This is a genomic window from Rhizobium sp. BK176, assembly GCF_024808055.1.
Genome location: NZ_JANUBV010000005.1, coordinates 228,331 through 286,001, shown reverse-complemented (window position 1 = coordinate 286,001; position 57,671 = coordinate 228,331). Strand labels below are relative to the sequence as shown.

At 59.7% G+C, this 57,671-nt stretch carries 47 protein-coding genes and 1 pseudogene (2 of these 48 only partly in view); 20 read left to right on the top strand and 28 right to left on the bottom strand.

Features of this window, described 5'->3' with window-relative positions; translation table 11 throughout:
• From FHT76_RS18605 to ung, 8 genes are all read right to left on the bottom strand, one after another.
• Nucleotides 1-1,185, bottom strand: partial view of a hypothetical protein gene (locus tag FHT76_RS18605; protein WP_183861565.1) — the 5' portion only. Its footprint begins 147 nt before the window's first position; only the first 1,185 of its 1,332 coding nucleotides appear in the window; it begins with the start codon at nucleotides 1,183-1,185; the stop codon falls past the left edge of the window.
• Complete coding sequence (locus tag FHT76_RS18600) at nucleotides 1,185-2,483, bottom strand: oligosaccharide flippase family protein (RefSeq protein ID WP_259185763.1); 1,299 nt, start codon at nucleotides 2,481-2,483, stop codon at nucleotides 1,185-1,187. The genes FHT76_RS18605 and FHT76_RS18600 overlap by 1 nt, the downstream gene beginning before the upstream one ends.
• A complete protein-coding gene (locus FHT76_RS18595) occupies nucleotides 2,480-3,454 on the bottom strand; it encodes an NAD-dependent epimerase/dehydratase family protein (protein WP_183861569.1) in 975 nt (324 codons plus the stop codon). The genes FHT76_RS18600 and FHT76_RS18595 overlap by 4 nt, the downstream gene beginning before the upstream one ends.
• A gap of 16 nt (nucleotides 3,455-3,470) precedes the next feature.
• On the bottom strand, nucleotides 3,471-4,736 hold the full coding sequence (locus FHT76_RS18590) for a glycosyltransferase family 4 protein (RefSeq protein ID WP_259127156.1): 1,266 nt from the start codon (nucleotides 4,734-4,736) through the stop codon (nucleotides 3,471-3,473).
• A gap of 66 nt (nucleotides 4,737-4,802) precedes the next feature.
• Nucleotides 4,803-6,614 (bottom strand): GNVR domain-containing protein, encoded by a 1,812-nt coding sequence (locus FHT76_RS18585; protein WP_183862009.1) that lies wholly within the window; start codon nucleotides 6,612-6,614, stop codon nucleotides 4,803-4,805.
• A 193-nt stretch (nucleotides 6,615-6,807) separates the two neighbouring features.
• Complete coding sequence (locus FHT76_RS18580; protein ID WP_183861571.1) at nucleotides 6,808-7,416, bottom strand: alpha/beta hydrolase; 609 nt, start codon at nucleotides 7,414-7,416, stop codon at nucleotides 6,808-6,810.
• An 11-nt stretch (nucleotides 7,417-7,427) separates the two neighbouring features.
• Nucleotides 7,428-8,360 carry a VOC family protein gene (locus FHT76_RS18575; protein WP_183755579.1) on the bottom strand — a complete coding sequence of 311 codons (933 nt, stop codon included), beginning with the start codon at nucleotides 8,358-8,360 and terminating at the stop codon, nucleotides 7,428-7,430.
• A 139-nt stretch (nucleotides 8,361-8,499) separates the two neighbouring features.
• The gene (gene ung, locus FHT76_RS18570; protein ID WP_183861573.1) at nucleotides 8,500-9,201 is read right to left on the bottom strand and encodes a uracil-DNA glycosylase; all 702 of its coding nucleotides are present in this window, start codon (nucleotides 9,199-9,201) and stop codon (nucleotides 8,500-8,502) included.
• Between the two features lie 152 nt (nucleotides 9,202-9,353).
• Here ung and FHT76_RS18565 point away from each other — a divergent pair, with 152 nt between their 5' ends.
• From FHT76_RS18565 to FHT76_RS18550, 4 genes are all read left to right on the top strand, one after another.
• A complete protein-coding gene (locus FHT76_RS18565; RefSeq protein ID WP_259127166.1) occupies nucleotides 9,354-10,778 on the top strand; it encodes a phosphomannomutase in 1,425 nt (474 codons plus the stop codon).
• A gap of 34 nt (nucleotides 10,779-10,812) precedes the next feature.
• Complete coding sequence (locus FHT76_RS18560) at nucleotides 10,813-12,240, top strand: mannose-1-phosphate guanylyltransferase/mannose-6-phosphate isomerase (protein ID WP_183755576.1); 1,428 nt, start codon at nucleotides 10,813-10,815, stop codon at nucleotides 12,238-12,240.
• 95 nt (nucleotides 12,241-12,335) lie between these two features.
• Nucleotides 12,336-13,652 (top strand): UDP-glucose/GDP-mannose dehydrogenase family protein, encoded by a 1,317-nt coding sequence (locus FHT76_RS18555; RefSeq protein WP_183861577.1) that lies wholly within the window; start codon nucleotides 12,336-12,338, stop codon nucleotides 13,650-13,652.
• On the top strand, nucleotides 13,653-14,669 hold the full coding sequence (locus tag FHT76_RS18550) for an NAD-dependent epimerase/dehydratase family protein (RefSeq protein ID WP_183861579.1): 1,017 nt from the start codon (nucleotides 13,653-13,655) through the stop codon (nucleotides 14,667-14,669).
• Nucleotides 14,670-14,682: 13 nt separating this feature from the next.
• Here the strand turns inward: FHT76_RS18550 and FHT76_RS18545 are convergent, their stop codons facing one another.
• The 6 genes from FHT76_RS18545 to FHT76_RS18520 all read right to left on the bottom strand — a co-directional run bounded on the left by FHT76_RS18545 (nucleotide 14,683) and on the right by FHT76_RS18520 (nucleotide 24,043).
• Nucleotides 14,683-16,464: a bifunctional diguanylate cyclase/phosphodiesterase gene (locus FHT76_RS18545; protein WP_183861581.1), complete on the bottom strand. Its 1,782-nt coding sequence runs from the start codon at nucleotides 16,462-16,464 to the stop codon at nucleotides 14,683-14,685.
• A gap of 184 nt (nucleotides 16,465-16,648) precedes the next feature.
• The gene (locus FHT76_RS18540) at nucleotides 16,649-17,545 is read right to left on the bottom strand and encodes an NAD(P)-dependent oxidoreductase (RefSeq protein WP_183861583.1); all 897 of its coding nucleotides are present in this window, start codon (nucleotides 17,543-17,545) and stop codon (nucleotides 16,649-16,651) included.
• The gene (gene denD, locus FHT76_RS18535) at nucleotides 17,542-18,525 is read right to left on the bottom strand and encodes a D-erythronate dehydrogenase (protein ID WP_183861585.1); all 984 of its coding nucleotides are present in this window, start codon (nucleotides 18,523-18,525) and stop codon (nucleotides 17,542-17,544) included. The genes FHT76_RS18540 and denD overlap by 4 nt, the downstream gene beginning before the upstream one ends.
• Before the next feature lie 139 nt (nucleotides 18,526-18,664).
• A complete protein-coding gene (locus tag FHT76_RS18530; RefSeq protein ID WP_183861587.1) occupies nucleotides 18,665-21,865 on the bottom strand; it encodes an efflux RND transporter permease subunit in 3,201 nt (1,066 codons plus the stop codon).
• Between the two features lie 124 nt (nucleotides 21,866-21,989).
• Nucleotides 21,990-23,180 carry an efflux RND transporter periplasmic adaptor subunit gene (locus FHT76_RS18525; RefSeq protein WP_183861589.1) on the bottom strand — a complete coding sequence of 397 codons (1,191 nt, stop codon included), beginning with the start codon at nucleotides 23,178-23,180 and terminating at the stop codon, nucleotides 21,990-21,992.
• 41 nt (nucleotides 23,181-23,221) lie between these two features.
• Nucleotides 23,222-24,043 (bottom strand): alpha/beta hydrolase fold domain-containing protein, encoded by an 822-nt coding sequence (locus FHT76_RS18520; RefSeq protein WP_183755569.1) that lies wholly within the window; start codon nucleotides 24,041-24,043, stop codon nucleotides 23,222-23,224.
• A gap of 167 nt (nucleotides 24,044-24,210) precedes the next feature.
• Between FHT76_RS18520 and FHT76_RS18515 the strand changes: the two genes are divergently transcribed.
• Nucleotides 24,211-25,122 carry a LysR family transcriptional regulator gene (locus FHT76_RS18515; RefSeq protein ID WP_259185761.1) on the top strand — a complete coding sequence of 304 codons (912 nt, stop codon included), beginning with the start codon at nucleotides 24,211-24,213 and terminating at the stop codon, nucleotides 25,120-25,122.
• 240 nt (nucleotides 25,123-25,362) lie between these two features.
• Here FHT76_RS18515 and FHT76_RS18510 read toward each other — a convergent pair whose 3' ends face one another.
• Entirely contained in the window at nucleotides 25,363-26,262 is a 900-nt protein-coding gene (locus FHT76_RS18510) for an SDR family oxidoreductase (RefSeq protein WP_183861592.1), read from the bottom strand.
• Nucleotides 26,263-26,345: 83 nt separating this feature from the next.
• Nucleotides 26,346-27,086 carry an SDR family oxidoreductase gene (locus FHT76_RS18505; protein ID WP_259127182.1) on the bottom strand — a complete coding sequence of 247 codons (741 nt, stop codon included), beginning with the start codon at nucleotides 27,084-27,086 and terminating at the stop codon, nucleotides 26,346-26,348.
• Nucleotides 27,087-27,208: 122 nt separating this feature from the next.
• On the opposite strand from FHT76_RS18505, the gene FHT76_RS18500 reads away from it, so the two are divergent.
• Genes FHT76_RS18500 through FHT76_RS18490 form a run of 3 tightly spaced genes read left to right on the top strand, consistent with a single transcriptional unit; the run spans nucleotide 27,209 to nucleotide 29,087 of the window.
• Nucleotides 27,209-28,099, top strand: a complete 891-nt coding sequence (locus tag FHT76_RS18500) for a LysR family transcriptional regulator (RefSeq protein ID WP_183861596.1) — start codon at nucleotides 27,209-27,211, stop codon at nucleotides 28,097-28,099.
• A 46-nt stretch (nucleotides 28,100-28,145) separates the two neighbouring features.
• Nucleotides 28,146-28,466 (top strand): hypothetical protein, encoded by a 321-nt coding sequence (locus FHT76_RS18495; protein ID WP_040674664.1) that lies wholly within the window; start codon nucleotides 28,146-28,148, stop codon nucleotides 28,464-28,466.
• Nucleotides 28,467-28,496: 30 nt separating this feature from the next.
• On the top strand, nucleotides 28,497-29,087 hold the full coding sequence (locus FHT76_RS18490) for a DNA-3-methyladenine glycosylase (RefSeq protein ID WP_259127185.1): 591 nt from the start codon (nucleotides 28,497-28,499) through the stop codon (nucleotides 29,085-29,087).
• A 3-nt stretch (nucleotides 29,088-29,090) separates the two neighbouring features.
• Here FHT76_RS18490 and FHT76_RS18485 read toward each other — a convergent pair whose 3' ends face one another.
• The 3 genes from FHT76_RS18485 to FHT76_RS18475 are packed head-to-tail and all read right to left on the bottom strand — an operon-like array spanning nucleotide 29,091 to nucleotide 32,308.
• The gene (locus FHT76_RS18485; RefSeq protein WP_259127210.1) at nucleotides 29,091-30,632 is read right to left on the bottom strand and encodes a DHA2 family efflux MFS transporter permease subunit; all 1,542 of its coding nucleotides are present in this window, start codon (nucleotides 30,630-30,632) and stop codon (nucleotides 29,091-29,093) included.
• The gene (locus tag FHT76_RS18480; RefSeq protein ID WP_259127213.1) at nucleotides 30,625-31,851 is read right to left on the bottom strand and encodes an HlyD family secretion protein; all 1,227 of its coding nucleotides are present in this window, start codon (nucleotides 31,849-31,851) and stop codon (nucleotides 30,625-30,627) included. Before FHT76_RS18480 ends, FHT76_RS18485 begins: the two co-directional genes overlap by 8 nt.
• Nucleotides 31,844-32,308: a MarR family winged helix-turn-helix transcriptional regulator gene (locus FHT76_RS18475; RefSeq protein ID WP_259127216.1), complete on the bottom strand. Its 465-nt coding sequence runs from the start codon at nucleotides 32,306-32,308 to the stop codon at nucleotides 31,844-31,846. The genes FHT76_RS18480 and FHT76_RS18475 overlap by 8 nt, the downstream gene beginning before the upstream one ends.
• Nucleotides 32,309-32,711: 403 nt before the next feature.
• On the opposite strand from FHT76_RS18475, the gene FHT76_RS18470 reads away from it, so the two are divergent.
• Nucleotides 32,712-33,887, top strand: a complete 1,176-nt coding sequence (locus FHT76_RS18470) for an efflux RND transporter periplasmic adaptor subunit (RefSeq protein ID WP_183861604.1) — start codon at nucleotides 32,712-32,714, stop codon at nucleotides 33,885-33,887.
• Nucleotides 33,884-37,081, top strand: coding sequence for an efflux RND transporter permease subunit (locus FHT76_RS18465; protein ID WP_183861606.1), 3,198 nt, complete (start codon nucleotides 33,884-33,886; stop codon nucleotides 37,079-37,081). The genes FHT76_RS18470 and FHT76_RS18465 overlap by 4 nt, the downstream gene beginning before the upstream one ends.
• On the opposite strand, the gene FHT76_RS18460 is transcribed toward FHT76_RS18465, so the two are convergent.
• The 4 genes from FHT76_RS18460 to FHT76_RS18445 form a co-directional block, all read right to left on the bottom strand.
• Nucleotides 37,076-38,083 carry an acyltransferase gene (locus FHT76_RS18460; RefSeq protein WP_183861608.1) on the bottom strand — a complete coding sequence of 336 codons (1,008 nt, stop codon included), beginning with the start codon at nucleotides 38,081-38,083 and terminating at the stop codon, nucleotides 37,076-37,078. The genes FHT76_RS18465 and FHT76_RS18460 overlap by 6 nt on opposite strands.
• 45 nt (nucleotides 38,084-38,128) lie before the next feature.
• Entirely contained in the window at nucleotides 38,129-39,394 is a 1,266-nt protein-coding gene (locus FHT76_RS18455; protein WP_183861610.1) for an O-antigen ligase, read from the bottom strand.
• 10 nt (nucleotides 39,395-39,404) lie between these two features.
• Nucleotides 39,405-40,676 carry a polysaccharide biosynthesis/export family protein gene (locus tag FHT76_RS18450; protein WP_183861612.1) on the bottom strand — a complete coding sequence of 424 codons (1,272 nt, stop codon included), beginning with the start codon at nucleotides 40,674-40,676 and terminating at the stop codon, nucleotides 39,405-39,407.
• A gap of 74 nt (nucleotides 40,677-40,750) precedes the next feature.
• Nucleotides 40,751-41,431 (bottom strand): sugar transferase, encoded by a 681-nt coding sequence (locus tag FHT76_RS18445; RefSeq protein ID WP_114713575.1) that lies wholly within the window; start codon nucleotides 41,429-41,431, stop codon nucleotides 40,751-40,753.
• Between the two features lie 776 nt (nucleotides 41,432-42,207).
• On the opposite strand from FHT76_RS18445, the gene FHT76_RS18440 reads away from it, so the two are divergent.
• Nucleotides 42,208-42,474: an exopolysaccharide production repressor protein gene (locus tag FHT76_RS18440; RefSeq protein ID WP_183755555.1), complete on the top strand. Its 267-nt coding sequence runs from the start codon at nucleotides 42,208-42,210 to the stop codon at nucleotides 42,472-42,474.
• Nucleotides 42,475-42,608: 134 nt separating this feature from the next.
• Nucleotides 42,609-43,610, top strand: a complete 1,002-nt coding sequence (locus FHT76_RS18435) for a glycosyltransferase family 2 protein (protein ID WP_183861614.1) — start codon at nucleotides 42,609-42,611, stop codon at nucleotides 43,608-43,610.
• Nucleotides 43,611-43,621: 11 nt separating this feature from the next.
• Here FHT76_RS18435 and FHT76_RS18430 read toward each other — a convergent pair whose 3' ends face one another.
• Nucleotides 43,622-44,581: a glycosyltransferase family 2 protein gene (locus FHT76_RS18430; protein ID WP_183755553.1), complete on the bottom strand. Its 960-nt coding sequence runs from the start codon at nucleotides 44,579-44,581 to the stop codon at nucleotides 43,622-43,624.
• Nucleotides 44,582-45,128: 547 nt separating this feature from the next.
• Here FHT76_RS18430 and FHT76_RS18425 point away from each other — a divergent pair.
• From FHT76_RS18425 to FHT76_RS18395, 7 genes and pseudogenes are all read left to right on the top strand, one after another.
• Nucleotides 45,129-46,247, top strand: a complete 1,119-nt coding sequence (locus tag FHT76_RS18425) for an acyltransferase (RefSeq protein WP_183861616.1) — start codon at nucleotides 45,129-45,131, stop codon at nucleotides 46,245-46,247.
• A gap of 3 nt (nucleotides 46,248-46,250) precedes the next feature.
• Nucleotides 46,251-47,045: a glycoside hydrolase family 16 protein gene (locus FHT76_RS18420; RefSeq protein ID WP_183861618.1), complete on the top strand. Its 795-nt coding sequence runs from the start codon at nucleotides 46,251-46,253 to the stop codon at nucleotides 47,043-47,045.
• A gap of 38 nt (nucleotides 47,046-47,083) precedes the next feature.
• Nucleotides 47,084-48,232: pseudogene (locus FHT76_RS18415) on the top strand (glycosyl transferase); the annotation flags it as partial.
• Nucleotides 48,233-48,292: 60 nt separating this feature from the next.
• Nucleotides 48,293-49,291: a glycosyltransferase family 2 protein gene (locus tag FHT76_RS18410; protein WP_183862011.1), complete on the top strand. Its 999-nt coding sequence runs from the start codon at nucleotides 48,293-48,295 to the stop codon at nucleotides 49,289-49,291.
• Complete coding sequence (locus tag FHT76_RS18405) at nucleotides 49,288-50,214, top strand: glycosyltransferase family 2 protein (protein ID WP_183861620.1); 927 nt, start codon at nucleotides 49,288-49,290, stop codon at nucleotides 50,212-50,214. Before FHT76_RS18410 ends, FHT76_RS18405 begins: the two co-directional genes overlap by 4 nt.
• A complete protein-coding gene (locus FHT76_RS18400) occupies nucleotides 50,211-51,218 on the top strand; it encodes a glycosyltransferase family 2 protein (RefSeq protein WP_183861622.1) in 1,008 nt (335 codons plus the stop codon). Before FHT76_RS18405 ends, FHT76_RS18400 begins: the two co-directional genes overlap by 4 nt.
• 4 nt (nucleotides 51,219-51,222) lie before the next feature.
• The gene (locus FHT76_RS18395) at nucleotides 51,223-53,577 is read left to right on the top strand and encodes a polysaccharide biosynthesis tyrosine autokinase (protein WP_183861624.1); all 2,355 of its coding nucleotides are present in this window, start codon (nucleotides 51,223-51,225) and stop codon (nucleotides 53,575-53,577) included.
• Here FHT76_RS18395 and FHT76_RS18390 read toward each other — a convergent pair whose 3' ends face one another.
• Nucleotides 53,578-54,315 (bottom strand): metallophosphoesterase, encoded by a 738-nt coding sequence (locus FHT76_RS18390; RefSeq protein WP_183861626.1) that lies wholly within the window; start codon nucleotides 54,313-54,315, stop codon nucleotides 53,578-53,580. It abuts the gene before it with no gap.
• Nucleotides 54,316-54,475: 160 nt separating this feature from the next.
• On the opposite strand from FHT76_RS18390, the gene FHT76_RS18385 reads away from it, so the two are divergent.
• Nucleotides 54,476-55,561, top strand: a complete 1,086-nt coding sequence (locus tag FHT76_RS18385) for a monooxygenase (protein WP_183861628.1) — start codon at nucleotides 54,476-54,478, stop codon at nucleotides 55,559-55,561.
• 4 nt (nucleotides 55,562-55,565) lie between these two features.
• Here the strand turns inward: FHT76_RS18385 and FHT76_RS18380 are convergent, their stop codons facing one another.
• The 3 genes from FHT76_RS18380 to FHT76_RS18370 form a co-directional block, all read right to left on the bottom strand.
• On the bottom strand, nucleotides 55,566-56,030 hold the full coding sequence (locus tag FHT76_RS18380; RefSeq protein ID WP_183861630.1) for an Rrf2 family transcriptional regulator: 465 nt from the start codon (nucleotides 56,028-56,030) through the stop codon (nucleotides 55,566-55,568).
• A gap of 262 nt (nucleotides 56,031-56,292) precedes the next feature.
• Nucleotides 56,293-57,459, bottom strand: a complete 1,167-nt coding sequence (locus FHT76_RS18375) for an adenylate/guanylate cyclase domain-containing protein (protein ID WP_246712599.1) — start codon at nucleotides 57,457-57,459, stop codon at nucleotides 56,293-56,295.
• Between the two features lie 69 nt (nucleotides 57,460-57,528).
• Nucleotides 57,529-57,671 carry the 3' end of an MDR family MFS transporter gene (locus tag FHT76_RS18370; protein ID WP_183861632.1) on the bottom strand. It continues 1,465 nt past the right edge of the window, so only the last 143 of its 1,608 coding nucleotides appear in the window; the start codon falls outside the window, past its right edge — the gene reads right to left on this strand; it ends in the stop codon at nucleotides 57,529-57,531.

Genomic DNA, 57,671 nt, shown 5'->3' with positions numbered 1-57,671 from the left:
GGACGCTGCGATGAAGAATTGGAGTACGCGAACCCCGAAGAACCTGTCCTGGTTGAACCGGATCATCGCTCCCAGCAGAAATGCACATGCGAAGCCGCCAAGCACGACGCCCACAAACCCGAAATCCATGTAGAAATCGCAGCCGAGAAAGAGGGAGAGGTTTGGCGTCCCGTACATGCCGGCGGCAAAGAGATCATTGCCGATATCAAGCCCGCCGACGATCGGTTTACCCGGCCAGACGGCGCGGGGAACGAAGAACAGTACGACAGCGGTCAGCTTTTCGCCCCACATGAGATCATGCGTCGACATGTAGCGGACGGAGTGGACAGCCATGTCAAACACATCGACGGAAGGGATGTCAAAGAAGTTCCCGACAACCGAGACCTGCGACAGATCCTGCAATCCCTCCAATCCTGAGCGTGTCGTTATATTGAGGATCGGAAACAGGATCGTCAGCGCCACCAGGCCACAAAGGTAGAATTTCGCCGCCGATAGCTTGCCACCAGCGAGTGCCAGGAACACGGGTCCCCACACCGCCAGCAGCACGAAGCGTGGTGCATTGAACGGGTTTCTGGCGACCGCCAGCAAAACCAGAACGAGCAGCAGCATCGACACCGCGGTAAGCCTACGCGGCGATAAGCGACAGTATGCTGCCACCAGGCAAGCACTCGCAGATTGAACGGCCAGAAATAGCATGCTCGCGATGAAGGGCTGCGAGCCATCCTGCTCCAAGCGCGATGAAAGCAGCCTTTCGAAGCCACCTTCGGACATGGCGAACAGGATGAAGGCAACGACGTTGAGGAAGAGGATGAAAGGTATAGCAGGTCGGACATCGGTCGCCGCCGGCTGTTCATCGGATTGCATCGACACGAAGAGGAATGGGAAGGCAAAGACAACGACGACCAGCATCGCCAGAGCGTACTCGGCCGGATCGTAGGCGTAGGCCGTTATCGCAGTCGCGCCACCGATCCGGTCCCCATGAATTCGCTGCAACGGCGAGATCACAAAATAGATAAACAGACAGAACCAGAAAATGTCGCCAATCTCGAAATCGCGCGATCGCAGGCGCCCCAAACCGACGATCACAATGGCGAACAGCGGCAAGCTCAGGCCGACCACGAAAAGACTGTCGGCGAAAGGCAAGTTGAGGAGGTAGAGTGCCAGCACCGTCCCGAGCCTGATCATCACTTCCCTCGCCATGCCGGTAGACCACGACGAAAGAGCAGATACCAAAGGCCCAACGCGCCCGCGGCATGCGAGACCACCTCGGCAACCGCAAGCCCAGCAAGACCAAGCCAGTAGCCGAGCGCGGCAGTTGCGACGAAACAGATCAGCATGGCGCCATTGGCCGACAAGGCGACCGCGCGGTAGTGCCCCAGTGCCTGTGCCGCCTGGGATAGCGTCGACACCAATGCACCGCTCAGTATCCCAAACGAGAAAAGACTGACAACACCGGCCGCTGCGGCGATCGCAGCATGTGTCGATCCGGCGATCAGCAAACCGGCTATCAAAAGGCCAGATGAACCAGATACGGAAATCCATGTGGCCAAGCGCTGAACGCCGAATGCTGTCCAAACCGGGCTGACGCTCGTGGCAATCCTGTGTACGAGCAGAGGAAAATGCGCTCGGCGGACACATTCCAGGACCTGCGAGCCCGCTGCCGTAATCTGCCGACCGTAGAGAAAAATCGCCGTCGGTCCCTGGCCAAAAAGCAGTGAGCAGATAATGAGCTGGAATCGAAACGACAGCTGCCCCGGCAGTAGCGCAAGCAAGACCGACACTCCTTCGCGGACAAGGTCCCTGCAGCGTCGCCATGTCACCGATATCCTCCCAGGAGGGCGGCCGACATGGCAAAGGGTCAACAACTGCATGGTGACGGCGATGCCGCATCCCATCGACAAGGCCGCCCCGAGAATCAGACCAGACTGGTTGGCCGAAAGACCGCTCGCAGGCAGCAGCGCTGCCCCAGAGCAGAGGTACGTCGCCATGCCGGTCACCCCGCTCAGTCCACTCAGCTTCAGTCCATCAAGAATGCCGCCGGCGTTGAAAGCCCAGAATATGAGGGCCGGAGTGGCCGCTGTGAGGTAGGCGCAGCTGAAGTCATCCCACGACCACAGCGCGTACGACAAACCAATCAATGCGACAGCAATGGCCACGCAAAGCCGCACCATGCTTCCGGACCAGAAGCAGTGTCGGATCTCCGCACCGTCACCCTTGACATCTGCTAAGGCAACTCTGCGGGCGACCGAGGTCATGCATCCAAAATCGACAATCATCAGCGCGAGAACAGCAAAGGAAAAACATGTCCCGAAGCGCGCCAGTAGCTCGAGTTCCCCCCGACTGACCAGCAGGGTCTGCGCGAGAAAGATCGATCCCTGCCCTATCCCGAAGCTCGCAATCAACAGCGCTGCGTTGCCGGTTCCCCGCCACGACAGGCCTCGCTCACCACGTACCTTTGCCTGGTGAGCACCGATCGCCGTCATGCGGCCACTCGGATCAACTGGCTCTCGATCCAGGCATAAGTTGCCTCCAAACCGGTAATGAGGCTTTGCGCTGGTCGCCAGCCCAGCTTCTCCTCGATCAAACGATTATCGGAGTTCCGCCCGCGGACACCAAGGGGACCGGGAATATGTCGCTTCTGAAGCCGCTTGCCGGCGATGGCACAGACCATGTCAACGAGCTGGTTGATAGTCACCATCTCGTCCGACCCGATGTTGACCGGTCCCTCGAAACCGGAGCGCATCAGGCGTGTCGTTCCCTCCAGACATTCGTCTATGTAGAGGAAAGAGCGGGTCTGCAGGCCATCACCCCAGATCTCGATTTCATCGCCATGCGAGGCGATCGCAACCTTGCGGCAGATTGCAGCTGGCGCTTTTTCCTTGCCGCCTTGCCATGTACCGGAAGGTCCGAAGATGTTGTGGTATCGCGCAACGCGGTTCTTCATTCCATGGTTGCGGTTGTAGGCGAGAAAGAGGCGCTCGGAGATGAGTTTCTCCCACCCATATTCGCTGTCTGGCGCGGCGGGATAGGCCGATGATTCCGCGCAATTGGGATTGTCCGGATCTTCCTGATTGTACGCAGGATAGATGCAGGCCGAAGAGGAGTAGAAAATTCGCTCGACATTCTGACGGCGGCAGATTTCGGCGACATTGAGGTTGATGGTTGCAGAATTGTGGATGATGTCGGCGTCGTGCTCGCCGGTGAAGATATACCCAGCCCCGCCCATGTCAGCGGCCATCTGGTAGACCTCGTCGAAGCGACCGTCGATGACCCTCTCGCAAACATCCTGCCGGCGAAGGTCACCCGCAATGAATTCGTCGGCTACCGTCGCTTCATATTCCGGATACTTGAGATCGACGCCGCGAACCCAGAACCCCTCATGCTTCAACCGTCGGACAAGGTGGCTGCCGATGAAGCCTCCGGCACCACAGACAAGAGCAGTTTTCCCCAGCACCTTACGCCCCCCAGCGCTATTTTGCCTGCAACTCCATCAAGAACAGCCGTTCAAGAATTCCCTCAAATCGATCCGCAATCCGATCAATCCCGAAACTTCTCTCGGCATACGCGCGACCATTTGCGCCAAGCTTCGCCCGGACCTCCGCACGCTCAGCCAACTGACGAAAATTGGTCACGAAATCTGCGTGATTGCCGGGTTCCGAAACGAGCCCGGCTTGCTCCCGCTCGAGGATTCTCCGAGCGAGATTTCCTGCGGGGATGGCGGCGAGTACTGGCTTCCCGGAGCAGAGGTAAGTGAGTACCTTCGACGGCACCGAAAAGATCCCAGCATCGGCTTCGATCATGGCGATCAGTATGTCGGCATCAGCCAACACCCCCGGCAGATCCGAGAATCGAACCCACGGTCGGACCACGAGGTTGGTTATGCCTTCGGTCTTTGCACGATGCGCGAGCTCGTCTGCCGCGCGGCCCTCGGAGAGGACGTCAATCGTCACGGTCAGCGCTTTCGCCGCAGAAAGAAGAACCTCGGGATTGTGCTTGTAGCCCAACGTTCCCGCGTAAACGGCGTGTATCGTTCCATTTCCCGGCTTCGCTCGCCCTTGCGCGCTCACATCATTCAGCGGCGCCCAATTTTCAATGACGGAAATATCGTGAGTTGAGACGCCGTTGTTGCAAAGAAACGGGACAAAGTCGTCCGTGATCGCGACGATATGGTCGCTTCCCCTCAAGAGGTCGTATTCGAGCTTGCGATAGCGCTTGGCGACAAGGCTGCCGAGCACCGGAAGCTTACGGGGCAAGATGCGGCCGATCGCTTCGCTATAGATATCCTGAAGCCAGAAGACGAATTTTGCTCCGATCGCCCGTGTCGCTTTGTAGATCACGGCTTGGGTATCCAGCGGGGCGTTGGAGGAAATAACGACCTCCGGCCGAAATTGCTGGATTTGAACTGCAACCAACCGTCCGGTTTCGATCTCTTGGGACCTTCGCCTGAGGAAACTGTTCTTGTGAAAGACTCCGTCCAGACGAACACCTGCGATCTGCAAGCTCGTGGGATCATCCGAACGGTTCGTCAGGTCGCCCTTAGGGGTTTGAAAGCTCTCTGAATGGACGTGGAAAACCTGATGGCCGCGTTCTGCAAGACAGCGCGACAGCTCGACCTGAAAAGGGTGACCCGAGTAATCATGAATAAGTATACGCCGTCGGCAATTCATGTCTTTTCTCAGATGAAATGAAGAAAAAGATGCCGCAAATTGACCGCCCCAGCAGAAAGCCGCCGCCACTGCTGTATTCCAACCACCCCCGCGCAGCCTGCTGCTCGGCTGAAGCCTACGCCACGCACGCAGTTCTTAGGCACTTGCAAGAACATAATGCCCTCCAACCGCGAACCACTTGCGTTGATCCCGTCTGTTCAGCACCGCGATGATTGGCGCTGCATCTCTCGTATGGCCCCTTAGGGCGGTGACTGCCTTTCGCGCGGCCTTTTGAGGCGTAGTCGCCCACTGCACGACGAAGAGCACAGCGTCGCTCAGCCGCGCGAGATAGAGGGCATCAACAGCCGCCTCCATTGGAGGCGTGTCGACGATAATGTAGTCGAAGTGCTGGCGTGCTCGCTCCAGCAGTTTCCTGACCCGCGGCCCCATCAGAAGCTCGTCCGTCGGAAATTCGGCGGGCCGTGCGCCGAGGATCACGGAGAGGTTGGTAGCGTGATCTGTCACCACCATGTTCGCGAGACCGGGATCAGGCTCGCCACGCAAAAGATTGACGAATGCCGATGTCGGCTCGCGATCGACATGCCGATGGATGCTGGGCTTGCGAAGGTCGCAATCGACGAGCAGTGTCCGCTTTCCGGCCAAAGCATAGGTACGTGCCAGGGAGGTCGCGAGCGTTGACCTTCCCTCTCCAGAGAGCGCCGAAGCAACCATAACGACGACGCCTGTTTCGGTCTCAGGTTCGAGGAGCCCGGCATTTCGCAATAACGTCTGATCCAGCGACACGCGGATGCGTCGCAGTGATTCAGAGAAGAGCGAGAGCGGGGCTGACATGATTGTGTCGGAAAGGCCTCGCCCGTGCGGCTTTTCAACTTCGCTGCCTGCCTGATCCGGCGTTACCGAGGCGAGCGGAATGTTCAGTACTGCGCTTACCTGATCCTCACTTGTAAAGCCGCCTATAAAGAATTCCCGGAGCAAGGCGCCTCCAATGCCCAGACCCAGCGCCAGGATGGCCATCACTGCGAGCACAAGACCTTTCCTCGGATACGATGGCTCGATCGGGGCGAGCGCTGCGGATACTATGCGACTGTCGGCGACCTGGAGACTCGCCTGCGCCTCGAAATCCTGCAGTCGCGTCAAAAGGTTCTGATATTGGGTCCTTGCGACCTGCGCCGATTGCTGCAGCGCATAGTATTGGGTGAGGATTTCCGAGGATACACCGCGCCCGTAGCTTGGACCGCGCGCATCGGAGGCGGTTTCGCCAAATTGCGCGTCCGCCAGCCGCAACTGCTGCAGCGATCCGGCGGCTTGGAGATTGCCATGGGAGGTGACGAACAGATCGAGATTTCGCTCATTCTGCGCAAGGACGTCTCGAGCGGCCGTGACCTGATGCTCGAGAATCTTGCCGGCCGAGACTGTATTCGCGACTTTTGCCTCGACCTGTTTCTTGATGTAGACAGCCGTCACAAGATTTGCGAGCCGCGCCGCCTTCTCGGCATCCTTCGACGTCACACCGACGGTGATAAGATAGGTCAGACCTTCGCGGCGAACCCGGACCGCGTACCTGAAAGAGTTAAGAACGGCCCCAATCGCCTTGTCGCCCGACGACGCCGTCCGCTTGAGGCCAACGACGGCCAGTAGCGGTTCCATGAAACCATTGGATGTAAACTCCGGGTCGGAGAGGAGATTGCCGTCCCTTATGACGTCGAGGAGCACTGCATCGGATCGAACGATGCGAACCTCGCCCTCTACTCGGGAGTTGTCGGTCAGGCCGCTTGTGGCGGCAGTATTGGGGTCGAGAAGATTCTTTGAACTCGTATCGACAAGAACCAGCGACTGAGCGGTATACCGCGGTGAGAGAGAGAAGAGGACAGCAACACTCAGCAGGAAGATCGGCAGAGCCACCGCCAATATTGTACGGACTTGCCGGTGGGCTAGTCCAATCAGCATTCGAGGGTCTGCGACATCGTTCATGCGAATGCAAACCCTCAACCGATACAGCCGAATACTCGCTCAGGTTTTATCGCGCAAACAATTACCACAGCAGGGACGCTTCACAACCACAGATAATCCTATTGGATTATCACCCCCTGCATTTGAATGAAGCCTGCCGGATGGTCGAGGGCCATCCGACAGGAGTTGCTTAGCGATATGGCTCGAAGAACCTCTGAATGGCATCGATTTCGTTCTGCCTGATATCGTGCCCACCGGCATGCCATTCCGTCGTGGTGGAAGCATTCTGCGCCTCAAAATACTCCGCCAAGGCCCTCGTCACGGGCGCAGGACTGATCGGGTCGCGCTCACCGGCAGTGATCAGTACCTTTCGTCCGCCGAGCGCTGGATTTGCCTTCGGTTGAAACGGGATCAGCGGGTGCATCAGAACCGAAGCATTGAACAATCCCTTTTCGATCAGCACGTTGGCAAGGATATTTGCGCCGTTCGAGAAGCCAAGCCCGAGGACATCGGTCGCCTCATGTTCTTTCGCAAGCGTTGCGACAAAGGACACCATCTTTTCCGTTGCTCGAGCAAGATCCGCCATATCGTAGACGCCCTCGCCGGTACGCTTGAAAAAGCGTGCTGCGCCGAACTCGGAAACATCGCCGCGCGGCGATACGATCGTCGCTTCCGGCAACAAGCGTCGCCCAAAATCAAAAAACTGGTTCTCGTCGCCGCCCGTTCCGTGCAGTACGACAAGAATGGGCTTTCCGGGTGCACCGGCCTGGAGCCGGTGCACATAGCTGTTATCGGTCATCGTGTGTCCCCTTAGGCTTCCAACGGCTGCAGGTGCTGCTCGATAAGAGCGCGCATGTGCTGATGTTGCTGCGGCAGTTTCAGTGCTTCACCGAGATGCGCCGTGTCCTCGTCACGGTTGAAGCCGGGTTCGTTGGTCGCAATCTCAAACAAGATGCCACCTGGGGTGCGGAAGTAGATCGCCCAGAAGTAATCGCGGTCGATGACAGGCGTAACCTGATATCCCGTATCCATCAGCGCTTTGCGCACTTCGAGCTGCTTCTCGCGGTTCTCCACGGCGAAAGCGACATGGTGCACCGAACCTGCGCCTGGCAGAGCTCGCGAGAGGTTTGGCATGGTTTCCAGGTCGACGAGATGGGCACCGTTTCCGCCGGGAATGGTCAGGCGCTTCACGCCATCGCGCTCTTCCTGGACTTCGTAGCCCATGAATCTAAGCAGCTCGGACGTGGCGCCGTCATCGCGCAGTCGCATGGCGACCGAGTGAAACCCGCGGATCGCGTGGTCCTCGCTGATGCCGCCGTGCGTCCAGGGCAGACGATCGTCTTCCTTGACTTCAACCAGCGCAAAGCCGTCGCCATCGGGACCGCCAAAGTTCAGGCGCTTTTCGCCGAATGCTTCCTCGGTCTTCAGGCCGGTGACATTCAATTTGTTCAAACGATCGCTCCAGAAACCGAGCGAACCCTGCGGGACAGAGAAAACGGTGGTCCCGACCTCACCGGTTCCCGGACGTCCTTGCGGCATCTTCGGGAATGGGAAGTACGTCATGATCGTACCTGGCGCGCCGGTCTCGTCACCATAGTAGAGGTGATAGACGTCAGGTGCGTCGAAGTTCACGGTCTTCTTGACGCGACGCAGACCGAGCGCATTGGTGAAAAACTGGTTGTTGGTGCGGGCATCCTCCGCCATCGATGTGACGTGGTGCAGACCCTTGATTTGATCGAGCATTTGAGACCCCTTTCTTGCCCGCCTCGCGGGCTTCGGATGGGATATAGATGATCGCTAAGGGTCGATCGGAATAGCCCCGACGACCAGAACGCATTGTCTCCTTTTAGTGAACGACAAATAAAGATCGTTCAGAAAGAGCCTAAAGATCAGTTGGGTTCGTGGGCAACTGCCAGTCGATCGGCGCCCGGCCGCGCGCCTGCAAGAAGGCATTGGCCTTGGAAAAATGGCCAGAGCCAAAGAAGCCGCTGTGTGCGGAAAGTGGCGACGGATGCGGCGCCTTCAACACCAGATGACGCGACGTATCCACGAAGGCGGCCTTCCTTTGCGCATAGGAGCCCCAAAGCATGAAGACCACCGCGTCGCATTCGTCGTTGACCTTGCGAATGACAGCGTCGGTGAAGCGCTCCCACCCCTTGCCCTGGTGCGATGCAGCCTGAGCCTCCTCGACCGTCAGCACGCTGTTCAGCAACAGCACGCCCTGCCGCGCCCAATGTTCCAGAAATCCATGCCGCGCCGGCTGAACTCCCAGGTCGCTTTGCATTTCCTTGTAAATATTGACGAGTGAGGGCGGAATTCGCACGCCCGGTCGGACGCTGAAGCAAAGGCCATGCGCTTGCCCGAGTCCATGATAAGGGTCCTGCCCGAGGATCACGACCTTGACGTCCGCCAGTGGCGTGAGGTCGAGAGCGCGGAAGTACTCAGACCCCTTCGGAAAGATCCTTTTTCCTCCCTGCTTCTGGGCGAGGAGGAACGCCTTTAGCTGCTGCATGTAGAGACTGGAGAATTCGCCAGCGAGTGCGTTCTTCCAGCTCTCCTCCAGCGCGATCGATTGTTCATCCATTGACAGTCCTCATCCGCTTCTGCGCGCTTTCAACTTGCCTCGAGGCGGGAATTGGCGGACATTTTATTGTTGGCCGTCGGCAATATTTACAAATGCGGGGTAGATTGCGTTCAAATCGCAGGTGAATTCAAGCGCGTCGGGAACCTTTCAAGATGAAATTCGGAACAAGTGGACTTCGCGGCCTGTCTGTCGACCTCAAGGGGCGCGCTTCGGCACTTTATGCCACCGCGTTCGGACGCTACCTGCTCGACAGCGGACTGGCGCGCGCGGGCGACGCCATCCTGATCGGCCGGGACTACCGGGATTCGAGTCCAGAAATCACGGCCAACTGCACTGATGCCCTTGTCAGCCTCGGTTTCGATGTCCAGGACTGCGGCACGCCGCCGACGCCAGCCCTTGCGCTTTATGGTCTCCAGCAAAAGGCCGCCTGTCTGATGGTGACCGGTTCGCACATACCTGCTGATCGTAACGGCATCAAGTTCTATCGGCCGGACGGCGAGATCGACAAAGCAGACGAGGCGGCAATCACCGCTTTGGCAACAGAACTCGATCGTACCGGCTTTGCGTTTGCGCCCCGCGGCACACGTCCGCACGAGGTTTCGTCCGAATGCCTGACGGCCTTCCGCGAACGGAATGCCAATATTCTTCCCGCGGGCGCGCTTGCTGGCCTCAAGGTCGGCATCTACCAGCATAGCACGGTCGCCCGCGACCTGCTTGTGGATCTCTTGAAGCATTACGGCGCGACAGTTGTCCCGTTTGGCCGGTCAGAGACATTCAATCCTGTCGACACCGAAGCCGTTTCCGAAGAAACGATTGCCAAACTGACGGATGCCGCCAGACAACATGACCTCGATGCGATCGTCTCCGCCGATGGGGATGGCGATCGTCCGCTGGTGACAGATGAGACGGGCACGCCGCTGCGCGGTGATCTTCTTGGATTGATCGCCACAAACTTCCTCGGTGCGACCGCAGTGGTTACACCGGTTACGTCGAATTCCGGGATCGAATCTGCGGGGCGCTTTAGCGTCATTCGCACCCGCGTCGGCTCCCCCTTTGTGATATCGGGCATGCAAGAGGCAATCACAGCGGGCCAGAACCATGTCGCAGGCTTCGAGGCGAATGGCGGCGTGCTGACGGCGAGCGATTCCGAAGTCAACGGCCACACGCTGCGCGCCCTGCCGACGCGCGATTGCTTCGTGCCCATCCTGGCGACGCTGTTTCTTGCAGCATCCAGACGGCAGCCGCTTTCGGTCATCGTTGCTTCCTACGGCCTGCCGTTTGCCATGGCTGACCGTCTCGAAGACTTTCCGGTTGAGACAAGTGCCCGTCTGATGGCGCATCTCCGTTCCGGGTCTTCCAACCTCGCGGCGTTTCTGGAGCCGATCGGCAAAGTTGGCAGCGTCAGCGATATCGACGGGCTGCGTGTCACGCTGAAGGACCGACGAATCATTCATTTCCGTCCCTCCGGCAATGCTCCGGAAATGCGCTGCTACGTTGAGGCAGAAGGCGAAGCCGCCGCCGCAGCGTTGCTCGGTGCCGGACTGCAACGCATCCGCTGGTGGGCCAAGACGAACTGATCGACCAAGCAAGAGATAGTCAAGGATATTAGAGATGACGAAGAAGATCGTTCCCGTGATCATGGCAGGCGGCAAAGGTACTCGGCTTTGGCCATTGTCACGCGCTGCAGCACCGAAGCAGTTCATCCGTTTCGTTGGCGACAAGACACTTTTTCAGGAAACGCTGCGGCGCGTGTCCGATCCCGCGCTCTACGAAGCGCCCGTGATTCTTACCAACGAAGAATTCCGCTTTCTCGTCGCCGAGCAAGCGCGTGAGCTGGACATCGACCTCGCCGCCATCTTGCTCGAACCGGTTGCCCGCAATACCGCCGCCGCCGTAGCCGCCGCTGCGACGCTGGTACGCGACCGTTTTGACGAGGACACCATTATGCACGTGCTCGGCTCCGACTACGAAATCGTTGCCGACGACACCTACTTTGGCTGTGTCAACATTGCTGCCGCAACGGCGGCCGAGGGAAAGCTGGCAACTTTCGGCATACAGCCGACCGAGCCTGCAACGGGCTACGGCTACATCGAGGGTGGGGAGCAGCTTCCTTCGGGTGCTCGGGTGGTGGCACGATTCATCGAAAAGCCGCCACTCGCCAATGCAGAAGAAATGCTCGCCGCTGGCGGTTTCTATTGGAATTCCGGCATGTTCATGTTTTCGGTTTCGCGTCTGCTCGCCGAAATGCGCACCTATGCTGCACCGGTATTGAAGGCAGCAGCCGACTCGCTCGCAAAAAGCGTCAGGGATCTCGACTTCATCCGTCTCGACAAGGCAGCGTTCTCCGCGGCCCCGAACATCTCGATCGACTACGCGATCATGGAGAAGACGAGCAACGCCGCCGTCGTCCCCTCGCCGTTCAAGTGGTCCGACCTCGGCAGCTGGGATTCCGTCTGGAAGAGCGGTAGCCGCGATGAATATGGCAATGTGGCAGCCGGCAATACGACGGTCGTCAACACCAAGAACTCGCTCATCATGACACATGGTGTACACCTAGCCGTCCAGGGCATGGACGATATCGCTGTCATCGCCAGCGAGGACGCCGTGTATGTCGGCCGACTGCAGGACAGCCAGGACGTCGGCAACCTCGTGAAGATGCTCGCCTCCGCCCCCACGACATCGCAGCTGACCGAGACCCATCCCACCTCCTACCGGCCTTGGGGCGGCTATACCTCGGTGCTGAACGGCGACCGCTTCCAGGTGAAACGCATCTTCGTCACGCCGGGCAAGAAACTGTCACTACAGAAGCACCACCACCGCTCCGAGCATTGGATCGTCGTCAAGGGCACGGCCGAGGTGACCATCGGCGAGAACGTGCAGATGCTGAGAGAGAACGAATCCGTCTACATCCCGCTCGGCGAAATCCATCGCCTGGCCAACCCGGGCAAGATCATGCTCGAGCTGATCGAAGTGCAGACCGGATCCTATCTCGGCGAAGACGATATCATCCGTATCGTGGACGAGTTCGGCCGCAGCTGATCACTGTTGTCTTGAACTTATAAACTTCCCCCTGTAACACCATCGCGGCTCCGCCAACCGGCCGGGCCGCGATCGCCGTCTCAGGGAATGAATCCATGCGTATTGTGATGATTGGCTCGGGCTATGTCGGCCTTGTCTCCGGTGCCTGCCTCGCCGATTTCGGCCATCATGTCACCTGCGTCGACAAATCGGCCGCGAAGATCGACGCGCTGGAAGCCGGCCAAGTTCCGATTTTTGAACCCGGTCTCGACGCCATCATCGAGCATAACCGCACTGCCGGCCGCCTCGACTTTTCCAAGGATCTGGCGTCTCCAGTTGCCGAGGCGGATGTCGTCTTCATCGCGGTCGGAACACCTTCGCGCCGCGGCGATGGCCACGCCGACTTGAGCTACGTCTATGCCGCGACCCGCGAGATCGCGGCAGCCGTTTCCGGGTTTACCGTTATCGTCACCAAGTCCACTGTTCCTGTCGGCACCGGTGATGAAATCGAGCGCATTTTCCGCGACGAGTTCCCGGAGAAGGATATTGCGGTCGTCTCCAACCCCGAATTCCTGCGCGAAGGCGCGGCGATCACGGACTTCAAACGCCCGGATCGCATCGTCATCGGCACTGAAGAGCCGCGCGCCGTGGAAGTCATGCGTGAAGTCTATCGCCCGCTCTACCTCAACGAAGCGCCGCTTTATTTCTGCGAACGCCGCACCTCTGAGCTCATCAAGTACGCCGCCAACGCCTTCCTGGCGATGAAGATCACCTTCATCAACGAGATCGCAGACCTCTGCGAACAGCTCGGCGCCGATGTGCAGAAGGTCGCCAAGGGCATCGGGATGGACAAGCGCATCGGCGACAAGTTTCTGCATGCCGGCCCCGGTTACGGCGGTTCATGCTTCCCCAAGGATACGCTGGCACTGGTCAAGACCGCACAGGATCATGACAGCCCGGTTCGCCTGATCGAGACGACAGTCGCGATCAATGACAACCGCAAGCGCGCCATGGGCCGCAAGGTCATCGCAGCCTGCGACGGTAATGTTCGGGGCAAGAAGATCGCTATCCTCGGCCTGACCTTCAAGCCGAATACCGACGACATGCGTGACGCACCGTCGATCACCATCATCCAGGCGCTGCTGGACGGTGGCGCCAAGGTTCACGCCTTCGACCCGGAAGGCATGGAGATGGCGAAGGAAGTCATCGGCCCGATCACCTACGGCAAGGACCCATACGACATTGCTGACGGTGCCGACGCCATTGTCATCGTGACAGAATGGGACGAGTTCCGCGCGCTCGATTTCAAGCGGCTGAAGTCTATGGTGAGAACCCCTGTTGTCGTCGACCTGCGCAACATCTACCCGGTCGCCGAAGTGACAAAGCACGGCTTCAGCTACTTTGCAGTCGGAAAGAAGAACGAGAAGAAGTAGATGCGTTATTTCATCACCGGCACCGCAGGCTTCATCGGTTTTCATCTCGCCCGCCGCCTGCTGCAGGAGGGCAACGAAGTCACCGGCTTCGATGGCATGACGCACTACTACAACATCAAGCTGAAGCACATGCGCAATGCCGCGCTGGCACAGTTTCCTGCCTTCCGCCCGGTGACGGCGATGCTGGAAGACCGCAATGCCCTGGAAGGCGCCATCGCGGACGCAAGGCCGGATGTGCTGGTCCACCTCGCAGCACAGGCCGGTGTGCGCTACAGCCTGGAAAATCCGCGCGCTTACCTGACATCAAATCTGGAAGGCTCCTGGAACATCCTGGAGATTGCCAAGGATGTCGGTGTCAGCCATCTCATGCTGGCATCGACGTCGTCCATCTATGGCGCCAATCCGACCGTTCCATTTCGCGAGACAGACCGTGCGGACGAACCGCTGACCTTCTACGCGGCGACGAAGAAATCGATGGAACTGATGGCGCACAGCTACGCCCATCTCCACAAGGTCCCGACGACAGCCTTCCGCTTCTTCACTGTCTACGGCCCTTGGGGACGTCCCGATATGGCCCTCTTCAAGTTCGTCAAGAGCATGATGGAAGACCAGCCGATCGAGATCTACGGCGAAGGCAAGATGAGCCGCGACTTCACCTATATCGATGACCTCGTGGAGGCGATCCTCCGGCTTTCTTCCGTCGTTCCCTCGGAAGCGAATCGCGTGACCGACGAACGGGTGGAGACCCTCTCACATCAGGCGCCGTTCCGCGTCGTCAACATCGGTGGCGGTCAGCCCGAAAACCTGATGACCTTTGTCGAGACCGTCGAAAGGGCACTCGGCCAGCCGGCCAAGCGCAAGATGCTGCCGATGCAGAAGGGTGACGTGCCGCGCACCTTTGCCAGCCCCGACCTGTTGATGGCGCTGACCGGCTACAAGCCGGAGACAACGCTGGATATCGGCGTCAAGGCATTCGTCGACTGGTATCTGGAAGCGCGCGGCGAACTCGAACCGTAGACCTACCGTCTGGCTAACGGCGGAGGTTGGCGGCCAGCGCCTCCTTTTTCGATGCAAAAATCCCATCGATCTCGGACGCCGGCAGCGGATGGCCGAGCGCGAAGCCTTGCAACGTGTGACAGCCGAGCTTCGCGAGCGTCACCGCATGGTTTTCAGTCTCGACGCCTTCCGCAATCACGTCGACGCCGAGCGCCTTGCCGATCTCGACGATCGACTTGACGACGCGGCGTTGCTCGGACGAAGTATCCACCTCGCTGACCAGCTGCCGATCGATCTTCAGCCGGGCCGGTCGCAGCCGCACGAGGCCGATCAGCGACGCGTGGCCCGAGCCGAAATCATCGATCTCGATTTCGATACCCATTTGCTTGATGCGATCGACAGCCTGCAGAAGTTCATCGTCGCAATCATCCAGAAAGATCGTCTCGACGAGCTCGAAAACCAAAGCCCCTTCCGGTATCTCCAGCGTCTCCAAATCTTCGATCAATTGCGGATCGTAGAGCCGCTGTCCGGAGATATTGACCGAAATTCGCGGTAGGGCAGTTCCGTGCTGCCCCCAGCTCAGCCGATCCGCGAGCACGCGTCGCAGGATCGAAGCATCGATCTCGGAGGACAAGCCGAACTCGTCGGCGATTTTCAGGAATATACCGGGTGAGAGCGTGCCGCGCTCGCTATGATGCCAACGCGCCAATGCCTCGATTCCGACGATCTCCCGGGTGTGGGCATCGAGCTGCGGTTGGTAGAATGGAATGATGTCGCCCTGTTCCAGCGCGAGCTTCAACTCTTCGGCAAGACGCCGCTTACCCATCAAATCGTCTTTGAGCTGCTGCGAGAAGAACTCGATGCGGTCGCGCCCTGATGTTTTTGCCTGATAGAGCGCGATGTCCGACTCTGCGAGGAGGTTGGAACCCGAGCGATCCGATGACCAGGAAATGCCGATTGAAGCTCCGGATTGCAACATTTCGTGGCCGAAGCGAATCTTCTTCTTCAAGCGTCGCTGCACGTCGCGCGCCATCCGGTTTAGATCTGTCAGACCACCGAAATTGACCAGCAGGATGACGAATTCATCTCCGCCGATACGCGCCGCCATGGCCGCCTTCGGAACAGCCGTCTCGATCCGCAAGGCGGCAGCCCGCAACACGGTGTCGCCCGCGACATGGCCATGGCTGTCGTTGATCTGCTTGAACTCATCGAGGTCGAGATGCAGGACTGCAAGCGTAGAGACCGAGGCATCCTCCGCCAGTTCCGCCAGACGCTTGTCGAAAAGACGACGGTTGGGAAGTCCCGTCAAGTAGTCGTGTTCCGCTGCATGTTCGATGCGGGCACTGCTCTCCTCCAAGGCCAAGGCACGCGCCTCGGCAACGGTGCGCTGACGGGCAGCCTCGTTCGCGAGCAGGACGTCCGCCGTAACGTCCCATTCGGCACCAATGAAGAAGGGGGATCCTTCCTCGTTGACATAGAAATGGGCCCGTGACCGGATATGCCGTATCTCACCGTTCGGCCAAACGATCCGGAACTCTGAATTGTATAGCCCACGCCGCGCAGTCGCTTCCTCGAATTCCAGTTCGGCGCGCTCGCGATCGTCGGGATGAATTGCATCCGACCAGACAGCCGTCGGGACCGGACCATTGCCTCGTCCGGTCTGGTACAGTCGATGCATCTGGACGTCCCAGGAAATCTCATTCTGAGCGAGATTGTGCTCCCACACACCAATCTGGGACGCATCGAGCGCAAGCTCAAGGCGCCGCAGGATGTCCTGGAACTCTCGTTCGGACCGTGTGGGACTGCTCGATGCCAACGCCGTTCAAGCCTCATACAGCTTTCAGTAACAGTAGGGTATCGGTCCTCGTGCGAGGAATCTCATTATGCGGGCAGAACCAACCTTTTGGCGAGAGATTAATTAGGATGCACTAAAAATCCATCAACAACTGTAGGCGAAACACAGCACTCGATCTTGGCAGAGATCCAGTGGACTAGGCAATTCAGCCTTTCGAGGAACGAAGATTCTTTTGTTCGAGTTGCAACAGCAAGCCGCTATGATCGGTTTCGCCACCGCCATGTTCGACGAACTCCGCAAATTCGGCACGCACCGCTTGCGTCAACGGCAGGGCTAGAGCGAGACCGTCGGCAGTCGCGATGATGTTGTTCAGATCCTTGAGTTGCAGTTTGGAGGGACCTGCGATTCCGAAATCGCGATCAACCATTCGCTGACCGTGAACATCCAGGATCCGGCTTTCGGCAAAACCGCCCCGGATCGCGCGGCGAAATGCCTCACGCGAACCGCCCCCCGCCTCGACGAGCAGCATAGCCTCGGCAACGGCGCCGATCGTTATGGCAACGATCTGCTGGTTCCCAAGCTTTGCGAGCTGCCCGCAACCGCTCGGTCCAACATGCGTAACGCGGCCAAGCGGCGCAAAGACGTCCGCCAGCTCTTCAATCAGCTTGGCGTCGCCGCCTGCCATGATCGCAAGCGTACCGGCAGCCGCGCCGACCACACCGCCCGACACCGGCGCATCGAGATGTGCAATGCCACGCTCGGCGAGTTTCGAGGAATGCTCTCGCGCCGCATCCGGGGCAATGGAACTGGAATCGATGACGACCGCGCCGGTATCGAGCGCCTCTGCGGCGCCTTGCTTGAACAACACGTCCTCTACTGCCGTTCCGTCAGTGAGCATCGTGAAAACCACCGATGCTCCCTCGACCGCAGCAGCTGGCGTATCGGCAACCACCGCGCCGTCCCCGGCAAGTTCCTGCGCCTTGGCATGATTGCGATTCCAGACCGTGACGGCAAAGCCGGCGTGGAGCAAGCGGCGAGCCATCGGTGCGCCCATCAGCCCTGTCCCCAGGAATGCAATGCTGCGCGATTTGCTGGTCGTCATAGCCGTCCTCCCAGTTCATCCTCGATATGCACGCGAATAATGTCGTCGAAAGAAGCATCGGCGACGAAACCCAACTTTCTCGCGCGCTCGGCCGCGAATGCCTGCGGCCAACCGGACACGATCTTCATGACTAGCTCATCGGGTTCGCGTCGGATCAGAGTGACGGCCTTTTCTCCTGCGATCTTGCGCAACGCTTCAATCTGCTCCCCCACCGTAGCGCTGACACCCGGCATCGTCAGGCTGCGGCGGGCGCCAAGCGGCTCGAGATCGATACTGGCGGCATGGATGAGAAAGCCGACGGCCGAACGCGGCGACGCATGCCAATGACGGACAGTTTCCGGCACCGGCAGGATTGCCTCCTGCCCGGCCAATGGTTCGCGCACGATGCCGGAGAAGAAACCGGAGGCAGCTTTATTCGGTTTGCCGGGACGGACGCAGATCGTCGGCAACCGGACGCCGATGCCGTCGATGAAGCCCCGGCGCGTATAATCTGCCAGGAGCAATTCGCCCATCGCCTTCTGCGTGCCATAGCTCGTCAACGGTGTGAGATTGAAATCGTCAGGGATCACCTCGGGGAATGGTGCTCCGAAGACCGCTATGGACGAGGTGAAAACGACGCAGGGCCGATAGCCGTCCTGAAGATGTGCCTCCCGGATCGCCTCAAGAAGCGCACGCGTGCCTTCTAGATTAATGCCGTAACCTTTTTCGAAATCCAGCTCAGCCTCGCCCGACACGATTGCGGCGAGATGAAACACCACATCGGGCCGCGAGGCGATAATTCGCGCGGCTTGCCCTGGACCAGAAACGTCGATCGCGCTGGTCTCGACACGCCCGTTGAACCCTTCAGGCGCGGCGGGAATGACGACATCAACAAGAGAAAGCCGATTGATCGACTGGCCTACTAGCCGTCCATCCGAGACAAGCCGCGCCGTCAATTTGCGCCCGATCATTCCAGCTGCGCCGATAATCGCGATATGCACTGGCTGCCTCCATCAATCGTTGCAGTGTGCGACTCCCCTCGCCCTGCATCCCTTTTGAGACATAGCCGTATGGCTCTCCCATGAAAACAGGAAAGGCGGAGCATTGCTCCGCCTTTCCACGTCTCGCCGCTCGGAGGGGCTATTCGGCAGCGAGTCGTATGATTTCGGCTTCCTCCGCATCGTGCTCGTGCTCCTTGTGCTGGATCAGCGGGCGGTTGCCCGACAGCTTGCGGACCAGCACGTAGAAGACGGGCGTCATGAAGATGCCGAAGAAGGTGACCCCGATCATGCCCGAGAACACCGCCACACCCATGGCGGCGCGCATCTCGGCACCCGCACCGGTCGAGGTGACCAGCGGCACGACACCCATGATGAACGCCATTGATGTCATCAGGATCGGGCGCAGACGCAGGCGGCTTGCCTCGATGGCAGCCTGAACCGGAGTCCGTCCTTCGAATTCCAGCTCGCGGGCGAATTCCACGATCAGGATCGCGTTCTTCGCCGAGAGGCCGACAAGGACCACCAGACCGATCTGCGTGAAGATGTTGTTGTCTCCACCGGTCAGCCAGACGCCCGTCAACGCCGCCAGCACGCCCATCGGCACGATCATGATGATCGCGATCGGCAAGGCAAGGCTCTCGTACTGCGCAGCGAGCACCAGGAACACCAGCAGCAGCGCCAGCGGGAAGACGATCACGCCCGAGTTGCCGGCCAGGATCTGCTGATAGGTCAGATCCGTCCATTCGAAGCTGATGCCCTTCGGCAAGGTCTCTTCGGCGATCTTTTCGATCGCTGCCTGAGCCTGGCCGGAGGAGAAGCCCGGAGCAGGACCGCCGTTGATATCGGCGGAGAGGAAACCGTTATAACGGTTGGTCCGCTCCGGCCCGGTTGTCGCGTTCACCTTCAGGAGCGCAGACAGCGGGATCATCTGGCCCGATGCCGAACGAACCTTCAGCTTGCCGATATCCTCGGGCTGCGCCCGGAACTTGGCATCGGCCTGGACGCGCACGCTGTAGGTACGGCCGAAGGCGTTGAAGTCGTTGACATAGAGCGAACCGAGGTAGATCTGCAGCGTCTCGAAAACGTCGGTTACCGGGACGCCAAGCTGTTCCGCCTTCTCACGGTCGAGATCGGCATAGAGCTGCGGAACATTGATCTGGTAGGCAGAGAAGATGCCCGTCAGCTCAGGCGTCTGGTAGGCCTTGGCGATCATCGCCTTGTTGGCCTCGTCGAGCACCTGATAGCCGAGACCGGCGCGGTCTTCGAGCTGCATCTTGAAGCCACCGGTCGTGCCGAGACCATTGACCGGCGGCGGCGGGAACATCGCGATGAAGGCATCCTGGATCGCCCCGAACTTCTGGTTCAGGGACATGGCAATCGCGCCGCCCGAAAGCGCCGGCGACTTGCGCTCCTCGAAATCCTTCAGCGTCACAAAGACGATGCCGGCGTTCGAGGAGTTGGTGAAGCCGTTGATCGACAGGCCCGGGAAGGCGATCGCATGCGCGACGCCAGGCTCTGCCATGGCGATGTCGCTCATCCGCTTGATGACGTCTTCGGTACGGTCAAGGCTGGCGGCATCCGGCAGCTGGGCAAAGCCGATCAGATACTGCTTGTCCTGCGCCGGCACGAAGCCGCCCGGCACGGCATTGAAGAGCCCGTAGGTCGCGCCTGCCAGCACGACATACACAAGCATGACGATGCTCTTGCGCGACAGCAGACCGCCGACGCCCTTGCCATAGCCTCGCGAACCGGCGCCAAAGGCCTTGTTGAAGCCACGGAAGAACCAGCCGAAGACGGCGTCCATGGCGCGGGTCAGCCAGTCACGCTTGGCGTGATGGTCCTGCAGCAGCAGCGAAGCCAGAGCCGGAGACAGCGTCAGCGAGTTGAAGGCCGAAATGACCGTCGAGATCGCAATCGTCAGCGCGAACTGGCGATAGAACTGTCCGGACAGACCGGAGATGAAGGCGAGCGGCACGAAGACCGCGACAAGCACCAGCGCGATCGCGATGATCGGACCAGACACTTCCTTCATGGCCTTGTAGGTGGCAGCCCGCGGGCTGAGACCATTTTCGATGTTTCGCTCGACGTTTTCGACAACGACGATCGCGTCGTCCACCACGATACCGATCGCCAATACGAGGCCGAAGAGACTGAGCGCGTTGATCGAGAAGCCGAAGACATACATCACCGCGAACGTGCCGATGATCGAAACCGGAACGGCAATCAGCGGGATGATCGAGGCGCGCCATGTCTGCAGGAACAGAATGACGACGATGACCACGAGCGCGATGGCTTCGAGCAGCGTATCGACGACCTTCTCGATCGACGAACGGACGAACTTCGTCGTGTCATAGACGATCTCGTAGCTGACGCCGTCAGGCATGGCGGTCTTCAGCTCTTCCATCGTCTTCTGGACTTCGTCCGAGATGGTGATGGCGTTGGAACCAGGAGACTGGAAGACCGGAATGGCGACCGCCGGCTTGCCGTCGAGAATCGAGCGCAGCGAATAATCGGCAGCGCCGAGTTCGATACGGGCGACGTCGCGCAGGCGGGTGATCTCTCCGTTCGTGCCGGTCTTGACGATGATGTTGCCGAACTGCTCAGGCGTCTGCAGACGGCCCTGCGCATTGACGTTCAGCTGCAGGTCGACACCCGACAGGCTGGGCGAAGCGCCGATGGTGCCGGCTGCGGCCTGGACGTTCTGGCCACGGATCGCATTGGTGACGTCGCTGGCGGCAAGGCCATGCTCGGCCGCCTTCTGCGGGTCGATCCAGACGCGCATCGAATAGTCGCCCGAACCGAACACTTGTACCTGGCCGACGCCATCGATGCGCGCCAACCGGTCCTTGATGTTGAGGACGCCGTAGTTGCGCAGATAGGTGATGTCGTAGCGGTTGTCAGGCGAGATCAGGTTCACGACCATCATCAGGTCGGGAGAGCTCTTGACCGTCGTGATGCCGATGGTCTTCACCTCTTCCGGCAGACGCGGTTCGGCCTGCGACACGCGGTTCTGGACGAGCTGCTGTGCCTTGTCGGGGTCGGTGCCAAGCTTGAAGGTGACCGTCAGCGTCATGACGCCGTCCGAGGTCGCCTGGCTGGACATGTAGAGCATGCCCTCGACGCCGTTGATCTGCTCTTCGAGCGGTGTCGCGACCGTCTGCGCGATGACCTCCGGGTTTGCACCGGGATAGGTGGCGCGCACGACGATCGATGGCGGAACGACTTCCGGATATTCGGAAATCGGCAGTGAACGCAGGCCAAGCAGGCCGGCGACCACGATGAGGACCGATAGAACTCCGGCGAACACCGGACGGTCGACAAAGAATCTGGAGAAATTCATTTCAAAGCCCTCTCCGGGATGAAATTTTGGATGCAACGACCCTCTCCGGCGGTTGGGAGGCCGCCGGTGGGTCGGGTCATTTCGGAATTAACGCGGAGCGCCGGGACGCTCCGGATGCTTCGACTTACTGAGCCGTCGCGACTTTTTCTTCCGCCTGTGGTGCAACCACTGCACCCGGACGGATACGCTGCAGACCGTTGACGACGATCTTGTCGCCGACAGCAAGACCGCTTTCGACGATGCGCTGGCCATCCGCCGACGGGCCGAGCTGGACCGGCCGGTAGCTGACCTTGTTTTCGGCATCGACGACGAACACGAACTTCTTGTCCTGGTCGGTGCCGATCGCGCGGTCGCTGATCAGGATCTTGTTCTCGGCCTTCGGCTCGCCCATGCGGACGCGGACGAACTGGCCGGGGATCAGCTTGCCGCCGGGATTGTCGAAGACGGCGCGAACGCCGATCGTGCCGCTGGCAGCGTCAACCTGGTTGTCGATCAGCTGCAGCTTGCCCTTGATCGGCGTGCCCTGGTCGGCGAGCGTGCCGACCTCGACGGGGATCTGCTCGACAGCGGGAACGGCACCGTCGCCAGCAGGAAGCTGGGCAAGCGCATTTGTCACCATCTCTTCGCTGGCGTTGAAGCTGGCGTAGATCGGATCGACGGACACGAGCGTCGTCAACGCGGGAGATGCGCTGCCTTCGGCAACGAGGTTACCGACCGTCACCTCGATCTTGCCGACACGGCCGGCAACCGGGGCGCGGACCTCGGTGTAGCCGAGCTCAAGCTGTGCCGAGCGAAGCGCCGCCTGGGCGGTGCGGAGACCGGCCTGCGCCTCGGTGAAGGCATTCTGCCGCTGGTCGAAATCGCTTTGCGAAATCGTCTTGTTGTCGGAAAGCCTGCGGCCACGCTCCAGCTCGATCTGAGCAAGATTGACCTTGGCCTCGGCAGAGGCAGTCTGTCCTTCAGCCTGCGAAACCGCCGCCTGGTAGGGCTCCGGATCGATGGTGAAGAGCAGATCGCCGGCCTTGACCAGCGCGCCTTCGCGGAAGTGCACGGACTGGACGGCGCCGGCTACACGTGAACGGACCTGCACGCGGTCGACGGCCTCAAGCCGCCCCGAAAACTCCTGCCATGTCGTGACGTCACGGCTGGCGACGACGGCAACCGTGACCGGCACAGCGGGAGCCTGCGCAGGTGTGGAAGCCGCCGTTGCAGTCGTGCTCATCGGCAGTTCGAAAAAGATGGCTGCGGCCGAAACGGACGCAGCAAGTCCCAAGCCGGCGCCCACAAGGGCCCAGCGCTTTTTACTGGACGTCATTGGTACTCTCCTTACGGCCCTCTCTCAGTGGCCGAATTCAATCAGTTCGTCTTCAATGCAATAGGTTGGCTGCTAATATCCCGAACGAAGCTTTCGAATTGGTCCGTGATCGTCCGTTCCCAATTCGGTGCCTGTTCGCACTTCCCGCCATAAAGCAACGGCCAGCCTGCCCCGGCGGGGAGGACATTCCGGCGAACTGGAACGCCAGCCTGTTTCAGGCGGTCTGCGTAACCGAGCGTTTCGTCGCGAAGTGGATCATCTTCTGCGGTCAGAACGAGCGCGGGCGCGACCCCTGAAATCCGCGAACAGAGACACGGCGCCGCATAGGGATGACAACCGCCGCCGCTGAGATAATGACTCCAGCCCTCGGCCCAGCGCTGACGCATACCGATGCCGTCCGCCTTGCGGATCGACGACGTACCCATGAAAGGATCAAGCAGTGGCGAAATCAGAATTTGGCCATCGAGCGCATCCGCATAATGGTCTCGCGCCTTGAAAGCGACACCGGCAGCAATATTGCCGCCCGCCTCTTCGCCAGCAACGATCAGCAACGAATTGCGATCGCCAATGCCGGACGCCCGCTTGTTGGCGAGATAGGAAAAAACAGAGTAGCCGACTTCGAGCGGCTTCGGAAAGACGTTGCCAAGTGGGGCGTTGTAGTCGGGCACGGCGACGATGGCGCCCGCTTTCGCCAGGCTCTCGGCAACCACGCTGTCCCTAACGCCCGACTGCAGAAAAGCACCGCCGTGGAAAAACAGCACGATCGGCGATCCCTTGCCGAACTCGGCGCCCTGATAGACGCGTGCGGAAACGGGGCCAGTGGCCACCTTTTCCATCACTATGTCTTTCACCTGCACCGTCATCGTTTCGGCTCGCGTCTGACCCACATAACGTATTGCGAGCCAAGACGGCTTGCAATTTCTGAAGAAAACATATTGTTATTCCATTGTCGGAATAAGAAGCGATAGAGCAATTACACTGTTCCGAATTTCGAACAATACCGCAGTGCAACCTGCTTAGGTGATTTCCGATGGACCAGCTCTCGGCAATGCGCGCTTTCATCCGCGTCGTAGAGACGGGCAATTTCACACGGGCCGCCGACACACTCGCCATGCCCAAGGCGACGGTGACCAATCTCATTCAGGGGCTTGAAGCGCACCTGCACACCAAGCTTCTCAACCGCACCACACGCCGCGTCATGGTGACGACCGATGGCGCACTCTACTATGAGCGAGCGGCGCAGATCGTCTCCGAACTCGAGGAGTTGGACGGCAGCCTTTCGAACTCCCAGGGCCTGCCGACCGGCCGCTTGCGCGTCGAAATGGCAGGCGCCTTCGCCGACCGGATCGTCGTGCCCGCACTTTGCGATTTCTACCAGAAATATCCTGATATTCGTGTCGATCTCGGCGTCGGCGACCGCACCGTCGACTACCTCGCGGAGAACGTCGACTGCGCCCTTCGCGGCGGCACGCCGGCCGACCAGTCACTAATCGCGAGACGCGTATCAGAGGTTGAATTGGTGACCTGCGCAGCGCCACTTTACATCGAGAAATTCGGCGTTCCCGCCCGTCCGGAAGAGCTGGAAAACGACCACTATTCAGTAAGTTACTTCCGCGCCCAGACGAACAGGACGCTTCCCTTCGAATTCCGCAAGGACAATGAGGATCTGGAGATCAATCCGCGCTACCTGCTATCGGTCAACGACAGCCGGACCTTCGTGACAGCGGCATTGAGGGGGCTCGGCATTGCTCAACTGCCGCGCTTCATGATCCGCGACGCCTTGGCCAAGGGCGACCTCGTGGAAATCCTGCCGGAATGGAGCCGCGAACCCCTTCCTCTCTACATCGTCTATCCGCCGAATCGGCACCTCAGCAACAAGGTCCGCGTCTTCGTCGACTGGCTGGTGAAACTGCTCTCGGATGCGAAGTTGAACGATGCGTGACGCAGTTGCGGCCCGGAAGGGAGTTCCTTCGACGGGCCGCAACTGTCTGTCTTCAAATTCCTTTCAGACCTCGTCGCGCCACCAGGGAAATGGCTCGGCCGGTATCTGAGGTTGGCGCCCGGAGTTGGAGGTCTTCCAGTCGCCCTTACATCACAAATATAAGCCTGCTTTTTGCCGTTTGTTAAGTGCTGATTCCTGCACAGCAGGTTCGCAAAAACGGAACAATGGCAAATATCACGACTAGTGAACAGCTGGCTTGAGGAGATCTTCCAGCCCGATCCGCCGGAACATTTCGGCGCGAACACGATCAGCAACACCATTGACCACCTCGGCGCCATCTTCGGACGGATCGACATGGGTACGGAACGGACGCTTGCCGAAAGGCATCGCGACAACCTCTGCAATTGCCGTCGCAACCGAACCGGCATCGGCATCAATAGGTTCGAGCGCAGCAAGCCCCTGCAGCGCCTGCTCCGGCACACCCTTGTAAGGTCCGTCGTTGTATTCGGCCGCGCGCGCCGCATCAGCCGGCGAGCCGGAATGCGCGAAGTGGTTGGTGCCCTTGGTGAAGGCGCCGGGCACGATGATCGCGGTCTCGATGCCCCAGCGAGTAAGCTCGGACGCATAGGAAACGGCAACCGAGTCCATCGCCGCCTTGGCCGCGAAATAGGGTGCGAGATAGGGCGGCGTGCCGCCGCGCGTGCTGGAAGAAGACACCCAGACGACAAGCCCCTTGCCCCGCTTGCGCATATGGGGAAGCACGGCGCGGTTCACCCGTTGCGTCGATAGCACGTTGATGTCGAACAGCTCGGCATATTGCTCCGGCGTGAATGCTTCGGCCGGTCCGAAGGACATATGACCGGCATTGTGGATGATGACATCCAGCCTACCCGCCTCTTCGAGCACCTTGGCAATTCCGGCTGCGATGGAAGCATCCGAGACGACATCGAGCTCGACTGAGCGGAGATCGACCTTGTTGTCCCCCGAGAACGTTGCGATATCGGCGACGGCCTTTGCGTTGCGGCCCGCCGTATCGCGGATGCCGGCATAGACGATGTGCCCTTCCTTGGCGAGTGTACGGGCGGTGAGAGCGCCGAAGCCGCTGGATGCTCCAGTAATGACGATGACCTGCTTTTCCATTGTCCTATTCCTTCGAGAAGTGACTGATGACGTCTGATGCGGGAGATCGGCGCCGGGCCGACCCCGCCGCTGCAAGGCTGGAGTCAGATGATGCCGCCGTTGGCGCGCAGCACCTGACCGTTGATCCAGGAACCATCGGGGCCTGCCAGGAACGAAACAGAAGCGGCGATATCCTCGGGCGTCCCCAAGCGCTCCAGCGGATTCATCTTGGCCATGCGGGCGATCAGTTCATCCGACTTGCCATCGAGGAAAAGGTCGGTCGCTGTCGGCCCCGGAGCCACTGCGTTCACGGTGATTTCGCGACCACGCATTTCCTTCGACATGATCGCCGTCAGCGTTTCGACAGCCGCCTTGGTCGCGGCGTAAACGCCGTAGTTTTCAAGCTTCAGACCGACGACGCTCGTCGAAAAGTTGATGATGCGGCCGCCGTTGCGCAGACGCTTTGCGGCTTCGCGCAGAGTGTTGAAGGTGCCCTTCAGGTTGACGCTGACCTGGCGATCGAAATTGGCATCGTCGGCATCGGCAATCGACGAGAGCTGCATGATGCCGGCATTGTTGACCAGCACATCAACACCGCCGAAGGCTGCTTCCGCAGCATCGAACATGCGGCGGACGGCTGCGGGATCGCTGACATCGGCCTGAGCCGTCAACGCCCTGCCGCCGCTCTGCTCGATCTTTTCCACCAGCGCCTCGGCGAGTGCTGCGTTGCCGGCATAGTTGACGACGACGGTGAAACCGTCCCTGGCCAGCCGTTCGGCGATTGCGGCACCGATGCCCCTCGATGCGCCTGTGACCAGTGCGACCTTGTTCTCGTTGTTGCTCATTACCTTTCTCCTTCACTGGGTGCGGCTCGCCGCGTTTTGGATGAGGAGAAGATGCCACTTTTCGAATAGCGGATAATCAGCCATTATTCGGCATCACTATCCGGACATAACGAACAAACAAGATGGACAGATTCGATGCCATGCGGGTGTTTTCCCGCGTCGTGGAGAGGCGGAGCTTCACGCTCGCCGCCGAGGACACCGGCCTTCCGCGCTCCACGGTCACGGATGCGGTTAAGCAGCTGGAAGCCCGCCTCGGCGTACGATTGCTGCAGAGAACGACGCGCCATGTCAGCCCCACGCTTGATGGCGAAGCTTACTACCAGCGCTGTCTTTCCATACTCGCCGACATCGAGGACGCAGAGGGCGCCTTCGCCGGCGCCAAGCCGAAAGGCATGCTGCGCGTCGACGTGCATGGCACGCTTGCCCGCCATTTCGTGCTGCCAAGTCTTCCGTCCTTCCTCGAGACCTATCCCGATATCGAGTTCTACATGAGCGAGGGTGACCGGCTGGTCGACGTCGTCCGCGAAGGCATCGATTGCGTGCTGCGCGTCGGCGTTCCCCAGGACAGCGACATGGTGGCGCGACGCGTCGCCATGCTGGAAGAGATCACGCTGGCGTCTCCCGGCTATCTTGAAAAGCATGGTGTGCCCGAGCATCCCGACAGGCTCGACGGTCATCGCATGGTGGGCTTTCGCTCGACCGCGACGGGTGGTGTCCTGCCCCTGGAATTCCTCGTCGGCGGCAATATCCACAACGTCACCCTGCCGGCGCCGGTCACCGTCAACGCCGCCGAAAGCTTCATGTCGGCAGCCCGGCTCGGCCTCGGTCTCATTCAGGTGCCGCGGTATCATGCCGAGAAGGATCTGTTCGATGGCACGCTGGTTCATGTGCTGCCGGATTTTCCGCCGACGGAGACACCCGTCTCCCTGCTCTATCCGCGAAACAGGCAGCTCTCTCCGCGCGTTCGCGTTTTCATCGACTGGCTGGTGAAGGTCTTTGCTCGACAATCCTAGCGAAAAGCGTTTCACTTGGAGCAACTGTCAGAACCCGGAGATTTCCATGGCCATCACAGACGTCACCGTACATCCGAAGGACGGCGGCTTCGTTGTCATCTTTACGGATCAGTCCGGCAACAACATATCGGTCACGCTCTATGCTGCAGCCTCTCCCGGACTGACGAGCGACAACGCGATTACTCGCGCAAGGGCGCTGCTTGCCGCAACGCTACAGAGTTCGCAGGTCGACGGAGCACGCGGCAAGGATGCCGCACTACTGGAAGAGGAACTGGAGGAAGGCCTCGAGGACACCTTCCCCGCCAGCGATCCCGTATCGGTCACCGGATCATCGATTTCCGCGCACGACCCGAAGGTCGGCCACTAGAGTGTCCGAGCGATCGAAAGCCTGAACCAGATGACACATGCCGCCGGTGCGATCGGCGCCGCTCCCCTCACCGGCCCTGATCTCACGCGCTTTTTCGAACGCGATGCGATTGCTGTTGCCCGTGATTTGCTTGGCTGCCATCTCCGTGTCGGTGATGTCGGCGGTCGCATAACCGAAACCGAAGCCTATTTCCCCGACGATGCAGCCTCGCATGCCTTCCGCGGCCCTACACCGCGCAACGGCGCGATGTTCGGCAAACCGGGCAACGTCTACATCTACCGTATCTACGGCATGCATTGGTGCGTAAATTTCGTGTGCACGACGGGCTCCGCCGTGCTGATCCGCGCACTCGAGCCGGAAGCCGGCATCGCGACCATGATCGACCGGCGCAACAACGATGCGTTGACCCAACTCTGCAGCGGCCCTGGCAAGCTCTGCCAGGCGCTCGGCATCGATCTGTCCCTGAACGACAGGCTCCTCGACGAGCCGCCCTTTTCGATCGCCCCTTCCGCCCCCGTCGAGATTGTCGCCGGCAAACGCATAGGCATTACGAAAAATGCCGAAGCACCTTGGCGCTTCGGCATCTCCGGGTCTCGCTATCTCAGCAAACCGTTTCGCTGAGCATCATTCCATGACGGCGCTGTGGTCCATCACAGGCGCTACCTTCGGCTTGCGCAGCAGCAGCGCAAGCGGAATGACCGCAAGCGACATCAGCATCAGCAGCTTGAAATCGTCGATATAGGCGATGATCGTCGACTGCAGGGTGATCACTTCGTTGAGCGCCGCGCGACCGGCTGCGGTCAGCGGGTTCATCCCCTGCGCCGCCGCTGCCTCGAAGGCGCGGTTGAACGGCGTCACATAAGCGGCGATGTTCTCATGATTGACCTGGGCGTTCTCCACCAGCAGCGCCGAAACGATCGAGATGCCGACGCTCGAGCCGATGTTACGCGACAGGTTGTAGAGGCCGGTACCGTCGCCGCGCATGTGCGCGGGCAGCGTCGAGAAGGCGATCGTCGTCAGGGGCACGAACAGGAAGCCAAGCCCGGCGCCCTGAATGAAGCCGACCGACACGATCGTCCACTGTGAGACATCGGGCGTCCAGCCGGTCATGTCGTACATCGCCCAGGCTGTCAGACCGAGACCCAGCACCAGGAGCAGGCGCGTATCAACCTTGCCGATCAGCTTGCCGACGATGAACATGCAAAGCATAGTGCCAAGCCCACGCGGCCCCATGACGATGCCCGCTGTGATGACGGGGTAGCCCATCAGCGTCTGCAGGTATGGCGTCATCAGCGCCAGGGAGGCGAGATAGGTTATGCCGATCACGAAGATAAAGAGCATGCTCACCGCGAAGTTCCGGTCAAGGAACAGCCGCGGATTCACGAAGGACTTCTCCGCCGTCAGCGTATGCACGATCAGCAGGTAAAAGGCGGCGGCGCAGACGATTGCCTCGATCATGATCTCGCCCGATGCAAACCAGTTGAGCTGTTCGCCGCGATCGAGAAACAGCTGCAGCGACGCGATGCCGAGACTCATCATCCCGAACCCGAACCAGTCGAGCTTCGCCAACGCGTCCAGCTTCGTTTCCGTGACGTAGATCACGATGCCAGCGAATGCCAGCGCACCAATCGGGACGTTGATATAGAACACCCAGCGCCAGCTGATGTTGTCGGTCAGCCAGCCGCCGATGACAGGTCCCAGGACCGGCCCGACCATGACCGAGACGCCAAATAAGGCCATGGCCGAGCCGCGCTCCTCGACACTATAAATGTCGAGGAGGATGCCCTGAGAGAGGGGAACCAGAGACGCGCCGAACAGGCCCTGCAACAGGCGGAAGGCGACGATCTGGTTCAGCGATTGCGCAAGGCCGCACAGGACGGAGGCGAAGACGAAGCCGGCGATCGCCGCCAGCAACACCCGCTTGCGCCCGAACTTGGCGGCGAGAAAGCCCGACGGCGGCGTCATGATCGCAGCCGCCACGATGTAGGAAGTCAACACCCAGTTGATCTGGTCGGCGCTCGCCGAGACGCTCCCCTGGATATAGGGCAGCGCGACGTTGGCGATGGTCGTATCCAGCGCCTGCATGATGACGGCCAGGATGACGCAGGCCGTGATCGCGCCGCGGTTGGCAACCGGGGTAGCCGGAGATGATGCAGCGTTACTCATGGTCCTTGCCGCCTGAGCGGCCCAAAAGCTTGGAAACGAAATCCGGAAGACCGCGGGCGCGACCCGTATCGACGTCGACGACCGTGCTCATGCCGACGCGAAGCGGCGGCTTGCCGGCAGCGTCATCGATGCTGACGCGCATGGGAATACGCTGCACGACCTTTACCCAGTTGCCGGTCGTGTTCTGCGCCGGCAACAGCGAGAAGCTGGAACCGGAGGCCGGGCTGATGCTCTCGACCTTGCCCTTCCACTCGACGCCCGGATAGGTATCGACATAGATCGTCACTGGCTGGCCGGGCTTCACATAGGTCAGCTCGGTTTCTTTGGGGCTCGCCGCAATCCAGAGATTGTTGTCCGAAACCAGCGAGAAGGCTTGTGTCGACGCCTGCAGATAGGAGCCCGGCTGCAGCGAGTTGACGTTCGTCGCGACGCCGTCGAACGGCGCCTTGACGACGCTGTGGTCGAGTTGGCGCTGAGCGTCATCGACCTTCGCCTTGGCCTCGAGGTAAAGCGGGTTCTGGTCCACTGGCTGATCGGCATTGCCCCCGAGCTGCGCCAGCGTTGCTGCTGCCTCGGCCTTCGCAACGGCGACCTTCTGGCGGCCGGCGTCGAGATTGTGCTTGGCCTGATCATAGGCGGTCCGCGTCGCGGCAGAGCTGTTCAGCAGGCTCTGCTGCCGATCGAACTCGGTCTGATAGTAGGGAATGTCGGCTTCCGCCTGGGTGATCTCGGCAAGAGACTGCTGGTAGCTGGCCTGCATGTTCAGGATCTGGTTGCGTACGGTGCCAAGCTGCGCCTCAGCGCCTTCAAGCGCGATCTTGAAGGCATCCTGCTGCAGGCTGAAGAGCACCTGGCCCTTCTTCACCGCTTCGTTCTCATGCACGTTGATCTGGTCGACGATACCGGAAACGTCGGTCGTCAGCCCCACCATGTCGGCCTGGATATAGGCATTGTCGGTCGACATGATCTGACCGCCGTTGACATAGTAGTATCCACCGACGACGAGCGCGACCGGCAGCAGGGCGAAGAGAACGGGCCGCGTGAGACTGCGCCGGCGGCGGACCTGTGTGCCGCCGGGCGCAGCCACTGCAGTAGCGGGCGCTGAATTGGATGAAGGCGCCTCGGCTACCGTCTCCCCGCGGGGGGAAGCCTCGTTTTCTTCAACTGGGTTCTTGGCATTTGCGTCTGCTACGACGCGCAGGGAGGACTTCTCAGCCATGTTTTGTCTCATCTTCGGCTACCGGGGTTCGGCAAGCCTGCGCTAGGTTCGTCTTCATTGCGGTTAGGATACCGAACAGCTGATCGCGCTGCTCGGAAGGGATGCCATCAAAAGCTTCGCCGCGTGTCAGGTCGCCCAGTTGACGCATCTCGGCCAGAAGCGGATGCGCTTCCTCGCGCACATAGAGAAGCCAGATGCGGCGGTCAGTCGGATGCTGGCGGCGCTCGATGAGACCACGATCGGCCAACTTGTCGAGAATGCGGACCAGCGTGATCGGTTCGATTTCCAGGATCTCGGCAAGTCCGCCCTGGTGGATTCCCTCATTGCTGCGGAGATAGGCGAGCGTCTGCCACTGCGACCGCGTCAGCCCAAGGCAACGCGCGCGCTGCTCGAACCGCTTGCGAAGCAGCCGTGCAACGTCGTGCAGCAGAAAGCCGAGAGTGGGATTGCCGTTCATTGATATTCGCGCCAATTGTAAGCACACTTATAATACGCTCAGATATATTAAGCGTGTGCGCTGCACAAGTCTGTCGGCCACGAAATCGTGTGTTGCGAGCAAAATGCCGCACCAGCATTCTGGTCGGACTTACACGCATGGCTTCCAGCAGCCCGTGAAATTGCAACCGGTCGGCATTTGCAATTTCTGCCGGAGGCAGTTTATATACGTCCTACAGGTACTTAGCGGGTCTCCGCATTATTCTTTTCTAGCAATCGCAGATCGTCCACGCGCCCAGAATGGCGCTCAGGTGCAGAATATCGATACGGGCGACGCTTTTTCGCTCGGACGCAGCAAGACGTGACACGCATTATCTTATCGACATAGTGGGCTCGCTGGCAGCGGCCCAAATTGGGAGACTGCTATGCCTTTCTCAATTAGAAACATGCTTTTGCTGAGCAGCATGATCCTTTTGCCTGCAGCAAGCGCAGTCGCCCAGGGTGCCCCGCCTCCCCCACCCGTCACCGTTGCCAAGCCTGTCGTGCGCGATGTCGTCGACAACGATGAATTCATCGGCCGCTTCGAACCGGTGGATGAGGTGTCTGTCCGTTCTCGCGTCGGCGGCTACCTGCAGGAAGTGCATTTCACGGACGGCGCCGTTGTCAAAGAAGGCGACCTGCTTTTCGTCATCGATCAGCGGCCTTTCATCACTGCGCTTAATGAGGCAAACGCTGCGCTGGAGGTGGCCAAGTCCACACAGACCTATGCTGAAGCGCAGTTCAAGCGCGCGGAGTCGCTGGCGACCAGCGGCAGCCAGTCGGTCTCTACTTTGGACGACCGTCGCCGGGAATGGCTTTCGTCGCAGGCGAACGTCCGCGGTGCCCAGGCGACTGCCGACCGTGCTGCTCTCGATATGGACTATACCAAAATCACGGCACCCTTGAGCGGCCGTATCGATCGCCGCCTGATCTCGATCGGCAACCTGGTTCAAGCCGACCAATCGGTACTGACGACAATCGTTTCACTCGACCCGATCGACTTCTATTTCGATGTCGACGAGCGCCGGCTCCTGAATTTCGCTGACACTGCTCGCAGGAAGGGCCAGGTGCTTCAGCAGGGCGGCGGAGGCGTCGACGTGACGGTGACGATCAGCGACCCGAACGCCAAGCCCTTCACGGGAAAGCTCGACTTTGCGGAGAACAGGATCGACAACCAGAGCGGCACGATCCGGCTTCGCGCCCGCTTCGCCAACCCGGATCTCGTGCTTCAGCCTGGCCTGTTTGGGCGCATCCAGGTCGCGGCCTCCAATACCTATAAAGCCGTCCTCGTCCCCGACGAAGCGATCGGCTCCGACCAGAATGAGCGCGTCGTGTTTGTCGTCGGCACCGACGGCAAGGTTTCGACTATGCCGGTACGGCCGGGTCCGCGAATCTACGGCTATCGGGTCATTCGCGAAGGCCTCGACGGCACCGAGACGATCGTCGTCAATGGCCTGATGCGCGTCCGGCCCGGCGCAACGATCACGCCGAAGATGATAGAACTGCCGCAAGAACGGCGCGATACGCCGCCCGATTCCCCGGTCCCGGAGAGCGGCCAATGAGATTTGCCCATTTCTTTGTGGACCGGCCGATCTTTGCGGCCGTCATCTCGATCGTCTTCCTCGTCGTCGGCAGCATTGCTTATACGCAATTGCCGGTATCTCAGTACCCGGAGATCGCACCACCGACTATCGTCGTACGCACGTCCTATCCCGGCGCCGACCCGCAGACTATCGCCGACACCGTGTCAACGCCACTCGAGCAGCAGATCAACGGCGTCGAGGACATGCTTTATATGTCCTCCTATTCCAGCGCCGACGGCGCCATGTCGCTGACGATTACCTTCAAGCTGGGCACCGACCTGGACAAGGTGCAGGTTCTTGTCCAGAACCGCGTCTCGATCGCCTTGCCCCGCCTTCCCGAAGAGGTGCAGCGGCTCGGTGTCACCACAGACAAGAGTTCTCCCGACCTGATGATGGTCGTGCATCTGCTGTCACCGTCGCACCGCTACGACCAGCTTTACGTCTCGAACTACGCGCGCAACCGCATCCGCGACGTTCTCGTTCGTCTAGATGGCGTTGGTGACGTACAGATCTTTGGCGAGCGCCAATATTCGATGCGAATCTGGCTCGATCCGGAAAAACTCTCCGCCTATCAGATGACATCGGATGACGTTGTCGCAGCGCTCCGCGACCAGAACGTCCAGGTATCTGGCGGCAAGATCGGCGCGCCTCCCGTTACCGGCAAGAATGCGTTCGAATACACGGTGCGCACCGAGGGACGTTTTTCCGATGTCCGCCAATTTCGCTATGTCATTGTTAAATCAACCGCCAGCGGCCGGCTGGTCGCGCTGCAGGATGTCGCTCGTATCGAGCTCGGCGCGCAAGACTACGTCACCAATAGCTATCTGAACAACGATCCGGCCGTTGCCCTCGGTGTCTTCGCCCGGCCCGGAACCAATGCACTGGATACCGCGCATCAGGTCCAGGCGATCATGAAGGACATCTCGCAGAATTTCCCGCCGGGATTGGAATATCGGATCGTCTACGACACGACCGAATTCATCTCGGATTCGATTGCGGAGGTCTATCGAACCATTGCCGAAGCGGCGATTCTGGTGGCCATTGTCGTGCTGGTCTTCCTGCAATCCTGGCGCACGGCGATCATTCCGATCGTTGCAATACCGGTATCGCTGATCGGCACCTTCGCGGTGCTGCTGGCATTCGGCTTCTCCCTCAACATGCTGACCCTGTTCGGTCTCGTGCTTGCCATCGGTATCGTCGTCGACGATGCGATCGTCGTGGTGGAGAACGTCGAACGCAATCTGGCGCGCGGGATGTCTCCGAAGGAAGCGGCTCATGTCACCATGGATGAAGTCGGCACCGCGGTCGTTGCGATTTCGTTGGTCCTTATCGCCGTGTTCGTACCGACGGCCTTTATTCCGGGCATATCTGGCCAGTTCTACAGGCAATTCGCGGTTACGATCTCGGTCACCACGGCAATCTCGGCGTTGAATTCCCTGACGCTTTCACCAGCGCTGGCCGGGATCCTGCTGAAAAGCCATGACCACGAAACCAAGCGTGTCAGCATAGCAACGCGTTTCGTGCGCAGCCTGGCCAACGGCTTCAACCACGGCTTCGATCGAATGAGTGCCGGCTACTCATGGATCATCCGGCATCTCGTCAGCAGCTGGGTGGGGCTGACCTGCTCGCTTCTCGTCTTCGCAGGGCTCTTGGGAGCAACGTGGTACATGGGCACTAAAGTCCCTTCGGGCTTCATTCCGACCATGGACCAGGGTTACGCAATCATCGTCATACAGCTTCCCGATGGCGCCTCGCTCGCGCGTACCGATGCCGTCGTCAAGCAGGTCGGCGACATCGCCCGGCAAGTTCCCGGCGTCGGCAACGCCGTCCAGTTTGCTGGCTTCAGCGGTGCGACCTTCACGAATGCCTCGAATGCGGGTGTGGTCTTCGTTCCGTTCAAGTCTTTCGCCGAACGCGAGGAAGGCGGCGAGACCGCAAACAAGATTATCGGAGAACTCTTCGGCAAGCTGCAGAGCATCCAGGAGGCCTTTATCATCGCCATCCCACCGCCCTCGGTACGAGGCGTCGGCAACTCTGGCGGCTTCAAGATGCAGGTTTCCGATCTTGAAAACGCCGACATGACCCGCGCGCTGGGACTCGCGCGGCAGATGATGGGCGCCGCCGCCACAACTGAGGGGCTGACCGGCGTCTTCACAACCTTCTCGGACGCCAGCCCGCAATACTTCCTCGAGATCGACCGTGATAAGGCGCGCTTCCTGAACGTGCCGATCCCCAATATCTTCAACGCCCTGTCGATCAATCTCGGCGTTTCCTATGTGAACGATTTCAATGCGTTCGGCCGCGTTTACCAGGTCAGGGCTCAGGCCGACCGACAATACCGCATGGACCGAGACGACATCCTTGCCCTGAAGGTCCGGTCGGCGACAGGTGCGCTCGTGCCCCTCGGAACCCTGATGGAGATCAAGGATGCAAGCGGCCCGGCGCTTGTCCAGCGTTACAACATGTACGTTTCGGTGCCGCTGCAGGGAAATCCGACGCCGGGCACATCGACCGGCGATGCCATCAAGAAGATGGAAGCGCTGGCGGCAAAGATCCTGCCACCGGGAACCACGTTCGAATGGACGGAACTGGCCTACCAGGAAACCCACACCGGAAACACGGCGATTTACATATTTATTCTGTCGGTGGTCTTCGTCTTCCTGGCTCTGGCGGCGCAATATGAAAGCTGGGTGTTGCCTCTGGCCATCATCCTCATCGTTCCACTTGCCGTGCTCGCTGCTCTGATCGGTGTTTGGTTGAGGGGAATGGACAATAACGTCCTGACGCAGATCGGTCTGATCGTCCTCATCGGTCTTGCCGCCAAGAACGCGATTCTGATCGTCGAGTTCGCCCGGCAGGCGGAAGAGGAAGGCAAATCGCCGGTGGAGGCCGCAGTGGAGGCCAGCCATCTTCGCTTGCGCCCGATCCTAATGACGGCGTTCGCCTTTATCTTCGGCGTATTGCCGCTCGCGATCGCCACCGGCCCCGGAGCCGAAATGCGTCAGTCACTCGGGACGGCCGTTTTCTCAGGGATGCTTGGCGTAACGATTTTCGGCCTGTTCCTGACGCCCGTTTTCTACGTCGTGCTGCGCGGGCGCCGGAAAAAGCCTGCTGTTGCGCAGACCGAAGCCGCGCAACCCTCCGAGGAGGCTGCCACCGGGACTTCTTCATGAAGGGCGCCGCTCGACCACGTTCTGTTTGAGCAGGTCTGACGACAGGATCTTCCGGAGCGGCTTCTCGACAAGCTCGTAGGCTGCCGCTCCGAGAACCGTTCCGCCAACAGCGGCGAGCCCGATCGTCGACGTGGTCGACAACCCGATCATGCCGGCAGCCTTGACGATCACCGAGATCGCCAGCGTGTGCCAGAGGTAGATCGAATAGGACGCATCGCCGAGATACGTGAGAAGCGGCACACGGCCAATGCTGCCATCTGTCTCGAGCGACACCATGCCGTAGACCAGCGCCATGGCGAGCGGCCCGCAGATCGTTTCGTCGAAATCGGCACCGATCAGGAAAATCGTCGCAAAGCCGGAGAGCGAGGCACCGACACAAGCAAGCCCCAGGCTAGTTCCTGCGATCCACCGCTTGATCCACAATTCCGCAATGAAGACGCCTCCGAGGAATTCCAGAATGATCGGCCGGGTATAGGTTTTGAGCACCGGCGACGCCGGCTCGAAGAGAAGGCCGATCAGGAAAAAGCCACCGAAGATCGCCGTTAGATACAGCAGCCGCCAGCGACGTGGCAGGAAAAGCGCCCCAGCAAACAACACGTAAAAGAACATCTCGAAACTCAGCGTCCAACCCTGGACGAGGACCGGCCAGATGTCGCCGGTGCTTGGCGACAGGGCCGGAATGAAGAACAGCGAGGCAAGGATGTGGGCGCCGGTCAGCTTCAGGTTCGGGAACAGGCCGACCACAGCGCCGGCGATCATCACGCTCGTCACCAGCCAGTAGGAGGGCGCGATACGCCTAATGCGATCGAGCAGGAACCCTTGGGGTGTCATCGGGCGGCGATCACTGATGACCCACATGATGAAGCCGCTGATCACGAAGAAAACATCAACGCCAGCGGCACCGATTGCAAAATGCTCACCGGTCTTTTCGGCAGCGTGGAAGACCACGACGGCAAGTGCCGCAAAGGCGCGCAGATATTGGATGCCGTAAAGTGTCTTCATCGGTTTCCTCGGGGAGCCGGTCAGGCCGGTCGAAATGTTATGGCGTTATTGAGCGATGGGCTCAGGCAACTTGTGGTGTCGCCAAGAGCTCACCGCCGGCAGTCGACGCGCAGTCGCCAGCTTTCCAGCGGTGAAGTAGAAAAGAAACGTCCCGACGTTGTATGGCGTCAGAATATCAATCTCGACGAAGGAGCGGATCGTCAGCAGGACAGCAATCGAGAAAAGCAGATAGGATTCAACATTCCTGAAATCCTCGATGACGCGCCGCAAATGCCCCCAGAGGATCCGCAGCAGCATCGCCGCGAGGATAAAGACGCCCGCGAGGCCCAGTTCGACGGCCGTTTCGATATAGGTGTTGTGGAAATGGAAGCCGCTCCGCGACCCGATAAAGAACTCTTCCCACAGCCGCTCCGGCTCGGAGAAGCCCTGGACCCAATAGGCCTGGTAGCCGATGCCGAAGATCGGATTCTGTTTTGCCGCCTCGATCCCCTGTTGCCAGAGATAGGTGCGCCCGGTCAGCGTCGAATCCTTGCCGAAGATGCCTAGAACGGCGTCGACCGCTCCGAGATAAACGCCGGCAACGGCGAGAACGATAACGGCGACGCCGCCGCCGACGACCAGCAGTTTTCGGTGATCAGGCGTCAGTGCGAGGACGACATGCAATCCCATCATCAAGGCCAGCACGACAGCCGTGGTCAGCACGGATGTCGCCGATTGGCAGGCGATGAGGCAATAGGCGGACAAAAGTCCAACGATGCCGGACGCAGCCATCCAGAGGCGTCTCTCGCCGAAGATGAAGACGGCTGCGAACGAGACGATCAACCCCAGCGACGCGTAGAAGCCGAGCTGGTTCTTTGAGGCGAAGGCCCCCACGAAACTGAAGGTTCCGTCCAGCGGATCGTACTCGTAGTAGCCGAACAACAACGAATAGATGAGGACGATCCCGACGCCGGCGATCATGCCGACCGTCAGGGTCCTGACGTCGAGCACCCGCACCGCAATCAGCGCACAGATGACCTGCGTCAGGTACTGAATGCTGGCTCGCACAGAGATGCTTGGAACGGCAGACCAGAACACCGACAGGAAGGCGAGCGCGGCGAAGGCGTAGATCCAGAGGTAACGACCGTGACTGCCGAGCACCTTCTTGTAGTCGACGGCGATCAGCGGCAGCCAGAGCGCATAGTAAAGCAGGATCGCCACCTGCCCGAACTTGATCGAGTAGGCGAAGCAAAAAAGTGACAGTGCCACGGCGGGAATGGCATAAGCCGCGTTCCCGCCTGGCTGAATGAGCGCCGATTTTGCGATCCGCATTGCGGCCTCGTTATCTCATCGCCAGTCCGGCAGTGACCTTGATCAGGTCGCCGGGCAGGAGCGCAGTATTTTCCTGAACCGGAATCTCCTTCGCCTTGCCGTCAACTTCGCGGACGATTGAATAGGCGATGCTCGCAGCCCCGGTGCTGGTGTCAAAACGGGCGGCATCGGTCGATTGCGTCAACGCCTCCGCCATCAGCGAGTTGCTGGTTTCGAGCTTGAGATTGAGTTCGTCGAGCTGAGCGTCGGCATTCTGGAGCTCCTGGGATAGCTGTGCATCCCAGTCGTTCCGAAGCGTGATCTCGTCTTGGTTGGCCTTGCTGATGTCCTGCTTGGCCTTCAGCGAATTGGTATCGATATCGAGGAGCGTCGCCTCGGTATCAGCTGCCCGCTGTTCAGCGGCCATCTTGCGGGCGCTCAACGCAAGGCCCTTCTCCGCAAGATCTTCGACCTTATCGCGATCCTCAGTCGCCAGCTGCAACTGCCGGGTCTGGGTTTCGCTCTTCTTGGCAAGTGTCTCGACTTCGCTTTGGAGCAACTGCTTGAGGTCGGCAAGCGCCTGAAGCTGCAGCGTCAGGCGTTTCCTGCGGGTGTTCATGAGAGCCGTTTCGCTGTCAAGCAGGGGCTTCGCCTCCGGCTTGTCCTGAAGCTCCTTCGGCATGTCAATCGTATCCTGGTTGGCGATCTCGGCCCGCAGCCGCGCCTGCTTCACCAATAGGCGTGCACGGTCTGCCATGTAGACGACCGCGTCACCCTTTGCATTGATGAAGTCACGGGCGAACCGTTGCCCGGCGTCTGCACGGCGCAGACCGCCGGCAAGGCTCACGGCCTTGATGATCGTCAGATTCGGCGCAAACGGGTATTCACCGGGCTTTTCGACGTCACCGGACAGATAAACCGGCCGGAATTCCGAGAGCTCGACCGAGGCAGATGGACGGTCCTTCAGAGCAAATTGCTTCTGCAGAGCCGTGCCGATCTCCTGGGCGATTGCGTCAGTCGTTTTGCCCGAAGCAGGCATGTCTCCGACGAAAGGCAAGGAAATGCTTCCTGAAGGCCCGACCGTGTAGTCCCCACTGACGACCGACCAGTCGCGGATGCTGCCATCCGCGGTCTGCCACTCGGCCACCCGAATCTTCAGCTTGTCCATGATACCAAGACGGTAGTCGTCGGCAGCAGCAAGCGATGAAGACGCCAGAAAAGCACCAAGTCCGGCTGCGACAACAACACCGGATCTTAGCGTGCGAAATCGTCCGGCCTTGCCGTCAAGAAAGCGTTTTTCCATTACCTTCCCCGTGTCTCGGCACGACAAGCCGCAAGGCGTTGCCGCGCAGTACTGTTTGGTTTTTGAGATGCGGCTTAGTAGCTGCCGCGTTGAGCGCATACCGCCGGAATTGTGCGTGCGATGATCACGACATCCCGAACCAGCGACCAGTTTTCGACGTAGTGTGTGTCGAAGGCGACGCGAGTTGCGTAAGAAACGTCATTGCGTCCGCTGATCTGCCACAGGCCCGTCAGGCCAGGGCGAGATTGCAGATAGTAGACGGCCGAATTCTCGTACATTTCGAGTTCGTCTCGAACGACAGGACGCGGACCGACGACGCTCATTTCGCCGCGGATGATATTGAAGAGCTGGGGAAGCTCATCAAGACTCAACTTGCGTAGAACGGCACCCACGGCAGTGACCCGGGGGTCATCCTGCAGTTTGCGCGTTGCACGCCACTCTTCCATGGCCTTCGGATTGTTGCGCAGGTGCTCCTGCAGAACCTTGTCACCATTGGTGACCATTGTCCGAAACTTCAGGCAACGGAACTCCTGGCCGTTATGGCCGATGCGGCGATGCCCATAGAAGATCGGTCCTTTGTCCGAGAGCTTCACAAGCAACATCACCATCAAAAAAAGCGGGCTCAGAAAGATGAGCCCGAGGCAGGCGGCGGACATGTCGAATGCCCGTTTCGCGATCCCGCCAGTCGGCGGAAACACGCTCTGATGAACTACGCCATAAAATGGCGAACTGTCCGATCTCGTCGCAGACTTCATAGAGGTAACTCCACTTATGTTTGCCGTTTGGTCGGGTAGGCTCAGGCCGCTTAGCTAGCGCTGACGAATTCGAAGTGTATGAGGTGATTTTGTTTTTTTAAGCCACAATTTTAAGACCGTGGCGTTACGGCATGTTTTTGGAGCCGCCGTTCAACTTTTTTGTTTTTAAGACTCTGCTGAAACAATCATACAATTCTTTGGCGATTTCGAACTAATCTCTGCGTGTACCAATAAAAGTCTCTGGCATTGCTATCCGAGCCAAAGATACTGAAGTCTAGGACGTCAGGGCGGGGTGCCGGCAATTGCTGGTTTCCACTGTCGGCTTCTGAGAAAGGCCCGGTTTCTATTTGCAAAAAGGAGCCACCTATTGCATTGCACCATGCATTTTGCGCTGCACCAGCTAACCGTTTGAAATTAAAACTTTGTAATAAAAGTTGAACAGAAAGCACTCCGAACGCACCCCACACCGCATACATTGTGGCACTAATAGGAGCGTGTATTGCCAAATTGTGCGCAACTACCGATGGACGCAATGTTTTTTAATCATCTTTCGAGAAAGCGATGCGGCGGCGGCAGTGCGTGGCATTTTTACCAATAGCCGGAAGAAACCTTTAAGATCGTGGCTGTACTACGCCTCTCGCAGACGCAAAAAAACGTCTCCAGACCTTCAGTTGAAACAGGAAGTCCTGTAAAACATTATCCTAGGAAGGATCCTGGTGGCGCTTTCGTCTTCAATGATTGTACATTGAACGAAGCTCCGATGGAGGAGGCAACAGATGTATGCACCTCGCGTTATCTTCAGCATGCTCGGCGCATTGGCCGTATTTGCTGTCGCGACGTATTGGTTGAGCGGTTCTCTCACCGGGACCGCAGTCAAGACGGCAATCTCTGCCGTCCTGCTTCAAATCGGTTATTTCGGCGGCGTCTTATACCTCGTCTGGAAGGAGAGCAGGAGCCGCACGATTCGCCCCTCAGTGAGGCGCGAAGAGACGGAAAAGCTGCCTGTGTCGCCATTCAAGGGTTCTGAACCTTTCAACCGCTAAGCCTCTTCGATTCGAAGCATTGCCATGCCTTCCCGGCATGAAGAGCATCCCGTTCGTAACATCATTTGAAGAGCGGACCGTTGTCCGCCACATTTTGACGTCTTAGTTGTTGGGCGAAACAACGGAGGTCACGCGTGGCAAAAACCGCAAACATTTGCGTCATCATCGCTGCCAAGAACGCAGCAGACACCATCGAAACTGCCGTTAGATCGGCCCTTCAAGAGCCTGAAGTGGCCGAAGTCGTCGTTGTCGATGACGGCTCCAGCGATGACACGGCGGGAACCGCAAGGCGGGCCGACGACGCCAGCGGCAGGTTGAACGTTGTCAGATTCGACCAAAACAAAGGGCCGTCGGCCGCCCGCAACCACGCCATCGCAATCTCTTCGGCGCCACTGATCGCAATCTTGGATGCGGACGATTTCTTTTTCGCAGGTCGCTTTCGCCGCATGCTTGCAGAAGACGACTGGGAATTCGTTGCCGACAACATCGCCTTCGTCGATGCCGATGCGGCAAGCCTGGCGCCGGGGCGGCTCCAGCAATTCGCCGAAAATCCGCTCTTCCTCGACCTGCCTACCTTCGTTGACGGCAACATTTCAAAGCGCGGTGTCCGCCGCGGCGAGATCGGCTTCCTCAAGCCGGTCATGCGACGCGCCTTTCTGGATAAGCACGGCCTGCGTTACCGTGAAGAAATGCGGCTCGGCGAAGACTACGATCTCTACATCCGGGCCTTGGCGCTCGGCGCGCGCTACAAGGTGATCCACAGCTGCGGCTACGGCGCGGTCGTGCGCGGCGACTCGCTCAGCGGACGCCATCGCACCGAGGATTTGCGCCGCTTGTATGAGGCCGATCGCACGCTCCTGAAGTCGGTGAAGTTGCCCCCACAGGCGGCGGAAGCCGTGCGCCGGCATGAGCGGCATGTACGCGGCAAATATGAGCTGCGGCGGTTTCTCGATATCAAGGGCCAGGCAGGGCCGCTAGCAGCGATCGCCTACGTTGCTGGGAACCCAGGAGCCTTCCCCGCGATTGCGACGGGCATCCTTGCCGACAAGACGGAACGCCTGCGCAACCCCGGCGGCGTCTCCGTCACGGCGCCGGGCAATGGCCTACGATATCTTTTGAGCGCCCCGGCAAAATAACCGGGAATCGACTACTTCGAGAGCTTCGCAGCAGCCAGCTGCAGCGCACTTCCCAACAAACGGGGATCGCGTGCCGCCCATCGTGCAAGCAATCTGAAATCTGGCGTCTTGCGCCGGCGCAGCAGGCCGATCTGGCTCCAGATGGCCTGCCTTCGCGCCGTATTCTTGTGTTTCTTGATGGTTTCGACCTCCTGCGGCCGGCGGGAGAACCGGCTTTCCAGCTGGTCAAGCGCCATCCAGGTGATGAATTGCTGCTTGAGAAATTCCGGTGAGGCGTTGTCGACGCCGTGGAAGATGTTGATGCCCTCGCCGCGCAGCGCACCCGGCTCCGCGCAGAGCAACACCTGTTTCGCCGCAATGATGCAATCGCAGAAGAACAGGACGTCCTCGGCGGCCAATCGCAAGGCGGCGTCGAAACGGACCTTCTCGAACAGCGGCCGACCGATGACCATGCAGGACATATGCAGGAAGGCCCAGTTCTTCAGCATGACGCCGGCAAGATCCGGCACGTCCAGGATCAGCGGCTTGTCCAGCAGGCGCCGCGCTCCCTCCTCTTTCTCGAGAGCGGCGATACCGAAGTGATAGTCAAACTCCTCGCCGCCTTCGATCGACGCCCAGTAGCAGTCGCCCCCGAAGGCCTCCATCGCCTTGGCTGCGTTCTCCAGGTGATCGGGAGTCCAGACATCATCGGAGTCGAGAAAGGCAACGTATCGCGTCGCCTTCGGCACATGATCGAGGCCAGTGTTTCTGGCGCCGCCAGGCCCGGCGTTCGGTTGGGCGATCACTGTCACGCGCGCCCTGTTCTCCTCCGACAAAAGAGCGAGGTCCGCATCTGGGGAACGTGGTGACTGGTCGTCGACGACGATGACATCAACATCCGTGTAGCTTTGCGAGAAGACCGACTCCAAGGCGCGGCTGAGAATGCCGTCCTCGCGCTGATAGAAGGGGATGATGATCGTGAAGGTCGCCATAGTCTCTCCCTTGAGATACGCGAATTTATGTTTTCGCCCCAGCGCATCTAGGGGTGAATGACAGGCGCAGCAAGTGTGCTGCACTGCAAAATGATGACGTTCATTTCGGCCGAAGTTTGTCAAAGCTGTCCAGTGATAGGATCGCATCAACCCGTATCGAAACGAAACGGCGGCTCGCTCTCAAGCCGCAATTCCGCCATGATCGGAGCCGTTCGTCAGCCTCTCGTTGTAACAATCGTTCACCAGTCAACAAAAACTTTTATGCCACTCGCGACGGAAAAGCCTAGAAATTGATGAATATCATCATGTTATGAAATGCACTGCTGACGTTGACGTTGAGGACCATTCGGCGGGCCGACACATAGGCTTTTTCTCATACTGAGCCAGGACAGGACGACTGTTACGAAGTGGGACCGCCGATCACTTTTTGCTGCACTGCCATATTTTCTTCCGTGAATCCGCCCTAACTTCGGGGTGCGGGCTCGAGTCTGCTCTGATTGAAAACGGTCGCAAGGGGAGGTGCGGCCCAAAAGGGGTGACTGATAGCGTGAATGTTGATGCGAATGTTTCGTCGCGGATAAATCTGATGCGCATCGTGCTCATATCGGGCATTGTGTTCGTCCATATACCGTTCGACGCCGCCAGCAGTCCCTACGAGGGGGCCTACGGCGCATTTGACTGGATACGGGTTTTTCTGACGGAGGCGCTGTTTCGCGTCGGCGTTCCATGCCTGAGCGCGATCTCGGGCTATCTGTTGTTTCGCAGCGGACAGGAGAACTTCAGCTACAAGAAAACCGTGCGCACGAAGGTGCAGACGGTGTTTGTGCCATTCCTGCTTTGGAACTGTGGATTCATCGCAGCAATCGTCCTCGCCACCAGTGTCGGGGTGGGTGACGGCTATCTGCCCGACCCGCTGCACGCGTCCGGCCGTGATCTGATGTCACAAGTGCTGGCGGTCGAGAATTTCCCGGCCAACGTACCCTTGTACTTCCTTCGCGATCTCTTCGTCTGCATCCTGCTTTCGCCAATCCTTGCCTGGCTGATCAGCCGGGCTCCTATATTGACGTTGACTGCCTTGCTGGTAATCGCGCTCATTCCGGAACTGTCGATCTACATCGTTCTAAAGCGCTCCATCCTTTTCACCTTTAGTCTCGGCATCTTCCTTGCCTTGCAGCAGTTTGACCTCAAGGCTCTTGATCGCTTTGCGTCGCTTGGCGTCCTTCTGCTGCTCGCTTCCTCGGCCCTTCTGGCAACCGCCATCTTTTTCACCGGACCTTCGCTACCTGATTGGGTGCAATTCTTCCGCAACGCGCTCGCAATCGGTGGTGCATTGGGCTTCTGGCTGCTCTCGGCTCCGCTGATCAAGACGCAGATTGGCCAACGACTCGCAAAGACCGGGAGCCTCAGCTTCTGGATCTTTTGCGCCCACTACCCGCTCCTCATTTTCCTCTGGATTCTGTGGGGCAAAGCAGACCTGAGCTTCTATCCGTTGTTCTTCGTTCTGTCCTTCGTCCTGCTGTTTCCATTGCTCGCTCTCTCAAACGGGCTGTGCCGGAAGAATTTTCCGCGCGTCTACGCCGTCCTGACGGGCGGCAGAACCAAACGGTCCGTGAACTCGGCGTCGCAGCGCGACGTCTCTCCCGAACTCGTTTCACAGCAAAGGTGACACATGACGACCAAAATCGCCCATGCGCGAAAACTTTGCCTGAGCCTAATTGCCATCGCGGCAATAGGCGTTTCAGTCCTGCCGGCCTCGGCACAACAGGCATCTGGAAAATCCTTCGTGGATGACTTTGACAAGATCAACCGCGGCTTCTGGTATGTTTCCGACGGCTGGAACAACGGCGCCCACCAGAACTGCACCTGGTCGAAGAACAACGTGAACGTCGAGAACGGCGTCCTTCAACTCTCCTTCGCGGACGGAAAGTCCAAGGACCGCAGCTATCTCTGCGGGGAGATCCAGACGACCAAGCGTTACAGCTATGGCACCTATGAAGCCCGTATCAAGGCCGGCACCGGCTCGGGTCTGAATTCGGCGTTCTTCACTTACATCGGCCCTGCCGACAAGCAGAAGCACGATGAGATCGACTTCGAAGTGTTGGGCAAGAACACCGGCGAAGTGCAGGTAAACCAGTATGTCCAGGCCAAGGGCGGCAACGAGAAACTCGTTCCGGTTGGCAGCAAAGCCGATGATGGCTTCAATGACTATGCATTCATCTGGGAAAAAGACCGATTGCGCTACTACCTGAACGGCAAGCTCGTTCAGGACGTTACCGATCCGTCGAAGATACCGTCCAACCCGCAGAAGATCTTCTTCAGCCTCTGGGGTTCCGACACGCTTGCGAACTGGATGGGGCGCTTCGACTACACGAAGCCAGCCGTTCTCAGCGTCGATCGGGTTGCCTTCACCGCGCTTGGCGACAAGTGCCAATTCCCTGAATCCATCGCATGCACGCTCAACTGACCAGCGCCGGCAGAGCCCACACAGGAAAAGGAACGTCGATGCTCAAAGTGCTCTACCTCGTGCACGACCTGGCAGACCCTGCCGTCCGACGGCGGGTGCTGATGCTGCGCGAGGGCGGTGCCGAAGTGGTGCTGGCCGGTTTTCGCCGCGGGGAAAACCGCCTTGCCGAAGTGCACGGTGTAACCCCGATCGAACTCGGACGCACGGCCGACGCCCAGTTTGCGCAGCGAATGAGCGCGGTTACAAAGGCGATGGTCGGCCTGAAGGCGCTGCTGAAGAACGTCGAGAAACCCGATCTCATCATCGGCCGCAATCTCGAGGCACTCGCCGTCGCCCACAGGGCCAACGCACTGTTCGGCGGCAGCGTTCCTGTCGTCTATGAATGTCTGGACATCCACCGCCTGTTGCTGCGCGACGATGTGGTCGGCAAGATGATCCGCCGCGCCGAAGGACACTTCGGCCAGGATGCAAAGCTGATCCTGACGAGTTCTCCCGCCTTCATTGACAACTATTTCCGTCCTCGCTCAGGCGTCCAAGCGGAAACGCTTCTGATCGAAAACAAGGTCATCGCTCTGGATGAAACCGCGATAGAGCCCGCCTTCGCCCGCCCGTTCAAGCAGCCCGGACAGCCTTGGAAGATCGGCTGGTTCGGTGCCCTTCGCTGCCGCAAGTCGCTCGGTCTCCTTGCCGAATTCTCACGCCAGATGGAAGGCAGGGTCGAGATCGTTTTGCGTGGCCGCCCTGCCTACTCCGAATTCGAGGATTTCGACGCTTTCGTGCGCGATGAACCCTATCTTCGCTTCGAAGGCGCCTATCGCAATCCCGAGGACTTGCGGGCGATCTACGACGACGTCCACTTTTCCTGGGCCATCGATTTCTTCGAAGAGGGCCTCAATTCAAGCTGGCTCCTGCCGAACCGGCTGTACGAGGGCTGCCTGTATGGAGCGGTCCCGATCGCTCTGGAAGGAACCGAGACGGCACGCTTCCTTCAAGCGCGCGACATTGGCCTTAGACTCTCCGAAGCGAACTTTTCGCAGCTCGAGGAGCTGTTCGAAAACATGTCCGGCGAGCGTTACGGCGCATTGAGCGAGGCTGTTGCCGCCAAGGATCGCAAGATATGGCTTGCCGACCGCAGCGATTGTGCGGCCCTCGTTTCAAGCCTTTCCCGCCTTGTCCCGGCAACCGCAGAGAGGGGCGGTGCCGGTGCAATTATTCCAACAAGAGTGACTCCAGAAGGGTGGACAACCATGAAGCCTGATGTCGGTGCCAGCGTCTCCAGTCTCATCATCATTCCCTGCCTGAACGAAGAGAGGCATATCGAGGCTTTGCTCGCTAAGCTGAGCCTCGAAATCGATCACATGGATGCCCGGATCGTCGTCGCCGACGGCGGTAGCACGGATGCGACGCGCGACATCGTCGCCCGCATCAGCGCCGCTGATCCGAGGATTGTGCTGCTCCACAATCCCCGGCGGATCCAGAGTGCGGCGATCAATCTCGCGGTCCAGACCTTTGGCCGCGACTATGACTACCTGATCCGCATCGACGCACACGGCGATTACCCCGCCGACTATTGCCGCCGCCTCGTCCAGGAGGCCGAACTGACCCAGGCGGACTCTGTCGTGGTCGCCATGGAAACCGTCGGCTTCGGAGTCTTTCAGAAGGCGACGGCCTTCGCCCAGAACTCGAAGCTCGGGAACGGTGGCTCCAAGCATCGCGAAGGCGCCAAGGGCCATTGGACCAATCACGGCCATCACGCATTGATGCGCATCGCAGCCTTCGACACTGTCGGCGGCTACGATGAAACCTTCAGCCACAACGAGGATGCAGAACTCGACTACCGCTTGAAACAGGCGGGCTTCGGCATCTGGATGACGGACAAGACGCGGATGACCTACTATCCGCGCTCGACCATCTCGACGCTGTTCCGCCAATATCTGGGCTACGGTCGCGGCCGCGCCAAGAACATCCTGAAGCACGGCAGCATGCCCAATCTTCGGCAGATGCTTCCGCTTCTCGTCGTACCGGTGTTCATCGGTGCGTTTCTCGCCGTTCTGAACTGGGCCGCCGTCATCCCGTTTAGCCTCTGGGCCGTTGCCTGCGTTGGCTACGGCTTCTGGATGGCCATCGGCCACAAGAATCCATACGGGCCCCTCGCCGCCGTTTCGGCAATGGTGATGCACTTTGCCTGGTCGGCCGGCTTCTGGATGGAGCTTCTGAGCTTCCGCGGCAGGAAGGTCTCTTCATGAACGATGTGAAGCCCATGCAGATCGATATCGGCGTCTGCACCTACCGCCGCGCTTCGCTCGACGAAGCGCTGCTTTCGCTTGCGATTCTTGCCGTTCCGGAAGGCGCGAAGCTGCGGATCATCGTTGCCGACAACGACAAGGTTCCGAGCGCCAAGGAACGGGTCGATGCGCTTCGTGCGACCATTCCGCACGAAATTGCCTATGTGCACTGCCCGGCATCGAACATCTCGATTGCCCGCAACGCATGCCTGGACAAAGCAACCGGCGACTTCCTGGCTTTCATCGATGATGATGAGGATGCCAGCGAAGAATGGCTGGTGGAATTACTTGCCGCTGCCAAGAAGACCAAGGCCGACGCCGTGCTTGGCCCCGTTCGCAGCGTCTACTCGTCCACGGCGCCGAACTGGATGCGCGAGGGTGACTTCCACTCGACCCTGCCCGTATGGGTCGGCGGTGAAATCCGCACCGGCTATACCTGCAACGTCCTCCTTCGCCTCGACTCACCTCACGTGGCCGGCCGCCGCTTCAATCTGGCCCTCGGTCGCACCGGCGGTGAGGACACCGAATTCTTCAGCCATATGCATACCGATGGCGGCGGGATTGCCTTTGCACCCGAAGCCTATGTCTATGAACCGGTAACCGAAAGCCGGGCTGGCCTGTCCTGGCTCGCCAAACGCCGCTTTCGCTTCGGCCAGACGCATGGGCGGTTGCTCCAGGAAAAGAACACCGGCCTGCAGCGTCTAAAGCAGATCGGCCTTGCCGCTGCCAAGGCGGCCTTCTGCTACGGCGCGGCGCTTGCCTGCATCTTTTCTCCGATTCCACGCTATCGCTACGCCCTTCGCGGCCTCATGCATACCGGCGTGGTGAGTGGTTTGCTGGGTGTCAGGGAAATCCGTCAGTACGGAACGGCGGAGGCTGCATGACGCAAACCCAGCCCGACGTCAGCTTCATCGTCGCCGCTTACAATGCGGAAGAAACGCTCGCCAAGGCGATCGACAGCGCCCTTGCACAACAGGGCGTGTCGGTGGAAGTGATCGTCGCCGATGACTGCTCGACGGATGAGACGAGAGCCATTGCCGAAAGCTATGCGAACAGGGGCGTGAAGCTTCTGGCGCTTGCGCGCAATGGCGGGCCAGCGGCAGCGCGCAACGCCGCGTTGTCGGCGGCGACCGGCCGATGGCTAGCTGTGCTCGACTCCGACGACACGGTCGAGCCGCGGCGACTGCAGCGCATAATCGAGCGCGCCGAGAATGCCGGTGCCCAGATTGCCGTCGACAATCTTCGCGTCATTCGCGCCGACGGGACGCCGCCGGAGACGATGTTTACCGAGCAATCGCTGGCCGAAACACCGGAACTGATACTTCCCGTATTTATACGGTCGAATGCCCTGTTTCAGACAACCCATAACTTTGGTTATCTCAAGCCGATCTTTCAGCGCGCTTTCATCGAACAGCATGAACTTCGCTTCAACGAGGCCCTGAAGGTTGGCGAGGACTACCTGTTCCTCGCCTCGGCCATGGCGCTTGGGGGGCGCTGCGTGATCGAGCCGGTCCCCGGCTACGACTACCAGATCCGCGAGGGATCGATTTCGCGCGTTCTTGCCCTTCATCACATCGATGCCATGATCGAGGGTGATAAGACCTTCCTTCGAGATCACACGCTGGATGCGGAGGCGGCGGCCGCACAGGAGTTTCGCGAACAAAGCCTCCGCCGAGGCCGCGCATTCCTCATCCTCGTACAGAACATCAAAGACCGGTCGATCTCCGGAGCGATCAAAACGGCCTGGAGCAATCCGTCGGCGGTGGCGCATCTCAAGATGCCGATCGCCATTCGGATCAATCGCGCACTCGCGCCGCTTCGCCATCTGATAAGCCCACGGACCGACCTAACAGCCATCGATGGCGTGACCCGCTCCCGCAAAGGATAGAGCCATGAACCAACGGAACCTGACCTTGCACAGCACCCTGCCCAAAGGGGCCGACGATTCCGATTCATTCATCGACATCGATCGCCTGATTGCCATTCTGATCCGCCGTGCCGGATCGATCGCGCTTTGCGTCGCCGCAACCGTGACGCTCGCCGTCATCTATCTGCTCTTTGCGACGGCGCAGTACACGTCGATGACCCAGATCCTGCTTGATGACAACATGGCGAAATACGCACAAGATGCGACCCCGGTCGCAAGCTCGCAGCAGGTCGACATGGAGATCGCCAGCGCCGTCGAAATCCTGAAATCGAACCAGCTTGCGCTTCGCGTGGTTGATGCCGAGAAGCTCCAGGACAATGATACGCTCCTCGATCCTCCGAAGTCCCCCGCCGCGCTGATCAAGTCGGGGATAAAGCTGGTCGTGAGCGCATTGGCTCCGGGTGGCCCACCGGCCACCGAAGCCGATGAGCGCAATGCCCGCCGCCAGAAGGCGGCCGCATTGCTTCAGGACGCCGTGACCGTATCGCGCGTCAACCGCAGTTCCGTTCTGGCGGTATCCTTCCGTTCGACCGACAAGCTTCTTGCCGCGCGGATCACCAAAGCCTATGCGAACGCCTATCTGAACGATCAGTTGAACGCCAATTTCGACGCAACGGAGAGCGCCTCCGTCTGGCTGCAGCAGCGCCTTTCCGATCTTCGCGAGCGGTCGCAGCAGGCGGCCCTCGATGTCGCAAAGTTCAAGGCTGAGAACGGCCTGACGTCCGCCAACGGCGAACTGATGTCGGAGCAACAGCTTGCCGACTTGAACAAGCAGTTGATCGTCGCCCAGGCCGACAGCGCCAGTGCATCGGCCCGGTACAACCAGTTCAAGTCCATCATCGATCTTGGTCCTGAGAGCGCCGTCAACAACGCCGCGATCTCGTCGGGCCAAGCGGATAATACGGTGATCAAGGACCTGCGCACGCGCTACGCGGCCGTAAACAAGCGTGAGCAGGAGGTCACGACGAATTTCGGGGAAGATCATCCGCAGGCCGTCGCTTTGCGTGCCGAAAAACAGGATCTGACCCGGCAGATCTATCAGGAACTGCAGCAACTGACCGCCAGCTACCGCAACGAGTTCGAAGTCACCCGCTCGCGCGAGGCCTCGCTTCGCCAGAACATCGAACACCTGACCGGCAAGAATTCGGAAGCCGACAGGTCGATCGTCCAACTCAGCGATCTCGAGCAACGCGCAGCTGCGCTGAAGACCCTCTATGAATCCTACCTCGGCAAGTACGAGGAGGCTTCACAGCAGCAGTCCTTCCCCATTGCCAAGGCTCGTGTGATCTCCGAAGCTGGAGTACCGGTATCGCCGTCGAGCCCGAAGAAGACCATGACGCTCGGCCTCGCGATCGTTCTTGGCCTGATGGCCGGCGGCGCGCTGACCGCCTTCCAGGAGTTCCGGGAGCGCTTCTTCCGCGTCGAGGGCGATGTCAGGACTATGCTTGGCCTCAAGTTCCTCGGTTATCTGCCCCGCATCGGCAAACCGACGCGAGACGGCACGATCTTCCGGCAGCGTACCAGCCCTTCCGTGGAGCCTGCCGAAGCCGCCGATTCCGACGCGACGTTCGAACGCATCATGCGCGTCGTCCTCGAAGCACCACGCTCGATCTTCGCCGAAACCCTGCGCAATGCGAAGCTTGCGAGCGACGTCATGTTCCAGGGCAAATCCGACCGCGTCATCGGCGTTGTCTCGGCAATGCCGGGAGAAGGCAAGTCGACGACGGCCGCCAATTTCGCGGCACTCCTCGCCTCCAGCGGCAAGCGCACGCTGCTCATCGACGCGGACCTTCGCAACCCGGGACTGACCCGGATGCTGAAGAATCCTCCGCAACAGGGACTTGTCGAAGCCGTTCTTGGTGAGGTTCCGTGGGCAAGCGCCGTCAAGATCGATCCGAGAACGAAGCTGGCAATCCTGCCGGTTCTGCCGAACGATCATCTAATGCACACCAGCGAACTGCTTGCTTCGCAGGGCATGTTCAATCTCATGGAGAATGCCCGCAAGATGTTCGACTACATCGTCGTCGACCTTGCGCCGCTTGGCCCGGTCATCGATGCCAAGGCATTTGCACCACAGGTGGACGGCTTCCTGTTTGTAACTGAGTGGGGCTCGACGCCGACATCAGTCGTGCGTGACCTCCTCAATGCAGAGCCGCAAATCAAGTCCAAGATTCTCGGTGTGATCCTCAACAAGACAGATATGACCGAACTCGGCAAGTTCACCAATTTCGGCGGCACGGAACGCTACCGTCATAAATACGTGAGCTACTATACCGACGAAAAGTCAAAGAAGCGGGAGCCAGCGGAAGCTGGCGCCTGATCAAGTCTGGAACAGATGCACACGCCCCTTCCACAGTCTGGCAACAGTCAGTTTGCCGCTGTGGTAGGCTGCGGTATCGAGGTTCAGTCTCTTCGGCAGCACCTCGGGCTCATCGTTCGGCGTATGGCCGTGGACGATCACCTTCGGCAGCGGCACGCGGCTCTCGAAGAAGCGATGACGGATGAAAACGAGGTCGTCGTCGCTTTGAGCGTCGATCGACAGCATGGGATCAATGCCCGCGTGCACGAAGAGCACATTCGGCGTATCGACGAGGATCGGCAAGGATCGCAGAAAGTCCACGTGCGGCTTCGGTATAGATTGCCTGATGAACCCATCGAGCTTCGCCGCGGTCGGGAAAATCCGCGGCAGTTGATCCGGATCAAGCCCATAGGACCGCAGCAGCGCGTCAGAACCCATTCGCATCCAATCCGAGAACGAAATCAGGCCATCGAGGTAATCGAGCATCGTCGTCTCATGGTTGCCGGTCAGGCAGATGCGGTCGAAGCTCTCGGGCGGAGGCGCCATCAGGTGAGAGATGACCTGCGCCGATGACGGGCCCCGGTCGATGTAGTCGCCAAGCGTGATGATCAGCTTGCGGCCTGGAATAGTCGCAGCATCATCGGTGATTGCCTGCTCTGCCTTCTGCAACAGGTCAAGCCTGCCATGAATATCGCCGATGGCGTAGATCGGAATATCGCCGGGATCCAGTTTCAGCCGCTCACGGACCGTCGAAGGCATATTGAACCTCTCATTGCGGGCGTCGAAGCGTCGTCACGCTTCGCATGTGTGCGATCAAGCGACAATAAAAATTCAATCGCTCGCGCATTCGTAGAAAAACGGCCCTTATCATTGCGCCCGTGATCCATCAATCCTACAGGCTCAACTGATCGGAGGAGCGATGGGTACCGTATCGCGGTTTCATGACCGGACAAGACCACCCGCGCACCGTATCGAAAGCGAGGAAGAGGCGATAGCCACTGCACGGCGCCTCGCCGTAGATTTCGCACTCCAGGCAAGCGAGCGGGATATCAACCGGGTCTTCCCTCGCGCTGAGCTCGATGCGCTTTTTCAGTCCGGCCTGGCCGCTGTGACAATCCCACCGGAGCATGAGGGCCTTGACGTTGCCAACGCGCTTCTCGGCGAAATTGTCGCCATCATCGCTCAGGGCGATTCTTCGATCGGCGAATGCCTGGAGCAACACTTCACCGCGCTGGAGGGGCTAAGGAATGAGCCCGACGACGAGCGCAAAACCCTCCTCTTCGCACGCGCCCTTGCCGGCGACCATTTCGTGGGTGCGACCTTCGCTGAAACGAGCGCGGCGACTCCCGTAGGGCGCCACTATCCATTGAGCGGCCGGAGCTCTCGGGTCCCCGGCATCCTTTTTGCCGATTGGATTGCCGCCGACGCCGTCGATGCCCAAGGACAGTCGCTTCGCTTCTACCTGTCTTGCGAAACCCCGGGGCTGCAGATCATCGACGATTGGGATGGTTTCGGGCAAAGAACGAACGGCGCCGGAACCGCAGTCGCCCATGATGTGACCGGCAACGGGGAAGCAGCGCGCCACACGACCGCTCCGGTCCTGGCGGCCCTGCTCCATGCGGGCACGGACCTCGGCATCGCCCGCGCCGCCCTTTCCAATCTTCGGGACGCGCCGCGTTCCGCCGCTGTTGGAAAGCTTGCGCTCTCCGTGCAGGCAGCGGCAGCGCTCGTGGAAAGCGCCGGCACCAAGTTGGATTTCGCCCAAGTAAGCCCGTCGACAGCAGCGACCGAGGCTGCCTTCTTCTCAGCGTCGGCCGCCAAGGTCATGGCGAGCAGGACGGCGCTGGACGTTGCGAACGCACTGTTCGAGTGGTCAGGTAACGATGCAACGAGCATCGGCCGGAACCTCGACCGGCACTGGAGAAACGCTCGGATTCGCGCGAACGCCACGGCCACCGACGATCTCTACCGGACCGCGGCGGCATACTATTTCGGCGATAACTGACGCCTTAGTTGGCGACCGAGATGCGGACTTCATCTTCGGCATCATCGAGCTTATTGCCCGAAGCGACGAATTGCTCGAGCGTCATGTTGTCCAAAATGTCAGCGATCGCATCCCGGACCTCGGTCATGGAACGCCGCACCTGACAGTTCTCGGGATCGGAACAGTCGTCACACGCCTCAAAGGCCGTGCGGCTGGCGCAGCGAATGGGCGCCAAAGGGCCGTCGAGGGTGCGGATAACGTGACCGATGCGGATCTCAGATGCCGGCCGCGATAGCGAGTAGCCGCCGCCAGGCCCCTTCTTCGATCGCAGAATGCCGACATTTCGCAATTCGAGCAGGATCGTATCCAGAAACTTCTTCGGAATGTTGTTGCGCGAGGCAACGTCGTTAATGAAGGCCGTTTCCCCCGGGGCAAGCCGTGCCAAGTCGACCAGCGCCTTCAACCCATACTTTCCCTTTTTCGTCAGCATTTTTTATTGCCTTGCGCCCCCCTACTCCATCCCCATTATTCAGCAAATAACGCCAAAAACGTGAACACACAACGAATAGCCATTATTTATATAGTTTATATCCGTGTTCGCCTTGCTGGGTCACAGCATAAGTGCCCAGTCGCAATTCTTGCGGCGTAACAACGTCCTCTGATCTCAATTGGTCATTGAAGCATTGACGAAGGCTGGGCACCGGCGGCCTCCAGAAGAGCCGGTGCGCCGACGTTTTGCGGCAACCTCACATTCACCGCTCGGGCAAGCAAAAGAGCTCGACCTTCTCAGCGAACCCCTTGAGCGTGTGCCAGCCGGCCGAGACAGCGGCCGCGCACGCTTCCTTCCGGAATCGGTCCGACATCAGAAGCGGAACACGAAGATCTCCGCATGCCGTCTGGATGCGGCTGACAAGATTGACATCGGGGCCGATCAACGTGAAATCGAGACGGCGGCCGGAGCCGATGTTGCCGTAGCTGACCTCGCCATGGTGTAGCGCGATGCCGACTTTCGGAGCAATTTCGCCAAACTCGAAGCGATCGATCTCCTGCAGAATATCCCGGGCGGCGCTCAATGCCGACGCACAGCTGCGGGCCGCATCGTAGCCGGGAAAGAAAGCGAGAACGGCATCGCCCATGAACTTCAGCACTTCGCCGCCTTCCCGCGTAATCGGCGGGATGACCTTGTCGAAATAGGCGTTCAGCAATTCAAGTACGCTGTTGCTGGGGAGCAGGTTCGAGATTTCGGTGAAACCGCGCAGGTCGCAAAGCAGCAGCGCGGCCTCCATGGACTCGATCTCGCCCTGCCGGATCTGCCCGGCGAGGATGCGTTGTGCCGTCAGCGGGCCAATATAGGTATCGAGCAGGCTAAGCTCGACCTGACGCATCACCCGCAATTCGCAGGTGTTACGCAAGGCCGGCAGGATTCGCTCGATAACCTGGATTTCTGCGGCCGTGAAGCCGCCTGGTCGCCGCGTACCGAAGGCGACCGCACTCACCGGCCCGTCGGCATTGCAGAGCGGCGCGATCATCAGTTGCACAAGCCCGCGGCCGGCAAAGATATCGATGCCCTGCCAGCGTCCGTGAACACTATCGCCCGGTCCGACGACAAGCGGCTCGCGACTATCCATGACTTTACGCAACGGGCTGTTGGCAAAGGTCTGACGCATGCCGTGGTTGCGATCGTGAATCTCCACCGGCTCGCCGGGTGCCCACGCAAGCGTTCGGCCGATGAGTTCCGGATGGAGCGTCATCAGGTGAAGCGTCAGGCGATCGATGGGCAGGCCGAGTGCCTGCAGGCGGCGGCCAAGACCCGATATCAAACCGGGCTCATCAAGGGCATGGCATTCATCGCCGGAGATCCACTCGATCAGCGACAGCAGCGAGTTGGTACTGCCCGCCATGCGGTCGGCTTTTGCCATCCGATTTTCGGCTTCGTCGATTTGGGCAATGCGGTTCATGGCATTTCTCCTTGGAAACGGCAGGCGACGCTAGTGAGCACCGCCTCCCGAAAGGTGGCCGGGCTTCTTCAACAGGAGCGTCGCAAGCAATGCGACGATCAGGGCGACGCCAAGCAGAAAGAAGGTGTCGCTGAAGGCCATGATGTTGGCCTGCTTGCGCAGCTTCAGCGCGA

What these genes read in the sequence shown, in the direction of transcription:
- FHT76_RS18430 (WP_183755553.1), bottom strand. Translation starts at nt 44,581, where the DNA reads ATGGCGACCTTCACGATCATCATCCCCTTCTATCAGCGCGAGGACGGC.
- FHT76_RS18520 (WP_183755569.1), bottom strand. Translation starts at nt 24,043, where the DNA reads ATGACGGTGCAGGTGAAAGACATAGTGATGGAAAAGGTGGCCACTGGC.
- FHT76_RS18475 (WP_259127216.1), bottom strand. Translation starts at nt 32,308, where the DNA reads ATGAACGGCAATCCCACTCTCGGCTTTCTGCTGCACGACGTTGCACGG.
- FHT76_RS18565 (WP_259127166.1), top strand. Translation starts at nt 9,354, where the DNA reads ATGAAATTCGGAACAAGTGGACTTCGCGGCCTGTCTGTCGACCTCAAG.
- FHT76_RS18400 (WP_183861622.1), top strand. Translation starts at nt 50,211, where the DNA reads ATGACGCAAACCCAGCCCGACGTCAGCTTCATCGTCGCCGCTTACAAT.
- FHT76_RS18515 (WP_259185761.1), top strand. Translation starts at nt 24,211, where the DNA reads ATGGACCAGCTCTCGGCAATGCGCGCTTTCATCCGCGTCGTAGAGACG.
- FHT76_RS18410 (WP_183862011.1), top strand. Translation starts at nt 48,293, where the DNA reads ATGAAGCCTGATGTCGGTGCCAGCGTCTCCAGTCTCATCATCATTCCC.
- FHT76_RS18555 (WP_183861577.1), top strand. Translation starts at nt 12,336, where the DNA reads ATGCGTATTGTGATGATTGGCTCGGGCTATGTCGGCCTTGTCTCCGGT.
- FHT76_RS18395 (WP_183861624.1), top strand. Translation starts at nt 51,223, where the DNA reads ATGAACCAACGGAACCTGACCTTGCACAGCACCCTGCCCAAAGGGGCC.
- FHT76_RS18540 (WP_183861583.1), bottom strand. Translation starts at nt 17,545, where the DNA reads ATGACGACCAGCAAATCGCGCAGCATTGCATTCCTGGGGACAGGGCTG.
- FHT76_RS18460 (WP_183861608.1), bottom strand. Translation starts at nt 38,083, where the DNA reads ATGAAGACACTTTACGGCATCCAATATCTGCGCGCCTTTGCGGCACTT.
- FHT76_RS18500 (WP_183861596.1), top strand. Translation starts at nt 27,209, where the DNA reads ATGGACAGATTCGATGCCATGCGGGTGTTTTCCCGCGTCGTGGAGAGG.
- FHT76_RS18505 (WP_259127182.1), bottom strand. Translation starts at nt 27,086, where the DNA reads ATGAGCAACAACGAGAACAAGGTCGCACTGGTCACAGGCGCATCGAGG.
- FHT76_RS18530 (WP_183861587.1), bottom strand. Translation starts at nt 21,865, where the DNA reads ATGAATTTCTCCAGATTCTTTGTCGACCGTCCGGTGTTCGCCGGAGTT.
- FHT76_RS18455 (WP_183861610.1), bottom strand. Translation starts at nt 39,394, where the DNA reads ATGCGGATCGCAAAATCGGCGCTCATTCAGCCAGGCGGGAACGCGGCT.
- FHT76_RS18495 (WP_040674664.1), top strand. Translation starts at nt 28,146, where the DNA reads ATGGCCATCACAGACGTCACCGTACATCCGAAGGACGGCGGCTTCGTT.
- FHT76_RS18580 (WP_183861571.1), bottom strand. Translation starts at nt 7,416, where the DNA reads ATGACCGATAACAGCTATGTGCACCGGCTCCAGGCCGGTGCACCCGGA.
- FHT76_RS18450 (WP_183861612.1), bottom strand. Translation starts at nt 40,676, where the DNA reads ATGGAAAAACGCTTTCTTGACGGCAAGGCCGGACGATTTCGCACGCTA.
- FHT76_RS18420 (WP_183861618.1), top strand. Translation starts at nt 46,251, where the DNA reads ATGACGACCAAAATCGCCCATGCGCGAAAACTTTGCCTGAGCCTAATT.
- FHT76_RS18445 (WP_114713575.1), bottom strand. Translation starts at nt 41,431, where the DNA reads ATGAAGTCTGCGACGAGATCGGACAGTTCGCCATTTTATGGCGTAGTT.
- FHT76_RS18465 (WP_183861606.1), top strand. Translation starts at nt 33,884, where the DNA reads ATGAGATTTGCCCATTTCTTTGTGGACCGGCCGATCTTTGCGGCCGTC.
- FHT76_RS18485 (WP_259127210.1), bottom strand. Translation starts at nt 30,632, where the DNA reads ATGAGTAACGCTGCATCATCTCCGGCTACCCCGGTTGCCAACCGCGGC.
- FHT76_RS18585 (WP_183862009.1), bottom strand. Translation starts at nt 6,614, where the DNA reads ATGCTGATTGGACTAGCCCACCGGCAAGTCCGTACAATATTGGCGGTG.
- FHT76_RS18510 (WP_183861592.1), bottom strand. Translation starts at nt 26,262, where the DNA reads ATGGAAAAGCAGGTCATCGTCATTACTGGAGCATCCAGCGGCTTCGGC.
- FHT76_RS18560 (WP_183755576.1), top strand. Translation starts at nt 10,813, where the DNA reads ATGACGAAGAAGATCGTTCCCGTGATCATGGCAGGCGGCAAAGGTACT.
- FHT76_RS18470 (WP_183861604.1), top strand. Translation starts at nt 32,712, where the DNA reads ATGCCTTTCTCAATTAGAAACATGCTTTTGCTGAGCAGCATGATCCTT.
- FHT76_RS18380 (WP_183861630.1), bottom strand. Translation starts at nt 56,030, where the DNA reads ATGCTGACGAAAAAGGGAAAGTATGGGTTGAAGGCGCTGGTCGACTTG.
- FHT76_RS18385 (WP_183861628.1), top strand. Translation starts at nt 54,476, where the DNA reads ATGGGTACCGTATCGCGGTTTCATGACCGGACAAGACCACCCGCGCAC.
- FHT76_RS18600 (WP_259185763.1), bottom strand. Translation starts at nt 2,483, where the DNA reads ATGACGGCGATCGGTGCTCACCAGGCAAAGGTACGTGGTGAGCGAGGC.
- FHT76_RS18440 (WP_183755555.1), top strand. Translation starts at nt 42,208, where the DNA reads ATGTATGCACCTCGCGTTATCTTCAGCATGCTCGGCGCATTGGCCGTA.
- FHT76_RS18575 (WP_183755579.1), bottom strand. Translation starts at nt 8,360, where the DNA reads ATGCTCGATCAAATCAAGGGTCTGCACCACGTCACATCGATGGCGGAG.
- FHT76_RS18550 (WP_183861579.1), top strand. Translation starts at nt 13,653, where the DNA reads ATGCGTTATTTCATCACCGGCACCGCAGGCTTCATCGGTTTTCATCTC.
- FHT76_RS18390 (WP_183861626.1), bottom strand. Translation starts at nt 54,315, where the DNA reads ATGCCTTCGACGGTCCGTGAGCGGCTGAAACTGGATCCCGGCGATATT.
- FHT76_RS18480 (WP_259127213.1), bottom strand. Translation starts at nt 31,851, where the DNA reads ATGGCTGAGAAGTCCTCCCTGCGCGTCGTAGCAGACGCAAATGCCAAG.
- ung (WP_183861573.1), bottom strand. Translation starts at nt 9,201, where the DNA reads ATGGATGAACAATCGATCGCGCTGGAGGAGAGCTGGAAGAACGCACTC.
- FHT76_RS18490 (WP_259127185.1), top strand. Translation starts at nt 28,497, where the DNA reads ATGACACATGCCGCCGGTGCGATCGGCGCCGCTCCCCTCACCGGCCCT.
- FHT76_RS18525 (WP_183861589.1), bottom strand. Translation starts at nt 23,180, where the DNA reads ATGACGTCCAGTAAAAAGCGCTGGGCCCTTGTGGGCGCCGGCTTGGGA.
- FHT76_RS18405 (WP_183861620.1), top strand. Translation starts at nt 49,288, where the DNA reads ATGAACGATGTGAAGCCCATGCAGATCGATATCGGCGTCTGCACCTAC.
- FHT76_RS18375 (WP_246712599.1), bottom strand. Translation starts at nt 57,459, where the DNA reads ATGGCAAAAGCCGACCGCATGGCGGGCAGTACCAACTCGCTGCTGTCG.